Genomic DNA, 56,906 nt, shown 5'->3' with positions numbered 1-56,906 from the left:
CGCATCGCTCTCGTCGTAGCCGCCCTTGACCAGCAGATCGATGACGGCCGTGAGCCGGGGCAAGCAGCGTCGGGCTGGGCGCACCCCCGTCGCGGCGCTCGCTCGAACGGCGATCGGCGCGCACTTCGGTTTCCGACATCTCCCCAGGCTTGCGGAGGCTCGTCTCGCGATCCTTCAGAGGCTTCAGATCGGCCTCGGACAACCCGTCTTCCTCGAGTTGGCCGATCACAATCGCCAGATATTTCGCGCCGATTGTGTCGCCCTGGCTGGAAGGCGTGCGGTCGGAATAGATCAGCCGCACCGCTTTAAAGGCGGCGGCGAGACGAATGATATAGGTCGGCTGCATCTCCATGACCGTCACACCTTAGTTAAAAATAGTTGACGGCCTTTTTACGCGAAGCGGCCTTGCCAAGCCTTATTGCCTGCGTCTAGAAGTGTCGGAGCCGCGAGGCTTGCGCTTGCAAAGTGCCTGTCCGCGTCCCAATTTTGTCCTTGTTGGGGGATCGTCTAACGGTAGGACAGCGGACTCTGACTCCGTCAGTCTAGGTTCGAATCCTAGTCCCCCAGCCAACCCTTTTGATGCGCCTGACAAGCGCCTGCCCAAAGCGATGATCCTGAACTCTCGCCGCCGGGTGCTTGCCCTCCTCCTTGCCGCGGGGGCAGGAGCACGCCTTCCCGCCCTTCCCAGCGCCTTCGCCGCCGAAGAGCAGCCGGACCCGGAACAGCCGGAAAAGCCGGACTGCTTCGCCTCGCAAGCCTTCGGCAAATGGAAGGCGCAGGCCACGAACAAAGAAACGGGTGCCCGCTTCAGCGAGGTCGCGTTCTCGAGCACCAACGCCTGCTCGCTGAGCGCGGATCTCGAAGTCTCCGGGAAATACGACGCCAGGCTCACGATCTACGGCGATCCCGAGACCAACCCGCTGCCGAAGGAATTTTTGATCAAGCCGGAGCACCGTCTCCTCGTGGCCAGCGACGACGGCAAAATCGTCGTCGACGTGGCGCTCTGCGGCAACTGCACCGACATCTATGAAGGCAATGTCAGCATCGTGCTGCCACTCGCTACCGCTCCGCTCCTTCGCGACGGGAAGTCGGCGGAATTTACGATCAAGCTCGGCGATGAGCAATGCAGCTTCAAGGTCGATACCGATCCCTTGCATAAGGCTTTGTCGTGGGCCGAGGAGAAGCGGACCGAGCTTGCCAAGGATCGGGATAACGACAAATGCGCCGCGCTCGACGACTGCTTCATTACCTCGGCCTGCTGCGAGGTGCTGGGCCTCAGCGACGATTGTTTCGAACTGCGCAGCTTGCGCGCCTATCGCGATCAGGTGCTTGCGAGCACGCCGGGAGGCGCCGCCGACATCGCGCTCTATTACCGGATCGCGCCGGAAATTTTACGCGCCATGCCTTCTGCGACCCGGCATGCGCGGCTCGGCGCGGTCTACCTCCTGTATATTTTGCCCGCCGCCGTCGCCGCGCGGCTCGGACTGCCGACACTCGCGCATCGCATCTACCGAGCGATGATGCAACGGCTCGCCCGCGAATTTGCGCCGCTGCTGATGCCCGCCCTCGGCGGGAATCGCTAAGACAAGCATTCGCCGCAATCAGGTCGAGATCGCGCCCCACTCGGCGCGTAGGCTCGTCGCCAAGAACAAGAAAGCGTTGCTTCTTAAGCGAACTCGCGCATTTGGGACTGGTAGCTGGAATTGCGGCCGCCGGTCCTAGAGGGGGAACTGTCTGTGTCTTGCCTGTCGGCTATGGCAAAAATCCAGCCTTGTGACGCCTCTCAGCGAGCTGTAACTCCCGAGCGATCACGGGAGGGGTGTCATGGGGTTCTGCGTCATGCGTATTGGGCCACACCTTTTACTCTGTCTCAGCCTCACGCTGCTTGCGAGCCTCGCAGCACAGGCAGAGGACAAACATCCCGAACCGAAATCCTTCACGCTGATCGCGGCCGGCCCGGCAGACGCCGAGACCGCCTTAGCCGCAGAGATGGTTAGCCTCCTCCCAAACGAGGCAAGAAACCGCGTCAGCGTCGCGCGGGGCGATGCTGGATTCAACAATATCATTCAGTTGCTGTCGGATCCTAAGACCGGCGCTGCATTCGTCTCCACCGATGCGCTGGCTTATGCCAAGGATGCCAATCTCGGCGGCAATCTTCAGGAGCGGCTTGCCCTTGTCGCTCGGCTCGCGCCGCAAGAGGTGCATGTGGTAGCGCGCCGAAACATCGCGAGGCTCGGCGATCTCGCCGGGCAGAAAGTCGGCGTCGGGCCGTCGGGCTCAAGCTCCGCCGTCACCGCAGCATCCGTGTTCGCCGCGCTTAACATCGCGGTCGATCCGGTCGCCCTCGACACCGAGCGCGCGATGGCCATGCTGAAGCGCGGCGAAATCGCCGCCTTGGTAAGCGTCGGCGGGAAACCGCTGTCGTTCATGGCCGCGCTCCAAGCCGATGCTGCCGACCTTCATCTCCTTGCGATCCCTTTCAGTCCCGCCCTTCAGAATAGCTATCTCCCCGCCCGCTTCGAGCATAGCGACTATCCCGGTCTCGTCGAGAGCGAGGTCGAGGTGCCGACCATCGCCACCGGTCTCCTGCTGCTCGCCTCGCGCGACAGGGACGGCCCCGCCTATGGCGCATGGCTCCAGTTCTTCATCGAGAGCTTCTTCTCCGGCTTCGGGACGCTTGAGAAACGCGACCGGCATCCGAAATGGCGCGAGGTCAATCTCGCCGCCGCCTATCCGGGCTTTGCGCGTGCGGAGCCGGCGGACGCGTGGCTGCACAAGGAACCGGTCGCATTGCAAGACGCGGCCGAAAAAGGCCCTGACGCAAACCTCGCCACAACGGCGCCGGCTCTGCCGGCCTCCGTTTCCATGAGCGAGGACCAGAAGAAGGCGTTGTTTCAAGAATTCATCGAGTGGCGGCGCGCAAGGCAACACTAGCGCGGTTTTTTGGACTGGGGAATGGGGGGCGCACGGACGCGCGGGGTGAGAACCCTCGCGGCGTCACACCATGATGGAGCGACACCATGATCGTTTGCCCCCTGCCTCTCGCCGAGCGCCGCGACTGGCAACCGCATGGCAGCGCCGTTCCCTTGCCGGCAGCGCCAACGATTGAGAGTCTTCCACCGCCCCGGCTTGTGCCGGCGCCGCCCCTCAAGATCACCTATCCCGGCTCCTTGGCGGCACGCCTCGTGGCTCTCGCCGAGGGCGACCGCGACGATCGCATCCGCGACCGTCGTCATGAAGCAGCCGGCGTCCTCAATGATTTCAGCACGGAGCAGACGAACAGGCAGGCGAGCAGGATCATCGCCGGCCGCCAGGGCGCCGATATCCTGGTGGCTCAAACTCTTCCCCTTAGGGCATCTCGCGAGCATGAGCGCGACGACATCGCCCCGCAAGCAGTGGTCCAGGCGCTGGTCCGCGATTTCCACCGCCGGCAGCGCCAAGCGAGTTTCCTCGTGGCCGGATGCCTCGGCACCGCCTGCCTGCTGACCGTTGGCGGCATCGCTATCCTCGCGAGCCTGGTGACTCCGGCGCCGCGCGAAACCCCCGCCTCAACGCCCGCGCCCGCGCCCGCGACATCGATTGCGTGGCAGGCGCCCGGCGTGGACAGCGCCCTTCCCGCGCCGCGCAATCCCGAGACCGCAAATCGCGCGCGCAAGACCGGCCCGCTTCTTATCCAAGCCAAGGCGAAAATGGACGTTGTCGGCGGCGGCCTGCTCCAGCAAGCCGCATGGCGCGCGCCGCGCGAGACGCCCCCGACAGCAGTGATCTTCGCGAGCGCCGACAGGCCTCTCGCGCTTGCGCCGCTCCTGTCGCAGCGGCAGGCACGCTATCTTATGCTGCGTGGCCTCCCCGCCGAGGCGGAGCTTTCTTCAGGAACCCGCAACAATAGCGGCGCGTGGGTCGTGAAGACGCGAGATCTCGCCGACCTCTCGCTCTCGGTACAAACGGCCGCAGCCGGCGATTATCCGATCGAGATTTACAGTTTGAATTCGGGCAACGCACCCCAGGGGAGGCAGATCTTCCTGTTACGCGTAGGGTCTCCCTCCGGTGCGTCTGCGGCCGCGGGCCTCAACATTAGTTGGCCCGCGGTCCTTCTTGACATGGCGATGATGACTCTCGCTGCCGAGGGTCACAGCGTCCATGACGGGCTTTCGCCGCTGTTCGCGCGCGCGGGACGCCTTCTCACCGAGGGCGACATCGCCGGCGCCCGCCTCATCCTGCATCACCTGGCCGAGAACGGCGAGGCGGACGCGGCATACGAGCTGGCGCGGACCTTCGATCCGGCCGTACTGGAGGAGCTCGGCGTCCGAGGCATCGAAGGCGATCGCAAGAACGCCGTCGGCTGGTATCAACGCGCCTCGCGCATCGGCAACGCAAAAGCCAACGAACGTTTGAATATCCTCGCCAGCCTATCGGACCCACGTCCGGGGGATTAGCGCGAGGAGGCCGCAGCCGCCATTTCCGAGGGAAACCAATCGGGGGGATCGGCGGCTGCGGCCACCTAAATAAAGTGGCGCCGCCGCAGCTCAGCGACAACGCTGTCGGCGAGGTCATCGGGGCTGACATGGCGGGTTTGCAGCGCAAGCTCGGGGTTCTCCGGCTTTTCGTAGTCTGAATCGATGCCGGTGAAATTGCTGATCAGGCCCGCGCGGGCCTTGCGATAGAGCCCTTTGGGATCGCGTTCCTCGCAGACGGAGAGCGGGGTATCGACGAAGATCTCGATGAACTCGCCATCGGCGAGCAACTCGCGCGCCATGCGCCGCTCCGACCGGAACGGCGAGATGAACGACACCATGACGATGAGACCGGCATCCACGAACAAGCGCGCGGTCTCCGCCACCCGGCGGATATTCTCCACCCGGTCCGCGTCGTTGAAGCCGAGATCCTTGTTGAGCCCGTGACGCACATTGTCGCCATCGAGAAGATATGTATGGCGACCAATGGCGGCGAGACGCTTCTCCACCAAATTGGCGATGGTCGACTTGCCCGCCCCTGACAGGCCGGTGAACCACAGCACGCAGGGCTTCTGCGCCTTGAGTCCGGCACGCGCGTCCTTATCGATGGTCAGCGCCTGCCACTGAATGTTGGTCGCGCGCCTCAAGCCGAACTCGATCATGCCGGCGGCGACGGTCGTGTTCGTGAAGCGATCGATCAGGATGAAGCTGCCGGTCTCGATATTCTCCGCGTAAGGATCGAACACGAGTGCCTTCGCCGTGCTGAGATTGCACGAGCCCACTTCGTTCAGTTCGAGCGTCTTTCCGGCCACGTGGTCGAGATTGTCGACATTGAGTTTGTATTTCAGCGTGGTGACGGTCGCGGTCGTGATCTGCCCGCCGCATTTGATGCCATAGGTCCGCCCCGGCAGCATCGGCTCCTCATCGAACCAAATGACCCGTGCCGCGATCTGGTCGGCGACCGCGGGCGCGGCATCGGCCATGGCGAGGATGTTGCCGCGGCTCGCGTCCACTTCCTCGGTGAATGTTACCGTCACGGCATCGCCTGAGTGGGCGACCTCAAGGTCTCCGTCGGCCGTAACGATGCGGCCGATCTCGGCAAGCTTGCCGATCGGCTGAATCACAACCGTGTCGCCCGGCCGCACCGAACCGCTGGCGACCGTGCCTGCATAGCCGCGGAAATCCGCATCCGGCCGATTCACATATTGGATAGGCAGACGGAATGGCTGCTGGAGCGCGTCGCTGATGACCTCGACGGTCTCCAAATGCCCGAGCAAGGTCGGCCCGTGATACCAGTGCATATGCGTGCTCGGGTGAATCACGTTGTCGCCTTTGAGCGCCGACACCGGGATCGGCGTGATCGACTCGAAACCGAGCGGCGCGGCGAAATTGGCAAAGTCCTCGGCGATCGCCTCGAAGCGGGCCTCGTCGAAATCGACCAAGTCCATCTTGTTGATGGCGACCGCGATCTTGCGAATGCCGAGCAGCGAGACGATGCAGGCATGCCTGCGCGTCTGCGTAATCACGCCGTTTCGCGCATCGACGAGCAGGACGGCGAAATCGCAATTGGAAGCGCCGGTCGCCATGTTGCGCGTGTACTGCACATGCCCCGGGGTGTCTGCCACGATGAATTTGCGCCGCGGCGTGGAGAAATAGCGATAGGCGACGTCGATGGTGATTTTCTGCTCACGCTCCGCCTGAAGGCCATCGACTAGCAGAGAAAGGTCGAGCGTGGCCTCGCGCGGCTTGCCTGGGCGGCGCGAGTCCGTCTCCGCGCTTTTGAGCTGGTCCTCATAGACCAGCGCCGAATCGTAGAGCAGACGGCCGATCAGCGTGCTCTTCCCGTCGTCCACGCTGCCGCAGGTGAGAAAACGCAGAAGCGTTCTGTCCTCTTCCTCGGCGATGCGGACGGCGAGACGCTCGCTCGCGCCCGCGGGCTCCTTGCCGACAACCGTCAAGCGCGCCATTAGAAATAGCCCTCTTGCTTTTTCTTCTCCATGGAGCCCGCCTGGTCGTGATCAATGACGCGGCCTTGACGCTCAGACCACCGTGTTGCGATTAGCTCTTCGATGATCTCCGGCACCGTCGTGGCGTCGGACCGGATGGCGCCGGTGAGAGGATAGCACCCCAGGGTGCGGAAGCGCACCGGGGCCATTTCCGGCTTTTCGCCAGGATCGAGCGGCAGGCGATCGTCGTCGACCATGATCAGGGTGCCGCTTCGCTCCACGACCGGCCGCTCCGCGGCGAAATAGAGGGGAACGACCGGAATGTCCTCGAGATGGACATAGGTCCAGACATCGAGCTCGGTCCAATTCGAAAGCGGAAACACGCGCATGCTCTCGCCGGGCTTGATCTCGGTATTGGCGAGGTGCCAGAGCTCCGGCCGCTGCCGCTTCGGGTCCCAATTATGCGCGGCATTGCGGAACGAGAAGATGCGCTCCTTCGCCCGCGACTTCTCCTCGTCGCGGCGCGCGCCGCCGAACGCCGCATCGAAGCCATGCGCCTCCAGCGCCTGCTTCAACGCCTGCGTCTTCATGATGTCGGTATAGAGCGCGCTGCCGTGATTGATGGGCGAGATGCCGTCATGCACGCCTTGTGCGTTGGTATGCACCATGAGATCGAGCCCCAGACGCCGCATCTCCGCATCGCGGAAGGCGATCATCTCGCGAAACTTCCAGGTCGTGTCGACATGCAGCAGCGGGAAAGGCGGCTTGGCGGGAAAAAAGGCTTTGCGCGCCAGATGCAACATCACGGAGGAGTCCTTTCCGATGGAATACAGCATCACCGGATTGCGGAACGACGCGGCAACCTCGCGCATGATGTAAATGCTCTCGGCTTCGAGCTGGCGCAGATAGGTCGACACGGTCTTTTTCATGGGTGCACTCGAAGCATGAACAGAGGGCCCTTAAGCCGGCCCTTCTATAGGATTTTCCGGCTTCGCGCCCTTCCCGTTCTGCGCCTTGGCGGCCAGATCGGCCTTACGCTTTTCCTGCATATAGCGGTAGGCGCTCACAGGGATCAGGGCGATGTAGACGAGCGATCCCACCGCGAGCGTCAGCGAGGGGAAGCTCAGAAGCACGGCGATGAATAAAGCCGCGAGAACGAAGACCGGCGGCACATATTCCCGCGCGATTCTCTGTCCGACGAGCTTGATCGAGAAGGTCGGCACATTGCTCACCATCAAGAGGGCGATGGCGATCGTATAGAGGAGGACGAGCGGGGTCAGGCTCGGCAGGTGAAGGCCAAGGTCCTGCACATAAATTGGCAGCAGCAATATGATGGCGCCGGCTGGAGCCGGCACCCCCACGAAGTAGTTGTTCTTCCACGCCGGTAGCTCGGCATCGAGGGCGGCATTGAAGCGCGCGAGGCGGAGCGCCGAGCAGACCGCGAAAACGAGCACCGCGATCCAGCCCATGCTGCGCAGATCCTCCAGCGCCCAGCTGAACATGATGATGGCCGGCGCGACGCCGAAATTGACGAAGTCGGCGAGGCTGTCGAGCTCGGCGCCGAAACGCGTCGAGGCTTTCAAGAGCCGCGCGATGCGGCCGTCGATGCCATCGAGAAAGGCCGCGAAGACGAGCGCCGCAACCGCGAGATCCCAGCGATGCTCGATGCCCATGCGGATCGCGGTCAGACCAGCGCATAGGCCAAGCAGCGTAAAGATATTGGGAATGAGGACGCGGGTCGGCACCTGGCCGCGGGAGAAGACGAGTTGCCGCCGCTTGCGGTCGTCACGTTCAGGATCGAAAGGCGGGAACATGCTGACCTACGCCTACCCTACCTGCGCCATGGCGGGATCATTCCGGCCACCAAGCTCGGCGAACACCGTCTCGCCGCCTATCGCCAATTGGCCCACGGAGACCAAGATTCGCGCATCGAGAGGCAAATAGACATCCACGCGGCTGCCGAAGCGGATCAAACCGAGGCGCTCGCCAGGAACCAAGCTATCGCCCTCGCCGACGAAAGTCACGATGCGCCGGGCAACAAAACCCGCAATCAGCACGATGCCGATTCTGTCGCCTTTTGGCGTTTCGACGACGAGCGCGCGCCGCTCGTTTTCCTCGCTTGCCTTGTCGAGCTCGGCATTGAGAAAGGCGCCGGGCACATAATGGCTTCTGACGATGCGGCCGCCCACGGCAGCGCGGACAATATGCACATCGAATACCGAGAGAAAGACTGAAACGCGAGTGAGCAGGGCCGTGCCGAGATCCAGCTCCTTCGGCGCCAACACGTCCTCGATTGCGGCAATTCTGCCGTCCGCGGCGCTGACCACGAGACCGTCACGCGAAGGTGTCACGCGATCAGGATCGCGAAAGAAATAGGCGCAATAGGCGGTCGCGATCACGCCGAGCCAACCGAGCGGACTTGCGATCAGAAACAGCACGAGCGTCGCGGCGGCGAAGCCAAAGACGAATTTATGCCCGTCCCGGTGGATCGGGACGAAGGCATTGGCAATCGTGTCGAGCAGGCCGTGGCGGTCGGTCATGTCAACTTAGGATCAATTCGAGGCAAGGGCTTCGTCTTCGAGACGCTCGGCAGCGCGCGACTCCAGCGTATCGTCGGAGCTTTGCACCAAACGCTCCCGCGCCTCTTCAGCCTCACGCTGCCGGGCCCAAAGGCTGGAATAGAGGCCGCCGCGCGCTAAAAGCTCGACATGCGTTCCCTGCTCGACGATCTCGCCCTGGTCAAGAACGAGAATATTGTCGGCATGAACCACCGTGGAGAGCCGATGCGCGATCACGAGCGTGGTGCGGTCGCGGGCGACGCGCTCCAGCGCATCCTGGATGTCCTTCTCGGTGTGGCTGTCGAGCGCCGAGGTCGCCTCGTCCAGCATCAGGATGGGCGGCGCTTTGAGGATCGTCCGCGCGATGGCGACGCGCTGCTTCTCGCCGCCGGACAGCTTCAGTCCCCGCTCACCGACAAGGGCCTTATAGCCCTGCGGCGTCGACATGATGAAGTCGTGGATTTGCGCGAGCCTTGCCGCATCGCGGACCGCGGCTTGGCTCGCATCGGGCTTCCCATACCGGATGTTGTATTCGATCGTATCGTTGAAGAGCACGGTGTCCTGCGGCACCATCCCGATCGCCGCGCGCAAGGAGTCTTGCGTCACGTCTCTGATGTCCTGCCCGTCGATCAATACTTTTCCGCCGGTCAGCTCATAGAAGCGGAAAAGGATGCGAGAGATGGTCGATTTGCCCGCGCCCGAAGCCCCAACGATGGCGACCATTTTACCGGCGGGCACCTCGAAGCTGACATTCTTGAGGACAACCCGCTCGGGATCGTAGGCGAAGGAGACGTTCTTGAATTCGATCTTTCCCTTGTCGACGCGGAGCGGCTTCGCGCCCGGGCGATCCACGATCTCGGCCGGCTCATGCAACAGCGCGAACATTGTCTCGATGTCGATGAGCCCCTGCTTGATCTCGCGATAGACCATGCCCATGAAATTGAGCGGCAGATAAAGCTGCATCAGTATCGCGTTTATCATGACGAAGTCGCCAATGGTGAGCACGCCATTGCTAACGTCGCGCGCGGCGAGCAGCATGCAGGCAACGAGCCCGGCGGTGAAGACGATGGCTTGGCCGCTATTGAGGAGGCCGAGCGAGGTATATGTGCGGATCGCGGCTTGCTCGTAGCGCGCCATGGAGGAATCGAAGCGGCGCGCCTCGTGGCCCTCATTGCCAAAATATTTCACCGTCTCGTAGTTGAGGAGACTGTCGACGGCCTTGGAGTGCGCCTCGGTGTCGGATTCGTTCATGATGCGGCGGATGGCGATGCGGCGTTCGCTCGCCCAAAACGTGAACCAGACATAAAGCACGACCGTGACCGCGACGGCGACGACATAGATCCAGCCGAAATAATACGCCACCAGGCCGCAGATCATCAGGAGCTCGACCGCGGTCGGGATCGAGTTCAAAACAGCCATGCGCATGATCGTGTCCACGCCGGTGACGCCGCGCTCGATCACCCTATTGAGGCCGCCGGTCCGGCGCTCGAGATGGAAGCGCATCGACAGCGCGTGCAGGTGGCGGAAGGTGCGATTAGCGAGCGCCCGCACCGCATTCTGCGCAACGACGGTGAAGAGGATGTCGCGAAATTGCGCGAAGACCACCATCAGCACGCGGCCGAGTCCGTAGGCGATGATCAGAAAAGCCGGCACTGCGGCAAGGCCAAGGGCCGAAATCCCCGCGATCTCCCCAGGGTCGGCCTGGCCGGTGAGAAGATCGACGACCATCTTGTAGGCGATGGGGACGGCGAGAGTGACGGCCTTGGCAACGATGAGGGCGAGGAGCGCAAAGATCACACGCCAGCGCAGATCCGGGCGGTCGGCCGGCCAAACGTAAGGCGCGAGTTCGCGCAGCACGGCAAGGTGCCCCGTCCGCGCTTCGAATAGCGCGTCGCTGCTCGTTCGCGGCAATCGGTCTTGCATCTGAGATCGCTTTTATAAAGGCCGAGTCGGCACGGCAAAAAGGGCAGTCTCAAGGACTGCCCTGCTGCGTCAGCCTAGATATAGGGGTCGAGGCTCCGCGCGCCAAGCGTCTGCCGGGGCGCTCAGCGCTGCGGCAGCCTGACCTCTTGATCCGGATAGATCCAATGTGGATTGCGGATCACCTTACGGTTTTGCCGGGCAATCTTCTTGTAGCGCCAGCCTCCGCCAAGATACTCCTCGGCAATATCCCAGAGCGTATCGCCAGGTTTCACGGCATAGACCCCCGGCCGCTGCGGCGTTTTCGTGGGAGCGTCCCGAGCGGGCTCGGTGGCGGCGACGTCCGGCGTCTCCGGCTTCGCGGTGTCTTCCGCCGGGGGCGAAGGGCTCGCAGGCGCCGTAGCATCCTGCTGAGGCGCGGGCGCGGGCGCGGCGGGCTCTTCCGCTGGAGCCGCAGCGACCTCCGGCTCGGGTTTCACACGCCGCATGCTGACGGAGGCACGGCCCGCCGGCATGCCGGTCTTCTCGTCGATGCGATCGGCGCGAAGAACATGGTCGCCCGGCTGGAGCTTCTGGTCGAATTCGAAGCTCCACGCGCCATCCTGGCCGATCACAACCTCGCCGACCGGTTGGTCATCGAAATAGAGACGGATTTGAGCCCCGGGATGACCCGCACCCCCAGCCGTCACCTTGCCGCTCTCGGGGCCGGTATCCTGATAGTCCACGGTCTTGAAGACGACCGGCGGCTTAGGATTGTGCGACCCCTCGGGGGTTGCCTCGGGTAGTGCCGGGTCGGACGCCGACCTCTCTATCAAGCTCTTGTCGCCGGGGACTTCGCCGGATTGGTCCGCCGATTGCTCCTCTGCTGGGGCGGGCGACGGAGTATCAGCGGCGGCATCGGAAGCGGCTTCCGGTGCAGCGGGCTCGCTCGCCGGGGCTTGGGTCGAGGGCTGGATCAAGCTCTTGTCGCCGGGAATATCCGCCTCGGCCATCTGCGAGGGCTGTTCTGTTTGCCCTGAGGCCGCTTCTACCGGCTCACTCGCCGGGCGTTGATACGGATTCTCGATCAAACTCTTGTCGCCGGGAATCTCGCCGTCGCCCGCAGCCGCTGTTTGGTCGTCCGCGCTCGCATCGGCGGGCACCGTCGCATCAGCGGCAGTGGCATCATTTTGCGGGGCAGCGGGAGCCGCGGTGTCGCCCTCAGGCTCCGACGGATTGACGGCTTCCGGCAGGGCCGCAATGTCTTCCCCTTCGCTCTTTGTGTCGGCGACCGCCACCTTCACCGTCTCCTGCGACGACAGTGAACTGGTCCCATCCGGAGATGTCGCGGTCACCGTCAGCTCATGGTCGCCGGGCGGCAGCGGCTTCTCCAGAATGACGGTCCACGAGCCCTCCTCATCGGCCGTAGTCTCGGCGACAACGGTTCCGCCCGTCGCGACTTTGACGGACCAGCCGGGTGCCGCGCGGCCGGCCATCACGCCGTCGCCGCTTTTCTCGACGCGCACGACGTCGAAGCTCGGAACGGTCGTGGGTCCCTTGGGCGCGGCATCGGCCTGCTTGTCCGGCGCCTGTTTGTTCGGCGTCTGTTGTCCCGGCGCCACGCCGGGGGTGGTGCCGTCCCCGGCCGTCTGCGACGGCCCCTGCTGGCGCTGATAGAGATAAAGTCCGAGCACGCAGACGGCGACGATGCCGATCAACGCTGCCATCACTGCAATGAATCTGCTGCCACTCATGTTGTTTTTCCTTGGACGCCCGTCTCCCGGCATTTTTGTGTATTGCGGCCACGAAGATCGATTTCCCGACCTTCCCCCGCTCATCGCGCCAAACTATCGGATCGGTCCCAAAGATGCCAACCCGATTGCAGGACTTGGTTTCTTGACGCGCCATAACCGCAAATGCGACATGGCGGCATGCAACGACCTGTGAGCATTCAAAAAATCTGCGTTTATTGCGGCTCCGGCCCCGGCCTGAACCCGGCCTTCGTCCAAGCCGCGCGGACATTGGGCCGCATTCTGGCGGAGGCCGGCATCGGCCTCGTCTATGGCGGAGGCAGCATCGGTCTCATGGGGGAGATCGCCCGCTCGGTGCTCGATCATGGCGGCCACGTCACCGGGATCATTCCGGGCTTCCTCAGCGAACGCGAGCATATGCTGCTCGACGCCCAGGAGCTGATCGTGGTCGACGACATGCATCAGCGAAAGCAGCTGATGTTTGCCAAGTCCGAGGCGTTCGTGGCGATGCCCGGCGGCCTGGGCACGCTGGAAGAGTTCGTCGAGCAACTGACCTGGTCGCAGCTTGGCCAGCATGAAAAGCCGATCGTGCTGGCCAATATCCAGCGCTTCTGGAATCCGCTTCTAGCGCTCTTTGACGACATGCACGCGGACGCCTTCATCCGGCCGGGGCTGGAGTTGAAGCTCCTCGTCGCCGACCGCGTCGAGGACATCGTGCCCTCCATCGCCAAGGCGCTCGCGCCGCAGACGGTCGCGGACCAAGCGAAGGCCGAGGCGAAAGTCGAGATAAAGTTCTAGCTGGCCATCACCGCACCGTCGCGCAACAGCTTGTAATTGATGGAATCGAGTAGCGCCTCGAAGGAGGCATCGACGATGTTCGGCGAGACGCCGACAGTGTGCCAGCGATTGCCCTCGCCGTCGCGGCTTTCGATCAGCACCCGGGTCACGGCGTCGGTGCCGCCGGTGAGGATGCGCACTTTATAGTCGACGAGTTCGAGGTCATCGATGAAGCCCTGATAGGGGCCGAGATCCTTGCGCAAGGCGTTGTCGAGCGCATTCACCGGACCGTTGCCCTCGCCCACCGACATGACCGTCTGTCCATCGATGCGCACTTTGACAGTCGCCTCCGAGATGGTGACGAGATCGCCAAGCGCATTGTGACGGCGCTCGACAAGCACGCGGAATGAATCCACGTCGAAAAATTGCGGCACATTGCCGAGCGTGCGCTTGGCGAGCAGCGCGAAGGACGCATCGGCCGCCTCATAGGCGTAGCCATAGGCCTCGCGCTGCTTCACCTCATCCAGCAGCCGCGCGATGCGCGAATCGTCCTTGGGGATGGCGATACCGATACGCTCAAGCTCGGCCAAAATGTTGGACCGGCCGGCTTGATCCGATACGAGCATTCGGCGACTGTTGCCAGTCGCCTCCGGCGGAACGTGCTCATAGGTGCGCGAATCCTTCTGCACCGCGGAAACATGGATGCCACCTTTGTGCGCGAAGGCCGCCTCTCCAACATAGGGCGCATGGCGGTTCGGTGAGCGGTTCAGAACTTCGTCGAGCACGCGGGAGGCATGCGTCAAGGTCCTGAGCTTGTCGGGCGTGACGCCGCTCTCGAAACGGTCGGCAAAATCGGATTTCAGCATCAGCGTCGGGATGATGGAGGTGAGGTTCGCATTGCCGCAGCGCTCGCCGAGCCCGTTGAGGGTGCCCTGGATCTGGCGCACGCCGGCGCGAACCGCCGCGAGCGAGTTGGCGACACCGTTATCGGTGTCGTTGTGGGTATGGATCCCGAGCCGGTCGCCGGGGATATGCTTGACCACTTCGGAGACAATGGCCTCGATCTCGTAGGGCAGCGAACCGCCATTGGTGTCGCACAGCACGATCCAACGCGCGCCGGCATCGTACGCGGTCTTGGCGCAGGCGAGCGCATAGTCCGGATTGGCCTTGTAGCCGTCGAAGAAATGCTCGGAGTCGAGCAGCGCCTCGCGGCCCTTGGCCACCACGGCCTCGATCGACTCTTTGATGCCTTGGAGATTCTCCTCGGGGCTGATGCCGAGCGCGACCTCGACATGAAAGTCCCACGCCTTGGCAACGAGGCAGACGGCGGAGGCATCGGCCTCAAGCAGCGCCTGAAAGCCGGGGTCGTTGGCGAGCGAGCGGCCCGGACGCTTGGTCATGCCGAACGCGCATAGGGAAGCCGCCTTCAAGGAGCGTCTCTCGGCAAACAGCGCCGTGTCGATCGGATTGGCACCCGGATAGCCAGCCTCGATATAGTCGATGCCGAGCAGATCCAACTGCTCCGCGATCACCCACTTGTCTTCAAGTGAGAAATCGACGCCCTGGGTCTGGGCGCCGTCGCGGAGCGTGGTGTCGTAGAGATAGAGGCGTTCGCGGGACATGCTGCCTCACACCAAGCCGAAGATGGCATTCAGCGCAAGCACCACGGCGAGCGCGAGCACGGTGATCTTGATGGCCATATAGACTTTGCGCGAGCCCTTGAAGGGCACGTCCTTGAAAAACGAGCTCATCCCGCGACCCTATCGGGCTTCGCGAGCACTTTGTGCATGGTCGTGTTGGCAAGCCATTCATGGCCGCACTGGACGCTGTTGCGCTGCTGCGGGACGTAGCCGCGCGTGGCGAAGAATCCGGACGCCGTGTCGCTGGCCTCTACGCTGAGCTTCTCCACACCCTGCGCGCCGGCAATTTTCTCGAGCGCGTCGGAGAGCAGCGTTCCAACCCCCTGGCTTGCCGCGGCCGGGTGCACGTAAAGAAATCCGATCTTATCGTTGCCTTCAAGCGAAGCGAAACCGACAGGCGATCCCCCGAGAGTCGCAATGATGGTGAGCTCGCGCGCCAACCGCCCCGCAAAGTCTGCTTCGTTATCGACCGCCGCGGCCCAAGCCTCTTGCTGCGAGCCGGTATAGTCGTCGCCGGTCAGGTCCAGGATGCTCTGCCGGAAGATGTCGGCGAGCATGGGCGCATCCTGCGGCAGCATCGGCCGGACCGCGAGCGCTGGATAGGCCTGCGCGTTCATCGGGCGACCTCCCAGGTCGTGCCCTCGGCACTGTCCTTCAAGACGATTCCCACGGCCTCTAGCTCGGCGCGGATGCGATCGGCCTCTGCGAAGTTCTTGGCGTTGCGCGCCTCGTTGCGGGCGGCGATGAGCCTATCGACGTGACCGGCATCGCTCCCGACCTCAGCGCGAGAGCCGCCGCGCGCTTTGTTTTTGGCACCTGCGTGGCGTCTGATATTTGCGCGCTGACCGGAGAAGCCGAGCAGATTGAGCGCGGCGCGCAACCCCGCCCATTTGCCCGAGCTGTGCAGCTTGTGCAGCGCCGCGATGGCCTTGGGGGTATTCAGATCGTCGTAGACCGTATCGAGCACGGGGCCCGGCACGCCGCCGCCGCCCTCCTTGCCCTCCAGATCTCCGTACCATTCCCACAACGTCTTATGGGACTCGTCCAGCCCGACATGAGTCCAATCGAGTGGCTGGCGGTAATGGGTGCGCAGCATGTTGAAGCGCAGCGCCTCGCCCGGCCAGGCATAACCCTGCCAGCCCGTGAGCAGCTCATGGATGGTGACGAAGTTGCCGAGGCTCTTCGCCATCTTCTCTCCCTCCACCTGGAGGAAGCCATTATGCAGCCAGTGATTGGCCATCACCTTCGTTCCATGCGCGCAACGCGATTGCGCGATCTCGTTCTCGTGATGCGGAAAGACGAGGTCGATCCCGCCGCCATGAATGTCGAAGGTCTCACCGAGATGCTTCCACGACATAGCCGAGCACTCGATATGCCAGCCGGGACGGCCGGGCGTCTCGATGCCGGCGGGCGACGGCCAGGACGGCTCGCCCGGCATCGACGGCTTCCACAGCACGAAATCCATGGCATCGCGCTTGAATGGCGCCACCTCAACGCGCGCGCCGGCGATCATCTCATCGAGTGGGCGCCCCGACAGCTTACCGTAGTCGGGCATCGCGGCGACGTGGAAGAGAATATGGTCTTCCGCCACGTAGGCGCAGCCGCGCTCGACGAGCGTCTCTATCATCGTCGTCATCTCGGCAATGTGCTGCGTCGCCCGCGGCTCCACAGTCGGCGGCAGGCAGCCGAGCGCCGCGACGTCCCTGTGAAACTGCTGCTCGGTCTTTTCGGTGACGCACCGGATCGCCTCGTTCAAAGGCAGGTCCGGATAATCCTCCGCCGCGCGCGCGTTGATCTTGTCGTCGACGTCGGTGATGTTGCGGACATAGGTGACGTGATCCGGCCCGTAGCGGTGCCGCAGCAGCCGGTAGACCAGGTCGAAGACGATCACCGGCCGCGCATTGCCGATATGAGCGAAGTCGTAGACCGTCGGCCCGCACACATACATGCGCACATTGGCCGGATCGAACGGCTTGAACGGCTCTTTCTTGCGGCTAAGCGTGTTGTAAAGCGTAAGCGCCACTGACCAAGCCCTTTGGCTTAAGGCCCGGCGGGCGTTCTGAACTTCGGATATGGTAAAGGGGAACGACCGCGCGAGCTTGTTGCTAGCCCGGAATAATGCCGTCGAAAACGATAAGGATCGGTTGCCCTTGCATCATGCGCGGTTTATGGCGGTAAACTGCGGAATCGTCAAGCAAGCCATCTTATTGATGCCGCATTGACCCAGGAGCTTAGCGGCGCATAATGAGGGGCAGAGGCATCCCAGGACTGGAACGGAACGTGAGCGTTAATCGCGATCATCGGCGCGCGGCGGCGTCCATGCGGTCGATAGTCCGCATGAGCGCGCGTGCCGCGTGCGGCCTCTTCGTCCTAGGCGCCGCCACAGTCTCGTTCGCGCAAGGCATGAGCGAGGAGCAAATGCGCTGCATGCAGCTCCAGCAGGAGCTGGCCGCTGCCCCGGGCGGCGGCGGCGGCCGCGAGGAGCTGCCCCGCATCGAGCAGCAGATTGCCCAGCAGGATCGTATCTTCCAAGGCACGCAAGCCGCCATGGACGATGCCGGCTGCTATGAGAGATTGTTCATCTTCGGCCGCGCGCTGGTCCGCAGCCCCAAATGCCTCAACATGAATAACCGCGTCGAGGAAGCGCGCCGCCAGCTCGCTCAACTCCAGCAGCAGCGCCAGGCCATCACGCGCGGCGGCGGCGGCAAGCGCCGGCAGGCGGAGCTACAGGACGCACTCGCCCGTGCCGGATGCGGCGGCGTGCGTGCCCCGCGCCGTGGCGGTGGCCTGTTCGACTTTTTCGGCGGCGAAGAAGAGCGCCCGCAAGTGGATCCCGGCTATCAGACCTCGCGCATCATTCCCAACGCGCCCTATCGCACTGTCTGCGTGCGGCTCTGCGACGGCTTCTATTACCCGGTCAGCTATTCGACCTATCCGAGCAATTTCTCCGCCGACGCCTCGCGCTGCCAATCGAACTGCGCCGCGCCCGCGGAACTCTATGTCTACCGTAATCCGGGCGAAGAGATCGAGCGCGCCGTGTCGCTCAACGGCGCTGCCTATATGGACCTGCCGGTGGCGCTAAAATATCGCAAGGAGTACGTCAAGGGCTGCTCCTGCAAGCAAGCCGAGTTCAATCCGACCGACATCGAGAACGCGAACAAGAAGGCCGAGGTGACGCCCGCGCCGGCCACCGGCAAGGCTGCCGCGCCTGCGAAACAGGCTGCCGAAGCCGACGCTTCCGCGACCGCATCGGGTGGCGAGACACCTCCTGTCGACCTCGACCTCGACGTCACGGGCAGCACCGCGCCAGCACCGCCGCCTGAGCAAGCTCAAGAGCCTGCCGCGCCGCCGCCGGCTCCCGCAGCGGAAGCGGCGCCCGCCGCGTCACCGAAGGGTCAGTCGACCATCGCCAAGCGCAAGACGGCTCCGGCGCCGACACCGCAATAGCGCAATCCTATTTCTGCTAGGCGGTTTCGCCGGCGAGCCTCGCCGCGGCGCGCGTCCGTCCGATCAGCGGCAAGAGAGCCTTGAGCTCAGGACCGTGATCCTCGCCGGTCAGCGCCAGACGCAAGGGCTGAAACAGCGCCTTGCCCTTGGCGCCGGTCGCATCCTTGACGGCGGATGACCATGCCGCCCAAGTCGCCTCGTCCCAAGGCTCAGGCGGCAGCAACGCAGCCGCTTTTTCGCAAAGAGCTGAGTCCGCGATCGCCGGAGCAAGCGGACCCGTCACCACGCGCCACCAGAGCTTGGCATCGGCAAGCACGTTGAGATTTTCGCGCACAGCCTCCCAGAATTCGCGTCCCCCTTTGATGTCCATGGCGCGCAAGCGGTCGGCGACGGCATCATAGGGCAGCGCGTGGAGAAGCTTGGCATTGAGGAGACGAAGCTCGTCCGGATCGAAGCGCGCCGGCGCTCGCGACAGCTTCTCGAAATCGAAGGCGGACACAAGCTCGTCCATGCCGGCATGCGGCGCGACGGGATCGGAGGTGCCGATCGTGGCGGCATAGATGGCAACCGCGAGCGCCTCCAGCCCCTCTTCTCGCAGCGACTCAATCGAAAGCGTGCGCTCACGCTTGGAGAGCGCTTGGCCGTCCGCGCGGACCAGAAGATTGTGATGACCGAAAGCGGGAGGCGTCGCGCCGAGCGCCTCGAAGAGCTGGATCTGCGGCGCGGTGTTGGCGACGTGGTCTTCGCCGCGAACGACATGGGTGATGCCGAGATCGATATCGTCGACCACACTCGGCAGCGTGTAGAGATAGGTGCCGTCCTCGCGCACCAGGACAGGGTCCGAGAGCGAAGCGGCATCGACATGCTGACGGCCGCGCACGAGATCCTCCCAAACTACGTCGCGGCTTTCGAGCTTGAAGCGCCAATGCGGTTTGTGGCCCTCGGCTTCGAGACGCGCCCTCTCTTCCACGGTCAGGTTCAAGGCGGCACGGTCGTAGATGGGCGGCTTGCCGCGTGCGAGCTGCCGCTTGCGGCGAAGCTCCAGCTCCTCCGGCGTTTCGTAAGCGGGATAAAGCCTGCCGATTTTCTTCAGCCGTTGCACGGCGGCCGCGTAGCGGTCGAATCGATCCGACTGCCGCGCCATGTCGGCCCAGTCGAGACCGAGCCAGGCAAGATCCTCTTGGATCCCTTGCGCGAACTCCTCGGTCGAGCGCTCCCGGTCGGTATCATCGAGGCGCAACAAAAAGCGGCCGTCGGTCTTCTGCGCGAACATCCAATTGAGGAGCGCGGTGCGGATATTGCCGGCATGGAGCCGGCCCGTGGGGCTCGGCGCGAAGCGGACGGTGATACTCATCTACAGAGTCTCGCGGAACTTGTTGACGATGGGATAGCGCCGATCGCGCCCAAAATTCTTCGCCGTGATCTTCACGCCGGGCGCCGCCTGCCGCCTCTTATACTCGGCGAGATAGAGCATGCGCTCGACCTTCTTCACAACCTCAGGCGCATGTCCGCGGGCGACGATCCCCGCTAGCTGCATCTCGCGCTCGACAAGACAATTCAGAATGTCGTCGAGAACATCGTAGGGCGGCAACGTATCCTGATCGCGCTGATCGGCCTTGAGCTCGGCCGTCGGCGCCTTGGTAAGGATGTTCTCAGGGATGACGATGCCCTCGGGGCCCAAACAACCCTTCGGCCTTGCGCTGTTGCGATAGCGCGCAACGGCGTAGACCTGAGTCTTGTAGAGATCCTTGATGGGATTGAACCCGCCATTCATGTCGCCATAGAGCGTTGCATAGCCCACCGACACTTCGGATTTGTTGCCGGTCGTCAGCACGATGGGCCCGAATTTGTTGGACATGGCCATCAGCATGGTGCCGCGCGCACGCGACTGGAAATTCTCCTCGGTCGCATCCTCCTTGGTGCCCGCGAACACCGGCGCGAGGCTCTTGGTCAAACCTTCGACAGCCTCATGGATAGGAAGAATGTCGTAGCGCACGCCGAGTGTTTCGGCGCCTTTGGCCGCATCGCTCAGGCTTTCATTGCTGGTGTAGCGGTAGGGCAGCATGACGCAATGCACGCGCGAGGCCCCGAGCGCATCGACGGCCATGGCGGCGCAGAGCGCGGAGTCGATCCCGCCCGAGAGGCCAAGCACCGCGCCCGGAAAGCCGTTCTTCTCCACATAGTCGCGCAAGCCGGTGACACAGGCGAGATAGTTCGCGGCCTCCCCGACTTCGATCTCAGCCATGTCGCCGGGAAGGCAACGCCAGCCCGCCTCCTCGCGCCGCCATTCCATGATGCCAATCGCCTCCTGCCAGGCAGGCATCTGCATCGCCACGGAGCCGTCGACGTTAAGAGCGAAGGACGCGCCGTCGAAGACGAGCTCATCCTGGCCGCCGATTTGATTGACGTAAGTCAGCGGCAGGCCCGTCTCAGCGATGCGCGCGCGCGCCACGTCGTATCGCTGGGTCTGCTTGTCCATCCAATAGGGCGAGCCGTTGGGGACGATCAGAAGCTCCGAGCCCGCTTTGGCAAGGCCCGCGCAGACCTCCTCGCTCCAGATGTCTTCGCAGACCGGCACGCCAAGCTTCACGCCACGAAAGTCGATGGGCTCGGGCATGGGGCCGGTGGCAAAGACGCGCTTCTCGTCGAACACGCCGTAATTCGGGAGGTTGTTCTTGTAGCGAACCGCCGCGATGCGGCCGGCATCGAGCAAGGCCAGCGCGTTATAGACGAAGGAGCCGTCGCCCCAGGGCAGCCCCACGAGAACGGCGGGCCAGCCGTCTCCGGTGTCGCGGGCAAATGCCTCGCAAGCCTGCCACGCTGCCTCCTGCAAAGCAGGCTTCAGCACGAGATCCTCGATGGGGTAGCCGGTCAGGTAGAGTTCGGTGAAAGCGACCAGATCCGCGCCTCGAGCGGCCGCCGTTTCCCGTGCCGCGCGGGCCTTTTTCAGGTTGCCGTCGATGTCGCCCACGATCGGATTGAGCTGCGCGAGCGCTAGCCTGAAGCTGTCCTTGATCCTGTTGGCCATGGCCGAACTTAGCTTGGCGCGCGAAACTGTCTAGGGCGCCGGCCGGGCGCCGCTAGAGGCGATGGACTCTGGCTCCGCGCCCGGGTTAAATCGGACGTTAAACAACGTCATGTGTGGGAGGGTTGAAGCGTGATCAGAACGATAGTGGCAGGCTTGGTCCTGGCGGCCGCGTTCCTCTTGGGCGGTCAACCCGCGAAAGCCGAGTGGCTTTGCGGAGAGAATCGATGCGTTTGGGTAAATTACGACGTGAATGAGCCGGCCTATGCCCTCTCCTGGGGCCCGCCGGTCAGACCGTCTTGCTTCTGGAGGCAGGGCGTCTTCGGCCGCTGGAGGATGGTCTGCCCAGCCGGTTAGTCATCGCCGGACGCATCGCGTCGATTTTTGATCGTTTCGTGCGAATTAGAGGGCGCAGGCTTCGGCCGGCGCCCTTTTTCGTCGGGTCTAAAGGAAAGGCTACTCGCCGGCGGCGATGGAAATCTCGGGCTCCGGACGTCCTGCAAGGTCGCGCTTCAGCCGCTCCGCGACGATGAAGGCAAGCTCCAGCGACTGATCGGCGTTGAGGCGCGGATCACAATGGGTGTGATAGCGGTCGGAGAGATCTGTCTCGGTCACCGCCTTGGCGCCACCGACGCACTCCGTCACGTTCTGCCCCGTCATCTCGACATGAATGCCGCCGGCATGCGTGCCCTCGCTGCGATGAATGTCGAAGAAGGCCTCGACCTCGCTGAGGATCAAATCGAAGGGACGCGTCTTGTAGCCATTGCCGGCCTTGATCGTGTTGCCGTGCATTGGATCGCAGGTCCACACAACACTTTTGCCCTCCCGCTCGACGGCCCGGATGAGCTGCGGCAGATGCTTTCCGACCTTCTCGGCGCCGAAGCGGCTGATCAGGGTCAGCCGCCCGGGCTCGTTCTGCGGATTGAGCAGGTCGATGAGACGCAGCAGCTCGTCGGTATCGAGGCTCGGCCCGCATTTCACGCCGATCGGATTCTTGATGCCGCGCAGATATTCGATGTGGCCGTGATCGAGCTGCCGGGTGCGGTCGCCGATCCAGAGAAAATGACCCGACGTCGCATACCAATCGCCCGAGGTTGAATCGATGCGCGTCATCGATTGCTCGTAGCCGAGCAGCAGGGCTTCGTGGCTGGTGTAGAAGCTCGTGCTCCGAAGCTGCGGCGTGTTGTCGGGCGTGAGCCCGATAGCACGCATGAAGCGCAGCGTCTCGGCGAGATCCTCGGCCATGTCCTCGTAGCGATGCCCTGCGGGACTATCCTTGACGAAACCGAGATTCCAGCGATGCACATGCTCGAGATTGGCGTAACCGCCTTGCGCGAACGCGCGCAGCAGATTGAGCGTCGCGGCGGACTGCCGATAGGCCATCAGCATGCGCTGCGGGTCAGCGCGGCGTGCCGCCTCGGTGAACTCGATGCCGTTGATGATGTCGCCACGATAGCTCGGCAACTCCTGCCCGCCCTGCTTCTCCGTCGCGGAGGAGCGCGGCTTGGCGAATTGGCCGGCGATGCGCCCGAGCTTCACGACCGGCGAGCCGCCGGCATAAGTCAGGACCACCGCCATCTGGAGAAACACGCGGAAGAAGTCGCGGATCGTGTCGGCGCCGTGCTCGGCAAAGCTCTCGGCGCAATCGCCGCCCTGCAACAGGAAGGCCTCGCCGCTCGCCACGCGCGCGAGCTTGGCCGTCAGCTCCCGCGCCTCGCCGGCGAAAACGAGCGGCGGGAATCTCGCAAGCTGCTTCTCGACCTGACCGAGCTCGACCTCATCCAGATAAAGAGGAACCTGCCCTATGGGTTTGGTACGCCAGCTGTCTGGGCTCCAACGCGGTGCCATCACGGCTCTCCTTGAAAACCCTCACCATATAGGCGAATGAGGGGCGACTTGGCTAGGCTGCTCGCGTCGTCGTCGGTTATGCCTGCCACACAATCCTTAAGAGCGCGCGAAGGAGCCGATGGACCCCCCCGCCACCTCGAGCACGGCCACGACCCGCGCGACATGCCAAGCGGCTGATAAAAGGGGCCGCGCATCAGCTATCTGCGCGACTGGGTCTATGGCGGCATCGACGGGACTGTGACCACGTTCGCGGTGGTCGCCGGCGTGGTGGGCGCGGAGCTTTCCACCAAGGCCCTGGTCATTCTGGGCGTCGCCAACCTACTCGCTGACGGATTTTCCATGGCTGCGGCCAATTACTCCGGCACCACCGCAGAGATTGAGGAATACGAGCAGCTGCGCCACATGGAAGAGCGGCACGTCGAGTATGCGCCGGAGGGCGATCGGGAAGAAATCCGTCAGATCTTTAAAGCCAAGGGCTTCGAGGGGCATGCGTTGGAGAGCGCGGTTGATGTGATCACCGCAGAGCGTGGACATTGGATCAAGACCATGATGACCGAGGAGCACGGCCTGCCTCCGGTCAGCCGTTCCCCCCGGCAAAGCAGCCGCCTTTACCTTTATCGCCTTTATTTTGTGCGGCTCCGTGCCGCTCCTTCCGTTTATCTTCGGCTTGCCCGCCTCGATCTCAGTCTCGACCGCCACGACCGGACTGACCTTTTTTTTTGATCGGCTCGCTAAGAAGTTATTGGTCGCCAGCGCCTTGGTGGCGGGCAGGCCTGGAAACCTTCTTGATCGGCATGACCGCTGCCGGCCTCGCCTACATTGTCGGCGTGCTTCTGGCGAGTTTCGTCTAGAAATCGAAGCTGCTACACGAGCCTCCTCGACTGTGGGACGTTGCAGGGCCATGGCCATCAAAGAACCGAGCTTCACAATCGGGATCGAGGAGGAATATCTCCTCGTCAACAAAGAGAGCCGCGATCTCGAACCCGAGCCACCTGCCGCGTTGCTGGCGAAATGCGAAGAGGCGCTGCGCGGCCAGGTCAGCCCCGAATTCCTGCGCTCGCAAATCGAGGTCGGCACACGCGTCTGCAAATCGGTGCAACAGGCACGCGACGAACTGGTGCATTTGCGCAGCACGGTCGCAGGCATCGCCGATGAATTCGGCCTCGCCCCAATCGCGTCATCGACCCACCCCTTCGCCGAATGGTCCGCGCAGCAGCACACTGACAAAGAGCGCTACAATGTTCTCGCGCGCGACCTGCAGCATGTCGCCCGCCGCCTCGTGATCTGCGGCATGCACGTGCATGTCGGAATCGAGGATGACGATCTCCGCATCGATTTGATGAGCCAGGCATCGTACTTCCTGCCGCACCTTCTCGCGCTTTCGACCTCGTCGCCGTTTTGGCAAGGCACGCCGACGGGGCTGAAATCCTATCGCTTGTCCATTTTCGATGAACTGCCGCGCACCGGCCTGCCACACCAATTTTCCAGCTACAGCGAATATGCACGCACGGTCGAGTTGCTGGTGAGCGCCGGCCTGATCGATGACGCGACCAAGCTCTGGTGGGATCTGCGTCCGAGCGCGCGCTTCCCAACGCTCGAAATGCGCATCACCGATGTCTGCCCGCTCATCGAGGACGGCATCGCCATCGCAGCGCTCTATGTCTGCATCTTGCGCCTGCTTTACCGCTTGCGCCGCAAGAATCAGCGCTGGCGCCATTACCCGCCCTTCCTGATCCGGGAGAACCGCTGGCGCGCGCAGCGCTACGGCATCGGCGAAGGCTTGGTCGATTTCGGCAAGGGCGCGATCGTGGCCTTCCCCATGCTGCTGGAGGAACTGTTCGATCTCGTGGCCGAGGACGCGGCCTATTTCGGTTGCGCCGCGGAGATCGCGCATGCGCGCACCATCGTGCAGCGTGGCACGAGCGCCGACCGTCAGCTCGCCCGCTATGACGAGGTGATGAAGCTCGGCGGCAGCGAACAAGCCGCTTTCGTGGCGGTCGTCGACGGCATCATCGCGGAGACGCGGATGCTTCCCAGCGCCCGTGCGGGCAGTCCGGCAAAGAGCGAGTCGAGGCGCGCCTAGAGCGTCGCGCCCATGCCGCCGTCGACATTTAGGCTCGCGCCAGTGACATAGGCGGCCTCGTCCGAAGCGAGGAACAGGGCTGCGTTGGCGATGTCCTGCGGCGTGCCGAAACGCCTGAGCGGCGTCTGCGTCAGGAGCGCCTTGGCGATCATGGGATTGGCCATATAACGGCCGATCAGAGCCGTTTCCACATAGCCGGGGCACAGGCAGTTCACGCGAATGCTGTAGGGCGCATATTCCACGGCGAGACTTCGTGTCAGCGCCGACACGGCGCCCTTGCTCGCCGAATAGACCGACATTTGCCGCGTATGCTTGGTCGCCATCACCGAGGAGAGATTGACCACGGACGCCTTGCCCGAGGCGCGGAGCAGGTCGAAGGCCTCGCGCGCGCAGCGCACCGTGCCATCGACATTGACGGCCCAAACCTTGTCCCATGCGGCATCGTCGAGGTGACGAAAATCGGCGCGCTCCCCGACCCCGGCATTGTTCACGAGCACATCGAGCCGGCCGAAGGCGTCCTTAATCGCGCCCATGAGCGCCAGCACCTCCTCGGTGCTCGTGACGTCGGTGGCGATGGCGCGCGCGGCGCCGTTGCTCTTGACGATGGCATCGGCAACCTCTTGCGCAGCGTCGCCGTCGCGGTCGGCGATGACGACAGAGGCCCCTTCCCGCGCAAAGGTCTCGGCCATGGCGCGGCCGATACCCGCGCCTCCGCCCGTGACCAGCGCGATCTTATCCTCAAGCCGCCGCATCGGACCCCGCCACCGGTGTCGGCGGCTCCCATTTGTGCCGCATGGTCACGATCTCTTCCGCGACGCTCGGATGCAGCGCGCGCGTCGCGTCGAACTGCGCCTTGGTGACCCCGAGCTGCACGGCGATCGCCGCCATCTGCACGATCTCCGCCGCGTCTGGCCCGAGCACGTGACAGCCGAGCACTTTGTCAGTCTCCGCATCGATGACGAGCTTGATGAGCATCTGCTCCTCGCGCTTCGCCAGCGTGTATTTCAACGGCCGGAACGCGCTCTTATAGATGTCGACCACGCGATACTTCTCGCGCGCTTCCTCTTCGGTCAGGCCCACCGTGGCGATCTCAGGCTCCGAGAAGACTGCCGTCGGGGTGAAGGTGTGATTGACGGGCGTGGACGTGTCATTGAATACCGTCTCGGCGAAGCAGGTGGCCTCGTGGATCGCGACTGGGGTGAGGTTCACGCGATCGGTGACATCACCCACGGCATAGATATTGTCGATCGAGGATTTGGAGAATTCGTCCACGACGACATGGCCGTTCCAGCCGAGCGCGATGCCGATCTGCTGGAGGCCGAGACCGACCGTATTCGGCACGCGACCCGTCGCGGCCATGACGAGCCCAGCCTCGACCGGGTCTCCGTGCGCGAAATTCACCTGATAGCCCGCTTCGTCCTTGGCAATGCTGGCGATGGCGGCACCGAGGCGGATGTCGATTCCGCGCTTGCGCAAACCCTGAGCGAGCCGCAGGCGCAGCTCCTCATCGAAGCCCCGCAAAATCTGCTCGCCGCGATAGATCAGCGTGACCTGCACGCCGAGACCGGCAAAGATCGAAGCGAACTCCACCCCGATATAACCGGCGCCGATAATGGCCATGCTGGCAGGCAGCGCGTCAAGCAGGAAGCATTCGTTGGAGGTGATCAAATGTTCCTTGCCCGGCACGTCGGGCAGATGCGGATGACCGCCGGTGGCGACGAGAACGGTCTTCGCCGTGACGACGGCGTCGCGATCGGCAAGCTTCAGCGTATGCGGATCTTCGAGCGTGGCGCGGGTCGAGAGCAGATCGACACCGGCATTTTCCAGCAGCCGCGTATAAATGCCTTCCAGCCGATCGACCTCGCGCCGGACATTGCCGATCAATGTCTGCCAGTCGAACTGCACGGCCCCGAAGCTCCAGCCATAAGCGCCGGCACCTTCAAGCTCCTGGTGATAACGGCTGCCATAGGCGAGCAGCTTCTTCGGCACGCAGCCGCGAATGACGCAGGTGCCGCCGACGCGATATTCCTCGGCAATGCCGACGCGCGCACCGAGTTCGGCGGCAAGCCGGGCCGCGCGCACGCCCCCCGATCCAGCACCGATGACAAACAGATCGTAATCGTACGCGGTCACGTTGCCTTCACTCTCCCGGCCGCCGGATAACCCTGACGCCGTCAGGGCCCGCAACGATAGCGAGATCGGCGACGCCGAGAAACAGGCCGTGCTCCACGACGCCCGGAACACGTTTCAAGGCAAAGGCGAGCACTTCAGGCTCTTGGATGGCCCCAAAGGCGCAATCGACGATGTAATTGTCCTGGTCGGTAACGAAGCGGCCGCCGCCTGGCGTCTGCCGCTGCATGATCTCGCCCTCGCAGCCGGCCTGTGTGCTCATGATTTCGATCAGGCGAAGGGTCGATGCAAACCCGAACGGCACGACTTCGATCGGAAGCGGAAAGGCTCCGAGCGTGGCAACGACTTTGCTTTCGTCGGCGATGACCACCATCTGGTTCGAGGCCGTGGCGACGATCTTCTCGCGCAGCAAGGCGCCGCCGCCGCCTTTGATGAGGCGAAGCTGATCGTCGATCTCATCCGCGCCATCCACCGTCAGGTCGAGCTGCGGCGTGTCTTTGAGGGTGGTGAGAGGAATGCCAAGGCGTTCGGCCTGCGCGCGGGTGGCCTCGGAGGTCGGCACGCACAGCACTTTGAGCCCCTGCCCCACGCGCTCGCCCAGCGCATCGACGAAACGCGCGGCTGTCGAGCCCGTGCCGAGCCCGAGCCGCATGCCGTCGTTTACGAGGTCGAGCGCCGCGCGCGCCGCACTCTCTTTAAGCGCATCCGTGAGCACGTTTGCCCCCTCGGGTCATGCCGCGCGGCCACCCACATCACGTATTTCAACTCGAACCCCAGATACCATGATGCGAGCGCTCATGGCCAAGGCCCTATTCGGAACGCATGCGGCCGCTTCCTACGCCGCCGCCTGCCACGCCGCAAGGCAGTGTGACAGAACGTAGTTTGCGCTAAGACCCGCGCAAGACGGGCGAAAGGGAACCTGACCGTGGCGAAAACGATCCTGAAAGATGCGACCGTCGTGTTCGATCTCGATGGCACGCGCATTGGTGAGATGAGGGGCGGTGTCGATGAGCGGTCGCGACACTTTCGCCGTGGGCAAGCCAGACCCCGCGCCCCTCAGCGGGTGATCGCGGCGGCTGGCGGTCACTCCGCCGCGCGATCATGGATCGGGGACAGCGAGGTCGATGTGAGGACCGCGAACGCCGCCGCGTTGCCCATCGTCTTCGTACGGTTCGGCTATGGCGAGGCGCCCCTCGACCTCCCGTCGGACGCTGTCATCGATCACTTCGACGCGCTCGGCGCCCACGCCGTCCGCCTGCTGCAGGCCCTCGCCGAGCACCCGGCCGATCTGTAGCCGGAGCTGCCATGCCGCAGTTACGCCACATTTCAACCGGATCGGTCTTGCGCGTGCAGCCTCAGTCAAAGCACAATTTCATCCGCTTATGCGCAAGCTATGCACTGAACTTTAGATGGAGACGGGAAATGCTGAGAAGGGTCGTGATCGGCGCCGCAGCGGCGTGCTTCATGGCGGGAACGGCGTATGCGGTCGACGAGGACGCGGGCGACCCTGCCTGCACCGAGCAGCTCACCAAGACCGAAGAGCTGGTGCATGACAAGATCGAGTCGAACGCCGTGAGCGAGGAGACCGCCGAGAAGGCGAACGAGCTTCTCGACCAGGCCGACATGCAATGCACGGAAGGGAACGTTGCCGACGCGACGGCCACGCTTGCGACCGTGCAGGGCTTGGTCTCCAAACCTTAAGCGACACGAGAAGCGGCACCGGCCTGGTGCCGCTTTTTCATGCCGGGGAGCGGCGCGCGATTTCGTGCCGCTTTTCCTTGCAAGCGCCTAGCGGGACGGGCGCAGCGCCCATTCCTTGACTTCGAGCGGCGGCAATCGTTAAACCAAATGACGCCGGCAGGCGGGCGGTTAGCTCAGCTGGTAGAGCACTGTGTTCACATCGCAGGGGTCGCTGGTTCGAGTCCAGTACCGCCCACCATTTAAAACGCTGTTATATAAACAAAAAAATAGAGCGTCCTTACAGGGCACAGCAAGCGGATTCTCTCCGTGTCAGTCTATGTCAGCAAATGCAACAATAAGGCCCCACGGCCAGTCATACACGCACTGGGATCACATTACGGAATGAATTGCCGCCGAGCGGTCGCCCCTGCTGCCTCCTAATTTACGCGCACTCGATGCGTCCATCGAGCGGGTCGAGATTTCCACCAGAAAATTGATCGCGGGCGAATTTGGCGAGAATCCGGCGCAACTCCCACCCCATATTGCGTCTGAAATCGATCGACGCATTCAGAAGGCAACTAGGAGGAACGGTACGCTCGATGTCGCTTACTACTCGACGATGGAGGGTAAACTTGATTCTCGGATCTTCGGGAGTTGCAAGGTGTAATCACGGGAACGCACTGGCCGAGATTTGAGGATCGATTTCTTAACAAGGTAGCTCTAAATACAAAATTCGACCAGCTTGCGGAACTTCGCAACGGCATTCGGCATAGCCGTGGGGTGAATCAAGTCGCTCAGAAGGAAGGTGAGGCCGCGATCATCTGGTTCGAGCAAGTGCTGGCGAAGCGGTTGTCGCCCACCCCTCCGATCGATCGAGGTCCTTCGGAACAACTCGCTTAAGCGGGGCCGGACGGCGGGCCTAGGGTTCCTAAATAGCTACATTCACCACGTCTGCTGTAGGGCCCAAAGCGGACGAGGCGTCTCTCAGGGGGACTTGAGAATTGGGACGCCGTTTGTCGATCAGAAGTTCTGCTTGAGTCCCACTTGAAACAGCCGCGGCGCGCCCGGCAGGATGCCCCTGGTACGATCGACGACATATTGCTCGTCGAGCAGATTCTTGATGGTGAAATAGAGATCCGTGTCGGTCTTTTCGATATTGTAGGTCGTGGCAAAGTTGAAGATGGCGTAGCTCGGGATCTCGCCGAACATGCCCGACAGCGCATTGGTGCTGCTCGGTCCGCCAGAGTGGTCGCGCCCGCTCTTTAAATTCAAGAAGTCGCCGAACTGACTGCTGACATAGACCATCTCAAGGTTGATATCCCAGTTCTTCGTCGCATAGCCGATCCTGGGCGTCACGAGATATTCCGGCGCATAAGGCTGGCGATTGCCGGTGGTGTTGCCCTGTAGCGGCAGGCCGGTGGTCACGGAAATGAAGGGCGAGAGCTGCTCGGCGACCGGGAGCCAGGTGAAGGCGACCTGGCTGTAGAAACTCCACGGCTTTCGGTACATCCGGCCGGAGTCGAACCGCACCAGCACCTCCAAGCCTTCGAACAAGGCCTCGCCCTCGGCGAGCGGGTTGTCGCCGCCGGCGATCGACCCCACGGCGATCAGGTTGGAAAAGTCGTTGCGGAAATAGGTCGAGTCGATATTGAGGCCACGTAGGAGCTCGCTGCGGAAGCCGACTTCGAGATTGACCGATTCTTCGGGATTGATGTCGATGGAACCGCCGTCATTGGCGATGGAATCCTCGACCCGGGGCGGGGCGAAGCCCTCGTGGACGCCCGCGAAGAAGCTGATCTTGTCGTTGGGATCGTAGCCCACGCTGATCCCCGGAATGAAGGCGTAGACGTTCTCCGTTCCAACACAAGGCGGGGTAAGGCACCCTCCGGCAACAATCCTATTGCGCCGCTCATATTCGATGTCCTCGTAACGGAATGCCGGGGTGACGCTGAACCTGCCGAACTCGACTCGGTCCTGAACGAAATAGGACAGCGCGAAGGCGTCACGCTCGTTCCATTCGGCCAAAGTGCTTCCCCCCGTGACGAACAATTCGTTCACTTGGCGCCGGTCTTGCGCTTCCTTGTGGACGCGGAAGCCGGCCTTCAGCTGGTTGGCGATGTTGTCGGTCAGCGCGTATCGCGCGGTCACCCGCTCGTCGAGTCCGTAGACGTAGTAGTCGCGCAGGCGCCCCTGAATGGAGTTGCAGTCGTTAGGATCGACGCGCCGCCCGTGGAGGCGATCATCGGTGAAGCCTGGATAGCTTGCGTTGCACTGGCCGTCGGTGGTGCGGCTCGATTGCCGCCACCAATCGCGCGAGAAGCTGTTGTAATAGAAACTCGTCCGCAGATTGATGTTGTTATTGATATCCAAGCGTTCACCAGCGACGCTGCGTAGCGGTCGGTGTTGAAGTTGTCGTTGGCGAACGGATTGTAGCGAAGCCCGAAGTTCTTCCGCTCGGCATCGGTAATGCCGGAATAGGTCACCTGGGAATCCTCGGTGAAATAGCTGAACTTCCCGATCCAGGCCGAGTCGGCGCTCGCCAGCGCGATGCCCTTCACCCCGAGATCGGTCACCTTGTGGTGGGTGTTGTCGCGCACGCCGTCGCCCTGCTTGTGCACGTAGTCGAACAGGCCGCCGAGATTGTTGTACCAGCCGCCATAAAAGGCCTGCCCATTGAAATAATCGCGGTTGCCTCCGGTCGCGGCGACAAAACCGCTCGGCGTGGCGGGTGGGTTCGGCGTTACGTAGTCGATCGTGCCCGAGATGGTCTGCGGACCGTAGAGCAGCATGTCGGCGCCCTTGATCACATCGACGCGCTCGAAGCGGTCCATCAGCGGGTGAAAGTAGCTCGCATTCTCTCCATAGGGCGCGTAGCCGAGGAACAGGCCGTCCTCGAGCAGCAGAACCTTGGTCGAGCGCGTTGGGTTCATGCCGCGAATGCCGATATTCGGGCGCAAGCCAAAGCCATCCTCGTCGCGAACATTTACGCCAGTGACCTTGCGCAAGGCCTCATTCGTGTTCAGCACATGGCTGGTGTAGAGTTCGGCACCGGAAACGACCTGACCCGACCCGTCGAGCTGCCACTCACCGCGCGGGCCGGGCGGGATGATGTCGCCGACAATGACGATGCCGGGAATGGCGGTGGCGGACGGAAACTCGGTCGCGCTGGCCTCAGAGGTGATGAGTGGCGCGGCTGAGGTGGTGATGACCGGCTCGGCGGCTTGTGCCTGCGCTTGTCTCGAGGCGGTCGCACTTCCCGAACCTGCCGGCTTCTTCTTGGCGACGGTGGTGACGGGATATTTGGTCTTCGGGGTCGTGACGGTGATTACGACGGGAGGCAACTCGACCGCGTCGGCGTTCTGGGATTTCGCTTCCTCCAGCGGCAGAAAATAGCAAAAGCCCAAGGATAGGCGTGCGACCCCAGCCTATGGATTGCGGCCGATTGGCCCACGCGCCGAAACGATGCCGTACGCCCTCAGACGCACGAGGAGCACGCGCCCCCACACAACTTTGCATCAAGCCCCCCGACGTCACTTTTCAAACCAAGACGTTAGAGGGTGTTCGGGTGATGCAACAAATGCAAAGTACTAAAGGGAATAGATGCAACCTATGCAATAGCGATCTAGCGGTCGGCGCGGAACTTGAACGGCACCGACACCACAACCGGCTCGCGCGAGATGTCGTCGGGAAAGGGCGGGAACGGCGCCGAACGCTCGATCGTCGCGATCGCCGCGTCGTCGAGCCTCTTCGAGCCGGAGCTCGATGTGATCTCCCGTGACAAGATCTTGCCCGAGGGGTCGATGATAAACTTCACAACGGCGGTGCCCGTCGTTCGCGCTTCGGGGCGACCTTATGGCGCTCGAGATGCAGGCGAAGCTTGCCGAGATAAGCCGCTCGGAGAGACGCGTCGCCGCCCTTCTAAGACAGCTGCAAAAAATCCACGTCAGTTAAGTGCCAGTAGGCTGACGAGGCGGAGTGCCATCAGGCCGAATCGCTGTCAATTCAATCACAGACGCCGCAATTAATTTGCCGCATGGCCTCCGTTACGGCCTCACCGCTGGATCTATAGGGGCCCGATTTAGGCGCCGGCAAGATGGGAAGGTCGGGGGTATGCGGTCGTGCAGAAACCACCAGTCGTCGCCGCCACCGTCAACCTCTAGCTCATAACCTTCGTAGCTCTCTCTCTGAAAGTCGGTTCTGAAAGTCGGTAAAGACACCCTCCAACGCGCCAATCCACCGGCTAGCCATTGTTGCTTTAAGCATCGAAAGTACTGGTCAAAAGTGAACATCCGTGCTCCGCTCCGAGAGCGCTTACGGCGCCGCTACTGGCATTAATCAGTACAGTTAAGGTGTCCGATGCCGGGGGATCCAGAAGAGTGTCGCGTGCACGCCCAGAATTGCTTACGGTTGGCTGCCGACGCTCGAAGTGTAACTGACAAGGAGCACTTCGAAGGTCTGGCTCAAAGATGGTTAGCTATGGCCACTGACTTGGAGGTCACTCAAGCCCTCTTGAGAACCTGGGGTGCTCCGCAAGAGCCAAAGAAGCCGACGACCGGAACCTGAGCGCGGCAATTTCCCGGCCATTCGCTGTCAGGTTGAACGCCTCTCGTGTCACTCCGCTTCCCCAGCTTAGACAAGTCGAGATCCTTGTGACTATGGTGCCCGCCTTTTGGGCAACGCGGCAGTCGAAGGTACTAAACGTTTCCGAGAGTGCAAATTTCGATCTCCCTGGCGGGCAGATAGCCGACTCACAGGGACCACCCATGTCCTCGACGGCTGCGAAACCGATGACCAAGCTATCGCTAAAGCCGAACAATATGTCGACGGGTGCGACATCGAACTCTGGTAACGGAATCGGCTCGTCGCAAGCATCGTGGAGGTCGGCAAAATTTCTCAATTGTCCTTCAATGTGACTTCTGGTTATCGGGCGGTTTTTTGTGCTTTCGCGTTGTGGAATAGTACGTTGATTCCAGAGCCACGCCGAGATTACCCCGCTGCAGCGGATCGAAGCTGAGAGGGAGGTAGGTCAAGGTCTCCAAATAGACGTCGTTCAGACCTTTCGCTGCCTGTAAGGCCGACTTCCCCTTGCTTCGAGCTTACGTTTTCCGCCTGTTCATCATCGCATCCAGGCTCCAGGCCCCGCCGCCGGCAAAGACGAGATAGAGGAAGATGAAGCAAAACAGGATGGCGGCATCCCCGCCGTTGAGGACCGGAAAGACGCTGCGAGGCGCGTGCGCCAGCCAATAAGCGAACGCCATCAAGCCGGAGAGGATGAGGGCCGTGGGCCGTGTGAACAGGCCGACGACGAGGAGCGTGCCTCCGACGATTTCAAGGACGCCCGCGATCCAAGGCAGTGACAGAATCTCAGGCGCGCCGCGCTCCGACGCGGGAAACCCAAGCAGTTTTTGCGAGCCGTGCTCGAAGAAGAGCAACGCCGCGACGATCCGCAGGATGCTGAGGACGCGTGGCGCCCAAACGGTCTGAAGTTGGTCGGTATTCATGGATGCAGTGCTTCCTCTGGCGCCCGCTTGGGCTCGCAGGCTTCAGTGTAACCTGCAAACGCCTCGAGAGTCAGTTCACGCGCGAAACGAAAGCGCGAGCGCCTAGGCCCGTGCCGCCTCAAGCGGTTGCATGGGCGCGGCTTCGGCCGGTCCCGCATACATGGAAAGCATGGGCTCGTCGGTCAGAACGATCTGATCGTACTCGCCAAAGCCGTTGAAACGATTCGACAAGACGCGCCCATACGCCCCGACCTGGCCGATCTCGATATAGTCGCCCTCGCGGACATTGGCGGGCAGACGGAACGGCCCGGGCATGTAGTCGGAGCTGTCGCAGGTCGGACCATAGAGCACGAAATCCATGTCCCTCGCTTTTCTCTTTGACGCGCTCACAAGGCGCGCCGGAAAACGAAAGCCAGAATATGCCGCATCGAACAAGGTGCCGAACGCCCCATCATTGACGTAGAGGGCATTGTCGCGCCGCGCATCGACGCGCACGATCACGGACTCGGCCTCCGCCACAAGCGCCCTGCCCGGCTCGCAGAGCAGCTCGCAAGAATGCTTGACCGCGAGTTCGTCGGCGGCCTTCGTCACCTCGTCCATGAAGGAGGCGAGATCGGGCGGATGAGAATGCGGATAGCGGCTCGGAAAGCCGCCGCCAATATCGATGGCGTCTACCATCACGCCGGACTCGACGATCAACTGCCCGACCTGACGCAACGCCTCGCCGAAGGCGGCGGGAACCACGGCCTGGGAGCCGACATGAAAGGTGATCCCGAGGCGCTTTGCGATCTGCCGCGCGCGCAACAAGAGGCCAGGCGCCACCTCGCGGGTCGCGCCGAACTTGCCTTCTAAAGGAATGAGGCTGTGGGTATTTGGGCAGGCCACGCGCAGGAAGAGCTGAAGGTCTTTCGCGCCGCCGCTCTCCTGGACAATCTTGTCGAGCTCGTCATCGCTGTCGAAGGCAAAGCTCCTGACCCCGAACTCATGATACGCGCGCGCCACCGCATTCCGCGACTTGATCGGATTCATGAAGAAGAGCTCGACGCCTGGGAAAGCCGCGATGCGCTCGATCTCAACCATGGAGGCGACGTCGAAGGCGCGGATGCCGGCATCGACGAGCGCGCCCAGCACGGCAGGCGCATCGTTCGCCTTAGCCGCGTAGAGCACGGTGCCCTGAAAATTTGCGAGGAACCATGCCGCCGCGCGGTGCGCGGCGTGTGGCCTCAAAGCGAGGGCGGGGCGCTCCGGGCGATGGTGTCGCAGAAGCTCCAAGGCAGAAGTGAAAACGTCCATCCCATGTCTACTCCCACACGAGATTGCCGATGTCAGTGCTGCCCTTGAGCAAAGTGCCTACGAGCCGCGTCGTCCCTATGCAATCCGAGGGGGCTTGTAAAGCGGTTTTCGAAGAACCGGTCCCGCCCGCCGTGAAGAAATCTAATTCGGCCTCTCGGCAAAGGTTCCGCTTCCGCTGGAAAGCACGGCCGTTGCCGCGCTGGAATAGACCGGGCTCTGGAGCAGTCCGAAAGTCTTGCGCGCGGCAAGTCTCACCATCTCGGCGGTGTAGACGTGGAGCTCCGCGCTGTCGAGCTTGCCATCCTCGTTGCCGACCGGTGGCAGATCGGCGCTCCCGGCCAGCCCCTCGATCAGATAGCGGGTGAAGAGCCCGATACCGTAGAGCGGATCGGCCAGCGTGCGCTGGCCGCGATCGGCGGCAACGAGAACCGTCACACCCGGCCTCGGCACAACCGGGATGGCGGACCGCCGGGTCTCGGGCAGATTGGGAGGCATCACATAGTTGTCGTGGTCGCGTCCGAAATCGGTCTCAAGCAGGAGAAGCACGGACTTGGCGTCCAGGCTCTCCAAGTTGGCGTAAAGCGTGGCGAGCGGGTAGCCGCTCCGCTCATCGCGATAGCGTTCGGTGTCCACGGGGAGAAGATAGGTCTCGGTCTGGGCGGCGTCGGTTGCGCCATGACCCGAGTAGTAGACAATCACCCGGGCGTCTTTGTGCGAACGAAGCTTGCGCGCGAGTTCTCCCTCTGCGCCCGGCGTAGTGCCAAACAGCCTTTCGAGGTCGGCCTTTTTCGCGTCCCTCACATCGATCACGTTGTCCTGGCGGAAGCCAAGATGTTCGGTGAGGAAAGCATACATGGCGCCGGCATCGCTATGGGAGGACTCCGCCGCGGGCAGGGATGCGTAATTCCGATTGCCGATGACCAACGCGAACGCCGCGTCATCTTCCGGGGCGGGCGCCAAGGGCCGGTAAAGCTCGCGGACGCGCGTATAGGACTGAGCGGCCACGCCGCCAGCATGCCGCAGCACCTGCTTCGGCGGGATGGCGCAAAGCTCGATTTTGCCGGCGTCCTCGATGCGGCGCACATCCTCCAAGGTCAGACGCCCCTGCACGGGCACGCAGGCGGAGCACCAGACGACACCATTCTGGCTTTCCATCTCCGCAAGATCGGCCTCGCTCAGGTCCTTCGGCTTCGGCAGGCACTCGGTCGCGCATTGCGTCACCGGAACGCCGCCCCGCGCGCCGCGGACCGAAAGCAAATCCTCCGAGAGGCAATCGAGGTCGAGCGTCCTCTTCGGCGGTGGGGTCTCGCTCGGCGGGGCCGCGCCCGCCGAGGGCGCGGATGCTGGTGTCTCTATAGGGGGTTGCTCCTGCACCGGGGTTTCGACCGGAAGGGAGGCCGTCTCGTCGACATCCTTGCAGAGAGACGCGAACTTCTCCTGCACAGGTTCGGCTAGGACGTCGCCGTAGCGCTTCAAATCGTGGGCGCGTTTGAAATGCCAATAGGCCGTCCACGTGTCGGAGTTAAGCTCCCCGTCGATGGAGCCGTCATAAAAGCCGAGCTCCTTGAGGCAGCGTTGCGAGCGCGCGACCGCCCTTTCCTTCTCCGTGAAATCTTCGGCGTCTTCCGCCGCTGCGTCGTCCGCGGTGGGGCTTGGATCCTCCTCATCCTCCGCGACGCACCCAACTCCCTCACGCTTCAAGCCCGCGCCGCATAGGCAAGCGCGTTGGTCCGGCGACCAGGTCTCGTTGTCACGACAGGCGGTTGAAGCGCCCTCAGGCAGGCAATCCCCGCGCTGCAGGTTGTATCCCGCACGCACGCAGACGCAGCGGCGCAAGTCGCGCGAGTAATTCCAGGGAAAGTCACAATCCTCGCGAGGCCCGCGCGCGATGCGGGCGGCGGCGCTGGATGACGTTCCGTCTTGCGTAGAATTCAGAGGTGTCGTGCTTATCGATTGTGCGAACGACGACGGCGCCTCGGCGGTGACGCCCAAGACAACCGCCCCCGCCCCGATCAGAGCGAACAGGCTCAACCGCCGCAAACTCCCCGCCATGAATCCCTCAACGCGCAACAAAGCGCGGATCGCGCCGCGCCACGTTCGATCTAACAAGGCGACAATGGCAGAGGTTAGGCCGAGAGGAGCCCGAGGACCAAGTAACGACTCACAACGGCGTTAATTCACGTATCGAAGATCATTGCTCCACCTCACGGCCACCGGTCTGCGCGGGCTTCTGCGCTGCGTCCGGCCGCGGCGGCAGCGACTTGAGAAAAACCGCAATGGCTGTGCGGTCCTCCGGTGTGAGCTTCGCCATGTTCTCTTGCACGGGCACCATGTTCTCGCCGATCGTGTCGAAGCCCGGCGTGTTGCCCGTCTCGAGCAGATAGGCAATGTCCTCAACCGTCCAATCTCCGATACCATCGTCGCTCGGCGTGATATTTGGCACGTCCCCCTTGCCCTCGGGATTAAGCGCACCCGCAAACTCCTTGGCCTTCACGATGCCGCCAAGAAGGTCGCGCGACGAATGGCATTCGCTGCAATGTCCGGCGGCGAGAACGAGGTAGGCGCCGCGATTGAGTTCGGCGCTCGCCTTGGGGTCGGGCGTGACGCTCTTGCCGTCGACATAAAGGCGCTTCCACAGGCCCAGGGCCTGCCGAAGATTATAGGGGAAGCGCAGCGCGTGGGGCGCCACGCGATGTTTCACGGCCGGCAAACTGTCCAGATAGGCCTTGAGGTCGATGAGATCCTCGAAAGTCAGGCGCTGATAGGATGTGTAGGGGAACGCGGGGTAGAGATGCGACCCGTCCGGCGCGACACCCTGCTTCATCGCATTGACGAAATCGAGCGTCGTCCAACTCCCGATCCCAGTCGCTTTGTCGGGTGAGATATTGGGAACGTTGAAGGTGCCGTAGGACGTCTTCAGGCACCTGCCGCCAGCAAGCGTCTCTTTGTCCTTGGTATTGAGATCGTCGCAGGCCTTGACCGGCACGGCATGACATTCGGCGCAGCCGGCGGGTGTGAAGATGTACTTGCCGTTCGCGATGTCAGGCGCGTGCGACGGGAGCCCCGAGGCCGGCACCCTGACCGGCAGCGTCAGGAGGGTGAGGACGATCGCGCCCGCAACGACAAGGGCGAGGACCGCGAGCAAGGCACTGCGCAAGCGATCCTCCGAGCCTACTGCTGCTTTTTGACCCGGTAGCTCTGATGGCAGTCCTTGCAGACTTTTGTCATATCGCCGAAGGCGGACTTGAAGGCCTCCTCCCCCTCTCCCGCGGCGGCCTCGGCTTTGAGACTCGCGTCCTTCAGCTTTTGCACGAGGGCTTTGAAGCCATCGAAGGCCTCCCAGATCTTGGGCGCGGCTTCGCTGTCGGCGATGGCACCGTGTTCCGTGCCTTGCGGAAACAGCGTGACGTACTTGTCGGGCACACCGCTAATATCGTGCATCGCCGTCGCGGCCTTTGCGGCATCGAAGGGCACGGTCCCCTTTACCATGTCGCCCCGAGCTTTGTCCCGGGCCGCACGATGTCCTTCATGAGATGTCGTCTCTCTTTCACGGCCTCGGCCAGATCGTCCGCGGAAAAGGCCACCGTGGCGAATGCCGCAATTGCACCCAGCGAGCAGGCAACGGTCCCGACTCTGCGCATGTCATCTCCCGGATTGAGGGTCGGTTTGCATTGGGAGCCGTTGTGCCACAGCCCCCATGTCGGCGGCCGGCGCGGGGCGATCAAGGTTTCGGGATGATGCCGCCATGCCCAAGCACGTCGTAGCCTCTTTGCACCGCCAGTCGTGCCGCGATGGCGAGATACCAGCGCTTCACATTCGGATACTCGTCCAAGTCGACCGACTGCCAGCGATAACGAGAGATCCACGGCCAGATTGCGATGTCCGCAACGGAATACTCGCCCGCGACATACTCAGTATCGCCCAGCCGCCGCTCGAGCACGCCCCAGAGGCGCCGCGCCTCGCGCGTATAGCGCTCCTCTGCGTAGGCGCTCTTGCCGGGATGGAATTTCACGAAATGATGCACCTGGCCGAACATGGGCCCGGCACCGCCCATCTGCCACATCAGCCACTCGACCACGCGCCACTTCGCTGGAAACTCTTGCGGCCAAAGCATGCCCGTCTTCTCGGCGAGATAGAGCAGGATCGCGCCGGACTCCATGAGGTGAAGCCCAGTGTCGGTGTCGACGATCGCGGGAATTTTATTGTTTGGCGCGACTTTGAGAAAAGCTGGATCGAACTGCTCGTCCTTGGTGATGTCGATCGGATGGACGCGATAGGCGAGCGCGACCTCCTCCAGCATGATCGCGACCTTCTGTCCGTTCGGCGTCATCCAGGTATAGAATTCGATCATTACGTCACCACTACCGCTTCGTTTGCCCGCGGCAAACTGCATCATGGGAAAGCGCTTGCGCCGTCAAGTCCGCCGGGTATCGCACCGCACTCTCGCATCTGCGAACAGGGTCATTCACCAACTGTTCATTCCTCGGCCTCCCTATCGCCAAGAACCGGACGTGCCACCGCCACAGGACCTTGATACCCATTGACCTTGGAAGCGGCGTCCAATCGATGCCTGCGTATACGGAGGGGAAGTTTGATGCTGAATTGTGCCCGACTCGATCATGAGATGCAGCGTGCGCCCGAGGGCGTACCGAGCTTCTCTCGCTATGCCATCAATTACACCCCGCAGCCGGGCACTGCGCTTGCCGCCTTCGGACGCTCCTGGTTCGGGCGCGCCAATGACGGCGTGACGTTGCAAGCCTTCTCCGACACCGGCCTCTCCGGCACGGGCTTCGCCAGACTTCCCGCCGCGGCGGGCCGCTATGGCAGCCTGCATGCTCAGTTCCGGGCGCCATTCGCGCTCCGCGAAGGCATGGGACCAGATGCCCTGAAGGCACGGCTTCTGACCTTCGCGTCTAGGCGGCAGCCCGTGGATACGGGCCCTTTGACGCTGGCGCGTGCCGGCCGCTGCCTTGTCCTGCGCCCGGTAGAACCGCGGCCGGCGCTCGAATGGCTTGCTGCTCAATGCGTCGGCGGCTTCGACGGCTTTGCCGCGCCGCCGAGCGACACCGAGCGGGACGAGCACGGCGATCCGAACCTCAACGACTATCAGCGTCTGCTGCTGGAGAGCTTCGGCGATCCCTTCGTGCTCAGCGAATACCGGTTCTGGATCACGCTGACCGGTCCTCTCGACGCGACGCATCTTGACCGCGTGTCCCAGGCCCTGTGGCCGGTGCTCGAGGACATTTGCGCTGAAGGCGTAAGCGTCGACGCGTTGTCGCTCGTTGGCGACGCGGGCGGCCGCACGCCCATGCGGCTCATCGGCCGCTATCGCCTCGGCGCACGATAAACCTCGCTAGCAGCAACCGACGCAGCGCACGCCGTGGCTCGCGCCCGGGCGATGCTGTAAAAGCGTTCGCATGAGCAAGGTCGCCTTTATCGGGCTCGGCGTCATGGGTTATCGCATGGCCGGTCACATCAAACTGCGTGGCGGCCATGACGTCGTGGTCTTCAACCGGACCAAGGCCAAGGCGGAAGCTTGGGCTGAGCGGTTTGCCGGCAGCATCGCAGCCACGCCGGCGGCGGCCGCTGAAGGCGCCGATTTCGTCTTCACCTGCGTCGGCAACGATGAGGATTTGCGTGACGTCACCCTTGGCGAGGACGGCGCATTTTCCACCTTGAAGCCTGGCGCCGTCGCCATCGACAACACCACGGCGTCGGCGAAGATCGCGCGGGAGCTGAACGGCCTTGCGAAGGAACGCGGTGCGGGCTTCCTCGACGCGCCGGTGTCAGGCGGACAGTCGGGCGCCGAGAGCGGCGCGCTGACCGTGATGGTTGGCGGCGATGAAGTTGACTTCGCCAAAGCCGAGCCCGTCATCAGCGCCTACGCCAAGACCGTCAACCTGATCGGCCCTTCCGGGTCGGGACAGCTCACCAAGATGGCCAATCAGATCTGCATCGCCGGCCTGATCGAGGGGCTCGCCGAGGCGATCCACTTCGCCACCCGCGCGGGCCTCGACGTTACGAAGGTGATCGAGACCATTTCCAAGGGCGCCGCGCAAAGCTGGCAGATGGAGAATCGCTGGCAGACCATGATTGAAGGCAAATTCGATTTCGGCTTTGCCGTGGACTGGGTGCGCAAGGATTTTGCGCTCGTGTTCGACGAAGCAAGCCGCAACGGCGCGAGCCTCCCGGTCACGGAACTGGTCGATCAGTTCTATGCCGACGTGCAGGCGATGGGCGGCAGCCGCTGGGATACGTCGAGCCTGATTGCCCGGCTCGAGCGGAAAGCTTGACCCCTACTCCGTCTTGATCTCGGCGGCATAATCCAGCGGCAGTGCCGAGGTGTATTTCATCTGCTCCATGGCGAAGGCCGAGCTCACATCCGACAGCTCGATCTTGGCAATGAGCTTCTTGTAGAAATTATCGTAGCGCTCGATATCCGGCACGACCACGCGCAGCAAATAGTCGACCTGGCCGCTCATGCGGTAGAACTCCACCACTTCGGGCAGATCGGCGACCGCGGCATGGAAGCGCTCGAGCCATTCCTGCGTGTGGTGGCTCGTGGTGATGGACACGAACACCGTCACCCCGACATTGACCTTCTTGGGATCGAGCAAGGCGACGCGCCGCTGGATAACGCCCGCTCCTTCCAGTTTCTGGATGCGTCGCCAGCAAGGCGTGGTGGAAAGCCCGACCTGCTTCCCGATCTCCGCCACGGGAAGGGTGCAGTCGCGCTGCAAGATATCGAGAATCTTGCGATCCATTCGGTCGAGCATGGCAAACCTTCGGCTCAATTTGGGCCAAATCCAGTCTCAAGCAGAAACATTTTGCTGAAAATAGAGGCTAGTCACGGACTTAATAGAATATTTTTCTAACAGCCACAAGTGCCTCAAAACAGCCTACGCACCTCGCGGCGAAGTATGGGCAGAAGATCCTGCTCGAACCAGGGATTTTTCGGCAGCCAAGCGTTGTTGCGCCAGGACGGATGCGGCAACGGGAGAATGCGCGGTCTAGCCGTTCTTGCAAGACACTCCCGCCAACCGAGCATGGTCTCCTGGAGCGACGTTCCGCGGCCCGTTCCGAGGTGAAAGCGCTGGGCATAAGAGCCCACGGCAAGAACGAGGTCGATCTGCGGCAGCGCCGCAAAGAGACTCTCATGCCAAAGGGTTGCGCATTCGCGCCGCGGCGGAAGATCGCCGCCCTTGGCGTCCTGTCCCGGAAAGCAGAAGCCCATGGGCACGATGGCGACGCGGCGCTCGTCGTAGAACTCTTCCGGCGTCACTCCCATCCAGTCGCGCAGACGATCACCGGACGCATCGGTGAAGGGTATGCCCGAGTGGTGCACGCGCGTACCCGGCGCCTGACTACACACGGCAAGGGGCGCCGTCGCGCTCGCGCGGAGCACGGGTCGCGGGTCATGCGGCAGCGCCTTGCCGCGGGGAGTCTCAACACAGTGGCGGCAGGAACGGATGGCCGCGAGCACGCGGTCGAGATCGGTCGCTTTGGCCGTCATAGATCCAGAGTCATACCGTCATGGGCAACGAGATAGCGCGAAGCATCGACCTCGCCGGAACGGCACAGCATCGTCTCACCCATATGGGTCAGTAGCACGCGTTTTGTACCGAGCCGCTCATAATTGGCATCGATGGTCTTAAAGTCGAGATGGAGGTCGAGTACGACATCGTATTGAAAGGACTCGCTGATAAGAAGATCGGTCCCTTGCGCTGCGTCACAGATTGCCTCCACCCAGCCCGTGTCACCGGTGAACGCGAGAGCCTTACCGTCCACCTCGAACCGCAACGCATAAGGCGGCGCGTCTGAGGGATGATGGACCTCAAAGGGCGTGACCGTGACGCCGCGGACATCAAGCGGGCGCCGCTCTTCATATTCGATGAAGCTCAGCTCGAAGCTGCGGCTCGTCTTGGTCGAGTTCGGATAGAGCGCCTCGGCCGCCGCCACGAAGCGTGACTCGATCCCCTTCGGGCCCGTCACCACCAAAGGGCGCGTCCGCTTGCTCGCATATTGCGCATCGATCAGGAGCCAGGGCAGCCCGCCGAAATGGTCGCCGTGCAGATGCGTCACGAACACCGTGTCGAAATCGTTGGGCGCGAGGCCGAGCCGCTTGAGGCCGATAAGGGTCGAGGCGCCGCAATCTATAAGGAACGTCGAGGCTTCCGCCTTCACATGAAAGGAAGTCTGTAGGCGCCCACCGGTGCCGAAGGCGTCGCCACAGCCGATGATCGTCAGTCGCATGAGAAACCCATATAGGCACGGTTAATGCATTTTGCGCGAGGCATTAAAGGCCAGCGGATCTCCATATCCCTGCCGGGCAAGGTTTGCCGGCGCGGCCCGTCCCAGCACGGAGCGGCAGTAAACGCGACGTTAGGGATTATCGCACATAGTCCTAACCAAGCCTTCGGTAGGAGCCGCGTCGGCCGCTTCCGGGTTCATGCTGTTGGTTTCTGGCGTTTTGGTGGTGCAGTAATCGCGGGCGTGGTCAGCATGACAGGGGTGGCGTCAGCCGAGGCTCAAAGAGAGTCGTCGGCAGCGGTTAACAGCAAACGGCGTTCGTACCGCAGCGTTCAGGACGCGCGCGAAAAGCTTACTTCCAGGTCCGGCTTCAGGCCCGAGTTCGAATACGAACTCCTGATGATGTTCGTGCGCAACGAACTCTCGGCCGCCGTCACGACGCCTCTACTTGCCGTCATTGTCGCCGTGGGCACGATGTTTTGGGCACCCCCGCAGCAACTCTTGGCTTGGCTCGCAACGGTCTTCGTCTCCAAGGGTATCGTACTCGCCCTTTGCCGCCAATTCGCGAACGCCCCGCGCGAAGATTCCGCGACACCAGTTTGGCGCGCCAAGATCACGGCTGCGGAATTCCTTTATGGGGTCTGCTGGGCGAGCATCGCCTTCATCAGCGTCGACACTCAGGGTGAGGCGGCGCACACGTTCATCTTCGCGTCTGTTCTCGTCGTCATTTCGATGCGCATGCTGTTCGCCTCGACGGTGATGCCCATCATCTACGCCGGAACGCTGCCGATGACGGTGGCGATCGTCATTCGCTTCGCCCTGCTCGGCACGCCCTTCTATTGGGCCATGGCGGCCATGGCGATCGGCGTGCATATCTACTTCATCTGGCTGATGAACGGCCTAAACAACACCGTGGTCGCAATGCTGGAGTTCCGCGCGGAAAAAGACGCGCTGATCGCCGAACTCGAACAGGCCAAGGCTATCTCCGACGAGGCAAGGCTACGCGCCGAGGAGGCGAATCTCGCGAAGTCGCGCTTTCTCGCCACCATGAGCCATGAGCTGCGCACGCCGCTGAACGCTATCCTCGGCTTCTCCGAAATCATGCGCGCGGAGATTCTCGGACCGCATAGCAACCCCACCTACAAGGAATATGCGGGCGACATCCATCAGAGCGGCCAGCACCTCCTCAATCTCATCAACGAGATTCTCGACATCAGCCGCATTGAGGCGGGCCGCTATGAGCTGAACGAAGGCCCGGTGACGCTTGCCGACGTCGTGGAAGACTGCCACCGGCTGATGCGGCTTCGGGCCGAGAATAAGGGCCTCAAGATCATCGAGAGCTTGGAGCCCAACCTGCCCCAGCTTTGGGCCGACGAGCGCGCCATTCGGCAGATCTGCCTCAACCTTCTCTCCAACGCGATCAAGTTCACGCCGTCCGGAGGCATCATTATCCTCACGATCGGGCGGAACCCCCGTGGCGGCCAGTATTTGAGCGTCAAGGACAACGGACCCGGCATTCCCGAGGACGAAATCCCCCGCGTGCTGCGAAGCTTTGGCCAAGGCTCGCTCGCACACCAAACGGCGGAAGGCGGCACGGGCCTCGGCCTGCCCATAACCAAAGGCCTGACGGAACTTCATGACGGCGCCTTCGACCTGAAAAGCAAGCTGCGCTACGGCACCGAAGTCATCGTTAGCTTCCCGCGCAAACGCGTGATGGAGGCCCTGCCCCGCCTCGCAGAGCTTGACGAAATCCAGGAAGAAAAGGCGCACATGGCCGCGCAAAACCGGGCGCGGCGTTAGCGAAGCGTTCGCCGGCTCTACTGCCTGCAACATCGGCGTACCGCCGGATTGCCCCCCGCGGCCACAGACCCTACATAGCGGCTACATCCTCAGCCGAGTTAGAGTTCCCCGCCTTGGAGACTCCTTGCGTCAATATCTGCCTGATCGATTCCGATTCAGGCTTATGCGTGGGCTGCGGCCGCACGATCGACGAGATTTCCCGCTGGGGTATGATGAGCGCGCCGGAACGCCGCAAGATCATGGCTCGCTTGCCCGCGCGACTGGAGACGGCGGAAGCCGCGAAAGGTTGATCCCGTGACCAGCTGGCTTGCACTTTTCATTCTGGCGCTTGCGGCCATGCTGCTCGTGGCGAGCGGTGACGGCGCCGTGGCGGGGATCGATAGCTGGACGTTCGGCTATGCCGCGGCCGGCCTCGCCCTGCTCGTCTATCTGAGCGGCGGCCTCCTTGCACAATATGGCGGACGCGCCGGCCCGATGTTCCGCGATGCGGTGACGTGGCTCGCCGTCGGCCTCGGACTGATCACCGTCTACGCTTATCGCGACGATCTGATGCCGATCGCCGGACGCGTTGCGGGCGAGATCCTCCCGGGCAGCGCGATGAATATCGAGGAAGGCGCAAATGGCGTCGAAATCCGGATTCGCAAGCGTCTGGACGGCCACTTCGCGGCAAAGGTCGGCGTCAACGGGAAGCCGATCACCATGGTGGTGGACACCGGCGCATCCAGCATCGTGCTCCGCCTGGAGGACGCCGCCGACGCCGGCATCGACACGAGCAAGCTCTCCTATAACGCGGCCGTCATGACCGCGAACGGTCGCACCTATGCGGCGCGGGTCCGGCTCGACAAGGTCACTATCGGTCCTGTCGAGAAACGCAATGTCACCGCCCTCGTCGCCAAGAAAGGCGCCCTGCACCAGAGCCTGCTCGGTATGAGTTTCTTAAGCCGCCTTCGTTCTTATGAGTTTACCGGCGACTTTCTGACCTTGCGAAGCTGATTCAAAGTCGCAACGGTCACGACTATCACACGAACAGACAATATTTTATCGATGGGCGCGACGGCGCGAAATACCCTCCGGGAACTGGCGATCTGGGGCGCCGTGGCGCTCGGCGTGCTCTCGCTCGTCTACTTTTACAGCGATTGCGCGGAGCGCTTGGACTCGACACGGACGGCGCGCCCCCGATCGCGATGTTCACCAACGACGTGAAACAGAGCGGCAGCCCGTCGGGTTTCGGGGGCGAGGTGCCGCTCACGGCGGATGAACGCGGACACTTCGTGTTCGAATGCCGCCATCAACGAGCGCCCCGTGACGCTCATGGCGGATACCGGTGCGACCGTGGTGGTGCTCACTTACGAGGACGCCGCCAAAGTGGGACTTTCCCCGCAGAGCCTCGATTTCTCGGCAAGGGTGCAGACCGCCAATGGCATCTCCCGCGTGGCGCCAGTAACCTTGGAACGCCTGCGCGTCGGTGACATCACCTTGCGCGATGTCCCGGCCGCGGTCGCGGAACGCGGGGCGCTGGCCACCAATCTCCTCGGCATGAGCTTCCTTGCGCGGCTTACGCGGTTCGAGCTTTCAGGACGCGAACTGATCCTCGTCCAATAGCCGTCCAATTGCGGTCCATTGCGGTTCAAAAGCGATCCAATAGATGTTCAATGATGGTCTAAACGACCGGTACGCCGCCCGGATGCTTCGCCTTGTGTTCCGGCTCGACATGAATGGTGACGATGGCATCGGGGACCTCCACCTTGAGAGCATCCTCGATCCGGTCGCAGATCCGATGCGACTCCGCGACGCTGATGCTGCCTGCCACGACCAGGTGAAACTGGACGAAGGTCAGGCGACCCGCCTGCCGCGTCCTCAAATCGTGCGCCTCGATCGCGCCCTCCGCGTTGTCTGAAATGGCCTGACGAAGCTTCGCAAGCGTCTCGTCGGGGACCGCTTCGTCCATCAGCCCTCCGATCGATTCCCGCACGAGCTTCCAGCCCGCCCAGAGAATGTGCAACGCAACGAGCGCGGCGATGGCGGAATCGAGCACGGCCCAGCCAGTGACGACGACGAGGACCACGCCCACCAATACGCCAGCAGAGGTAATGACGTCGGTGAGGAGATGTCTGGCATCGGCAAGGAGCGCGGGCGAGCGCCGCTGCCGGCCCTGACGGAACAGAACCCAACACCAAACGCCATTAATCGCGCTCGCCGTAGCATTGATGGCCAGTCCAATCTCCGGCGCGTCGATCGGCTGGGGATCCAGATAGCCGAGATAAGCCTTACGCAGGATCAGAAGCGCGGCGACGACGATCAAAACGCCTTCGACAACCGCCGACAAATATTCCGCCTTGTAATGTCCGTAATGATGGTTGGCATCCGGAGGCATGGCGCTCAGCCGCACGGCGAAGAAGGCGGCGGTGGCCGTGGCCACGTTGACGATGCTCTCCAGCGCGTCGGAATAGAGCGCGATGCTGCCGGTGAGCAGATAGGCCGCGTATTTCAAGGCGAGAACACAAACGCCGATGAAAATGCCGCCCAGCGCCAGCCTTATGACTTTTCTCATTCGCAATACCCACGACCAGAAACGCATTTCGCGACGACGAGGATCATTTCCTGCACGCATCGGGTTTGCCATTGCAACCCGCTTGCGGCTTGAGAACGGCGCGCCTACGTCGGAGAGGCGCGTCCGCGGTGGAACTATGACGCATGGTTGCCGTTGGTTAACCGGCGGATATCAACTAACAAAGGCCAGCATGTTTCCGAAGCCACGCCAAGATCTCGTCCCCAACACCGTCGAATTCGAGCGCCTGCCCTTCGTCAAAACCACCGGCTTCCGCGAATACGATGCGCGCTGGCGGTACCCCGAGGAGATCAACCTGCTCGGCATGGAGATGGTCGGGCTGGGGCTGGCGACGCTGATGCGCGAGCAGGGCGTCCCCGTGCGCGTCATCGTCGGCCACGACTACCGTTCCTATTCCGCAGCGATCAAGGCCGCGTTCATGACGGGACTGCTGGCCGGCGGCGCCGAGGTCCACGATATCGGCCTCGCTCTTTCCCCCATGGCCTATTTCGCACAGTTCAATCTCGAAGTTGAAGGCGTCGCAATGGTGACGGCGAGCCACAACGACAATGGCTGGACCGGAATCAAGATGGGCATGCAGCGTCCCCTCACCTTCGCGCCGGAGGAGATGACCGCGCTGAAAGAGATCGTTCTCAACGCGCGTTTCCCGCAGCCGCCCGAGGGTGGGCGATATTTCTATGTTCCCGACATGGCGGAGCGTTACATCGCCGATCTCGTCGCCCGGCCGAAACTAAAGCGCCACCTGAAAGTTGTCGTGTCCTGCGGCAATGGAACCGCGGCGGCCTTCGCCCCGCGCATTCTCGCCGAGCTTGGCTGCGAGGTGATCCCGCTCAATTGCGAGCTCGACCACACCTTCCCCGCCCATAACCCCAATCCCGAAGACATCGCGATGCTCGACGCGACCCGAGATGCGGTCCTCGAAAACGGCGCCGATCTCGGTCTCGCCTTCGACGGGGATGGCGATCGGTGCGGCGTCGTCGATAACGACGGCAATGCCATCTTCGCCGACAAGGTCGGCGTCATGCTGGCGCGGGACCTCTCCGACCAACACAAAGACGCGATTTTCGTCGCCGACGTGAAATCCACCGGCCTCTTCCTCACCGACCCCGTGCTGAAGGCGAACGGTGCGAAGACGCTCTACTGGAAAACCGGACACTCCTACATCAAGCGCTATAGTCACGAGACCGGGGCGCTCGTCGGCTTTGAGAAATCCGGCCATTACTTTTTCAACCCTCCTATCGGCCGAGGCTATGACGACGGGCTCGTTTCCGGCATCGCGGTGCTGGACATGCTCGACCGCAATCCGGGCAAATCGCTCGCGGAACTCGAGCGGGCCCTGCAAAAAACGTGGCAATCACCGACGATGTCGCCGCATTGCGACGACGAGTTGAAATACGGCGTGGTCGATCGCGTCGTCAATCACTTCGAGACACTCACCGCCAATGGGGGCGACTTGGCTGGCCAAAAAATTCGCGAGCTGATCACCGTAAACGGCATCCGCATCGTGCTCGACGACGGCACGTGGGGCTTGGTTCGCGCTTCGTCCAACAAGCCAGAGCTTGTTGTCGTGGTGGAAAGCCCGACCTCGGAAGCGAACATGCGCGCGATCTTCGCCGAGATCGACGCGGAGCTCGCCAAGCACCCAGAAGTCGGCGCCTACAATCAGAAAATCTAGAGCGCGGATCTTGCTCGAGATCTGAGGGAGCCCGCAACAAGCGGGGCCATTACGCCACGCAGAAGCACGCGTGCGTGGGCGTCAGCAACGCAACAGAACTGTCAGCCCACTGTCGCAAATTTGAAAAGAGAATCTGCTCTTTAGGCCAGACGCCATGACCTATTCCGCCTTCATCGCTGGTCTTGTTGCAGGGGCCGCTCTCAACCTTCTGCTCCTTCGTACCCTCCTCGCCCGCCCTTCCGCATCTGGCCCACGCCCGAACCTGGAAGCTGGCAGAGCCTTACTTTTTGGAGCTTGTTCCGCGGCGGAATGATCTTGACCTTCGTCTTCGCCGCGCTTGACTGGAACAGCACGCCCTTGCTCGATTGGACCCGCTTCATCCCCGGATTGCCGCTCGGCCTGATCGGCCTCTTCATCACTGTCTGCGGTTATTTCAATCTTGGGCTCGGCAACACCTATTGCGGAGCCGACGGGCTCGTGACGGGCGGCCTCTACCGCTTCAGCCGCAATCCGCAATATACGGCGTCGATCATTGGACTTGTCGGCCTGTCCATGGCGCCAACTCGCTGCTCACGATTGCCCTGTCTACCGTGATGGTCGGAGTCTATGTCATGATGGCGCTGGTTGAAGAAGACTGGCTCAAACAGCTCTATGGCCCGCCCTATCGCGACTATTGCAGGCAGACTGCGCGCTTCCTCGACCTCCCCGGGCTGCTCGCTTTGGTCGAGCGAAGAAAGCCGTCAAGCCAATCGGGCTGAGCAGCCAGCCCTTTCGCGGATTGAGACAACGGAATTCGTCGTAGCCGGGCACAGAGTCGGTCGCTAAGACCCCGGGTTGCCCGGCATGACGAAATTGGTCGGTCTAGAGGGCTTCTCAACTATTCAGCGGCAATCGCGACGCGGCCCTCGCCGGCGACGACGGCGCGCGCGGCCCGAAGCACCTCCAAGCCCGCGCCATCGCGATGAGCGTTCTCGGCAAGATACCGGCGAAAGGCTCGCGCGCGCGGCTGGCCGTGGAAGAGACCCAGGATGTGCCGCGTCATTTGGTTGAGACGCGCACCGCGGGCAAGCTCGGACTCAACGTAAGGCGTAAAGCGGTCGAGCACGTCGAGCCGCGACGGCGGCGTTGTGTCCGCGCCGAAAACATCGCGATCGACCTCCGCGAGAAGATAGGGATCGGCATAGGCCGCGCGGCCGAGCATCACGCCATCGACATGGGGCAAATGCTGCTCTGCCGCGCCGAGCGACTCGATGCCCCCATTCAGAATGATCTCAATATCCGGCAGCCGCGCCTTCAGCCGATAGACCCGGCCGTAGTCGAGCGGTGGCACGTCCCTATTCTCTTTCGGGCTCAGGCCTTTGAGCCAAGCCTTGCGCGCATGTACGACGAAGGTCTGACATCCCGCCGCCGCCACGGTGTCGATAAAGCGGTCGAGGCTTTCCTCAGCGTCTTGATCGTCGATGCCAATGCGGCATTTCACCGTGACAGGGATCGTGACCTCAGCGCGCATCGCCGCGACGCAGGCGGCGACAAGCGCAGGCTCGGCCATGAGGCACGCGCCGAAGCGCCCTGACTGAACCCGGTCGGACGGACAGCCGATATTGAGATTGATCTCGTCATAGCCGTAGTCCGCGCCGATCCGCGCGGCTTTCGCGAGCTTCGCCGGGTCGCAGCCGCCGAGCTGCGATGCAACCGGCCGTTCGGCGGGGTCGCAGCCGAGGACGCGCTCGCGGTCCCCGTAGAGGACCGCGTCCGCGGTCACCATCTCGGTGTAAAGCATCGCGTGACGCGAGATCAGCCGCAGAAAGTAGCGGCAGTGGCGATCGGTCCACTCCATCATCGGCGCGACGCAGAATTTGTGCGACGGCGCGGCGACCTCAGAACGTGTAGTTGCAGGCGTTACCATAGCCAACAGATGGCGCAGATAGCTTCAGGAGGCAAGCGGAGCGCTGGCGTCAATCCGAGGCGGTGATTAACGTAAATCCGAACCGGCATCGGGCGGCGCAGGGGGTCGCGGCTTTGAGATCATATAGGCCGCGACATCCCAAGCCTGCTGCACCTAGAGCACGGGCGCCTCGTAATTGACGCCGAAAGGCATGTTGGCGTGGATATAGGCCGCGGCATAAGCGAGCTTGCTCATTCCCGCTCCCGCGTTCAACGAGTCTCGTCGGCCCACAGCGGCGGGATCTCGTAGCCTCCCCCGCCCCCTGCACGGCGCGCGCCCTGCCCGTCCGCCTTGTGACAGCTCGCGCAGAGTTGTGCGTACACAACCTCCTCCCGCGTGTTGTCTGGGCTCTGTTTCGCCTGCGGCAGGGGCAAGAGCCCATGCCGGCGACGCGCACGCCTTCCGGCGTGCCCTGCCCGACGAATTTCAAATAAGCGATCAGCGCATTCATCTCGCGGCTATCCGAAGGCAATTTCTTGCCGTTCATACTGCGGAGCATGCAGCCGTTGATGCGCTCGGTGAGGGTAAGCACCTGATCGTCGACCATCATGGGAAACGTGGCGAAGGTGGAGACGAAGGGCGCCGCGAAAGGCTGTAGCCCGGCATTCAGATGGTAGCTCTGGCAGGCGAGATCGTTGCCGGCGAAGCGTAGGGCCGGCTCGGACGCGGTCTTGCCGATGTGACGGGGCGTCTCGACGATGAGATCGCGGCCATAGCGGATGAGATCGTTCTCGGGCCCAGGCCCGAGTTTCGCGACATCGGCCACATACCAATTGATCGGCCACCCCCAGACGAGATAGCAAAGGCTGAGCCCTACCCCGGCCGCTAAAACAAAGGCCGCAACAAGCAAAACCGTTTCCCGTCGCATGGCTTTCCCCCCTCCCGCCGGCGACCTGTGGCGCCCATATAGTGTGGACGGAGGCGCCCCGGCCGACTCGGTCGAATGTAACCTTTCAGTCCGGGCACGCGGTGACAATGGCGCGAAAGCCGATTTTGGTGATTGTTGGAGGCGTGGTCGTTGCCGGCGTGCTGGCAGCGATCCTTCTCCCTGGAGGTCGTATGGGACTAAGTTAGCTTGTCGACTCTGCGGTGTCGGTGTTCGGGGTCCGGACCGCCGAGGAATCGCCCTACGAAGTCGTCGATCGAGTTGGCAAGACCGAGATCAGGCGCTACGGCGCTCGCTTCGGTGCCGAAACCACGGTCAGGGGCGACCGCGACAGAGCAATGAATCAGGCCTTTTCCATCCTGGCGAAATACATCTTCGGCGGCAACACGCAGAAGCGGGACATTGCCATGACCGCGCCCGTCGCGATGGATCAAGGCCGGCAAATCGCCATGACCGCGCCTGTCGCCACCGAGGCCACGGGAAGCGGTGAGATGACCATGCGCTTCTACCTGCCCCCCGAGATCATGCCTGCAAACGCGCCTGAGCCGAACGACAAGAGGGTCAAGCTAGCCGAGGTTCCGGCGGAAACCCTCGCCGTGCTGCGCTTCACCGGTCGCTGGGGACAAGACGCGTTTGAGAGCCGAAAGGCCGAATTGCTGGCGGGCTTGCGAAGCTCGCGCTGGGAGCCGCAAGGCGAGCCGTTCACCCAGCTCTACGATCCGCCCTTCACGATTCCCTTCCTGCGCCGCAACGAGGTTGCGGTGAGAGTGGCGGCGCGGTCATAACCCAGCCGCGACCAGCGGAGGCTTGCGCGTGAACCGTATCGAGACCCACATGGCGACCGACCCCGTTTGCGGGATGACCGTCGACACCCATGCCGGAAAGCCCACGTTCGATCACGCCGGGCACACTTACTATTTCTGCTCGGACGGTTGCCGCATCAAATTCGCCAAGGACCCCGGCCGCTATCTCGATAGCAGGGGCGACCCGGAACCGCTGCCGCAGGGCACGCTCTATACCTGCCCCATGCATCCGCAGATCGTGCAGGAGGGACCGGGTCCTTGTCCCATCTGCGGCATGGCGCTCCAGCCCATGGGCGTGCTGCCGGAGGACACCGACAATCCCGAACTCACAGACTTTACCCGCCGCCTCGCGGTGGCGTCGCCGCTCGCGCTTGTCCTCGCGGCGCTCGACATGGGGAGCCATGCCTTCGGCATCGATCTCCTGCCCTTCCTAACGCCTCATGCACAGCAATGGCTGAAGCTCGCCCTCGCCATTCCTGCCGTGCTGTGGTCGGGCTGGCCCTTCTTCCAACGGGGATTTCAATCGCTGCGCACAGGGCACCTCAACATGTTCACCCTGATCGCGCTCGGTACCGGGGCTGCCTTTCTCTACAGCCTCATCGCGACGCTCGCGCCCGACCTCTTCCCGGCCGCCATGCGCGATGCGCACGGCCTGGTGCCCGTCTACTACGAGGCGGCGGCGGTCATTGTCGCGCTCGTCCTGCTGGGACAGGTGCTGGAACTACGCGCGCGCGAACGCACCGGCGGCGCCATCCGCGCCCTGCTCGATCTTGCGCCGAAGACCGCCTTGCGGGTTGGCGCGGATACCAAGACGGAAACGGTGCCGCTCGCCTCCGTGCAGGTCGGCGACATTTTGAGGGTACGCCCCGGCGACAAGATCCCCATCGACGGGACCGTCCTCAGCGGGCGCAGCGCCGTCGATGAATCCATGCTCACGGGCGAGCCCGTGCCGGTCGAGAAGGTGGCGGGCGATCGCGTCACCGGCGGCACGCTCAACGGCAACGGGAGCTTCGACATGCGCGTCGACCGGACCGGCGCGGCAACCACGCTTGCGCAAGTCGTGGCCATGGTCGCGGACGCGCAACGGTCCCGTGCGCCGATCCAGCGCCTCGCCGACACGGTGTCGGGCTATTTCGTGCCCGCGGTGATCGCGGTTGCCGTGATCGCCTTCATCGCCTGGTATATGTTCGGCCCCGCGCCCCAGCTTGCTTACGCGCTCGTCGCAGCCGTGAGCGTTCTTATCATCGCCTGCCCCTGCGCTCTTGGCCTTGCGACGCCGATCTCCATCATGGTGGCCACCGGTCGTGGCGCGCAAAGCGGCGTGCTCGTTCGCAACGCAGCCGCGTTGGAGCGCCTCGCCGCGGTCGACACTCTCGTCGTGGACAAGACCGGCACGTTGACCGAAGGCAAGCCGAAGCTCGCCGGCGTGGAAATCGCGTCGGGCTTTGACAAGAACGAGGTGCTTCGGCTTGCCGCTGCGCTGGAGGCCGGCAGCGAACATCCCTTGGCCGACGCGATCCTACGCGGCGCCGAGAGCCGCGACCTGGATTACGCCAAGGCCGAAGACTTCGAGGCCGTCACGGGGGCCGGCGTGACCGGGCGTGTCGGCGCACGCAAAGTGGCGCTTGGCAATGCACGTCTGATGCGGGACACCGGGATCGACGTTGCGCCTCTGGAGAAGGAAGCCGAAGCAAGACGGGCGGAGGGCGAGACGGTGATGTTCCTCGGCGTGGATAGCAAGCTCGCCGGCTTCGTTGCCGTCGCCGACACCATCAAGGCCTCGGCGGAAGAGGCCATCGCCAAGCTCCACGCCCAGGGCCTACGGATTGTCATGGCCACCGGCGACAACGCCACGACGGCGCAGGCCGTCGCGCGGCGGCTCGGCATTGATGAGGTCCGGGCCGGGCTAAAGCCCGAAGAGAAGCTCAAGCTCATCGAAGATCTGCAAAGCAAGGGCGCGACCGTTGCCATGGCCGGCGACGGCATCAACGACGCGCCCGCACTCGCCAAAGCCGACGTCGGCATTGCCATGGGGACCGGCGCGGACGTCGCGATGGAAAGTGCCGGACTGACATTGCTGAAGGGGGATCTTCGCGGCGTAGCGCGGGGCGTGGAGCTTGCCCGCGCCACCATGCGCAACATCAAGCAGAATCTTTTCTTTGCGTTTGTCTATAACGCGCTCGGCGTGCCGCTCGCCGCAGGCGTGCTCTACCCCGTATTCGGAATATTGCTGTCGCCCATCATCGCCGCCGCGGCAATGAGCCTTTCCTCCGTATCGGTGGTCAGCAACGCGCTGCGCCTGCGCCGCCTCCCTCTCGAATGATGCAGCCTCTAAAGCTCAGGACTTGCAGTGACCTGAACGGCCCCAATCCCGCCCCCGGCAGTCGGGCCTCCGGTCGGTGCGGTGCCGGTGGGGAGCCGCGGGATTTGCACGAAGCGCGCGCCGAGCCGGCGCCACGTCGAGAACTCGTTAAGAGACGACCGTTCAAAGAGGGCGATGCCGACCGCCGCAAGGAAGGGAAGGCTCTGCACCAGCATGACCGCGCTGAAGATCGAGACTTCGCGTACCGCCTGATCGTTGGTGTAGGCGAGAGTGAGCGAGCCGATGAGCAGCGCCATGCCAAGCACGCCCTCCCAAAAGGCCGGGAAGCTTTCCGCCCATTGTGCCAGCCCGCCGCCCTTGGCGGTGCGCACGAAGGGTAGGTTGTCTTTGACGAGGCCCTCGGCCACGGCGCGCCCCACCGAAAGCTGAAGCGACATGGCAGAAACCGCAGCACCGAGCGAGGCGAAGATTGGCGCCTGCACCCGGGTGCGGTAGAGCACCATGAAATGCACCAGCATCACGACAAAGGTCGCGAGCACGGGAAGCGTCAGCACGGAGTCCGGCACGGCAATGCCGTAAAAGGCGACAAACGGCATCCAAATCAGATTCAGAATGGCAATGAC

At 63.0% G+C, this 56,906-nt stretch carries 50 protein-coding genes, 2 tRNA genes and 3 pseudogenes; 23 read left to right on the top strand and 32 right to left on the bottom strand.

Going from position 1 to position 56,906, the window contains the following annotated elements:
* The first annotated feature begins 496 nt into the window (after positions 1-496).
* The 4 genes from ACR2J1_RS06585 (at position 497) to ACR2J1_RS06570 (ending at position 4,436) form a co-directional block, all read left to right on the top strand.
* Positions 497-570, top strand: a tRNA-Gln gene (locus ACR2J1_RS06585).
* Positions 571-608: 38 nt separating this feature from the next.
* A complete protein-coding gene (locus tag ACR2J1_RS06580; protein WP_434018539.1) occupies positions 609-1,583 on the top strand; it encodes a CFI-box-CTERM domain-containing protein in 975 nt (324 codons plus the stop codon).
* A gap of 241 nt (positions 1,584-1,824) precedes the next feature.
* The gene (locus ACR2J1_RS06575) at positions 1,825-2,934 is read left to right on the top strand and encodes a TAXI family TRAP transporter solute-binding subunit (RefSeq protein WP_434018538.1); all 1,110 of its coding nucleotides are present in this window, start codon (positions 1,825-1,827) and stop codon (positions 2,932-2,934) included.
* A gap of 86 nt (positions 2,935-3,020) precedes the next feature.
* Complete coding sequence (locus ACR2J1_RS06570; protein WP_434018537.1) at positions 3,021-4,436, top strand: hypothetical protein; 1,416 nt, start codon at positions 3,021-3,023, stop codon at positions 4,434-4,436.
* Between the two features lie 65 nt (positions 4,437-4,501).
* On the opposite strand, the gene cysN is transcribed toward ACR2J1_RS06570, so the two are convergent.
* From cysN to ACR2J1_RS06540, 6 genes are all read right to left on the bottom strand, one after another.
* Positions 4,502-6,421 carry a sulfate adenylyltransferase subunit CysN gene (cysN, locus tag ACR2J1_RS06565; RefSeq protein WP_434018536.1) on the bottom strand — a complete coding sequence of 640 codons (1,920 nt, stop codon included), beginning with the start codon at positions 6,419-6,421 and terminating at the stop codon, positions 4,502-4,504.
* Positions 6,421-7,329, bottom strand: a complete 909-nt coding sequence (cysD, locus tag ACR2J1_RS06560) for a sulfate adenylyltransferase subunit CysD (RefSeq protein WP_434018535.1) — start codon at positions 7,327-7,329, stop codon at positions 6,421-6,423. Before cysD ends, cysN begins: the two co-directional genes overlap by 1 nt.
* 30 nt (positions 7,330-7,359) lie before the next feature.
* Entirely contained in the window at positions 7,360-8,214 is an 855-nt protein-coding gene (gene pssA, locus ACR2J1_RS06555) for a CDP-diacylglycerol--serine O-phosphatidyltransferase (protein WP_434018534.1), read from the bottom strand.
* A gap of 12 nt (positions 8,215-8,226) precedes the next feature.
* Complete coding sequence (locus tag ACR2J1_RS06550) at positions 8,227-8,940, bottom strand: phosphatidylserine decarboxylase (protein ID WP_434018533.1); 714 nt, start codon at positions 8,938-8,940, stop codon at positions 8,227-8,229.
* Positions 8,941-8,952: 12 nt separating this feature from the next.
* Positions 8,953-10,881, bottom strand: coding sequence for an ABCB family ABC transporter ATP-binding protein/permease (locus tag ACR2J1_RS06545; RefSeq protein WP_434018532.1), 1,929 nt, complete (start codon positions 10,879-10,881; stop codon positions 8,953-8,955).
* Between the two features lie 122 nt (positions 10,882-11,003).
* Positions 11,004-12,611 (bottom strand): LysM peptidoglycan-binding domain-containing protein, encoded by a 1,608-nt coding sequence (locus ACR2J1_RS06540; protein WP_434018531.1) that lies wholly within the window; start codon positions 12,609-12,611, stop codon positions 11,004-11,006.
* A 177-nt stretch (positions 12,612-12,788) separates the two neighbouring features.
* On the opposite strand from ACR2J1_RS06540, the gene ACR2J1_RS06535 reads away from it, so the two are divergent.
* The gene (locus tag ACR2J1_RS06535; protein ID WP_434018530.1) at positions 12,789-13,406 is read left to right on the top strand and encodes a TIGR00730 family Rossman fold protein; all 618 of its coding nucleotides are present in this window, start codon (positions 12,789-12,791) and stop codon (positions 13,404-13,406) included.
* On the opposite strand, the gene cimA is transcribed toward ACR2J1_RS06535, so the two are convergent.
* From cimA to cysS, 4 genes are read right to left on the bottom strand one after another with little or no spacing between them, the layout of a single operon-like run.
* Entirely contained in the window at positions 13,403-15,007 is a 1,605-nt protein-coding gene (gene cimA, locus ACR2J1_RS06530; RefSeq protein WP_434018529.1) for a citramalate synthase, read from the bottom strand. The genes ACR2J1_RS06535 and cimA overlap by 4 nt on opposite strands.
* A 6-nt stretch (positions 15,008-15,013) precedes the next feature.
* On the bottom strand, positions 15,014-15,136 hold the full coding sequence (locus ACR2J1_RS06525) for a hypothetical protein (RefSeq protein WP_434018528.1): 123 nt from the start codon (positions 15,134-15,136) through the stop codon (positions 15,014-15,016).
* Entirely contained in the window at positions 15,133-15,642 is a 510-nt protein-coding gene (locus tag ACR2J1_RS06520; protein ID WP_434018527.1) for an N-acetyltransferase family protein, read from the bottom strand. Before ACR2J1_RS06520 ends, ACR2J1_RS06525 begins: the two co-directional genes overlap by 4 nt.
* A complete protein-coding gene (gene cysS, locus ACR2J1_RS06515; RefSeq protein WP_434018526.1) occupies positions 15,639-17,048 on the bottom strand; it encodes a cysteine--tRNA ligase in 1,410 nt (469 codons plus the stop codon). The genes ACR2J1_RS06520 and cysS overlap by 4 nt, the downstream gene beginning before the upstream one ends.
* Positions 17,049-17,344: 296 nt before the next feature.
* Here cysS and ACR2J1_RS06510 point away from each other — a divergent pair, with 296 nt between their 5' ends.
* Entirely contained in the window at positions 17,345-18,472 is a 1,128-nt protein-coding gene (locus tag ACR2J1_RS06510; protein WP_434018525.1) for a DUF2865 domain-containing protein, read from the top strand.
* Between the two features lie 16 nt (positions 18,473-18,488).
* On the opposite strand, the gene gltX is transcribed toward ACR2J1_RS06510, so the two are convergent.
* The 3 genes from gltX to ACR2J1_RS06495 all read right to left on the bottom strand — a co-directional run bounded on the left by gltX (position 18,489) and on the right by ACR2J1_RS06495 (position 23,345).
* The gene (gene gltX, locus ACR2J1_RS06505; protein WP_434018524.1) at positions 18,489-19,826 is read right to left on the bottom strand and encodes a glutamate--tRNA ligase; all 1,338 of its coding nucleotides are present in this window, start codon (positions 19,824-19,826) and stop codon (positions 18,489-18,491) included.
* The gene (locus ACR2J1_RS06500; protein ID WP_434018523.1) at positions 19,827-21,500 is read right to left on the bottom strand and encodes an NAD+ synthase; all 1,674 of its coding nucleotides are present in this window, start codon (positions 21,498-21,500) and stop codon (positions 19,827-19,829) included.
* Positions 21,501-21,953: 453 nt separating this feature from the next.
* Positions 21,954-23,345, bottom strand: a complete 1,392-nt coding sequence (locus ACR2J1_RS06495; protein WP_434018522.1) for a class II 3-deoxy-7-phosphoheptulonate synthase — start codon at positions 23,343-23,345, stop codon at positions 21,954-21,956.
* 252 nt (positions 23,346-23,597) lie between these two features.
* On the opposite strand from ACR2J1_RS06495, the gene ACR2J1_RS06490 reads away from it, so the two are divergent.
* The 3 genes from ACR2J1_RS06490 to ACR2J1_RS06480 are packed head-to-tail and all read left to right on the top strand — an operon-like array spanning position 23,598 to position 25,428.
* The gene (locus tag ACR2J1_RS06490; protein ID WP_434018521.1) at positions 23,598-24,068 is read left to right on the top strand and encodes a VIT1/CCC1 transporter family protein; all 471 of its coding nucleotides are present in this window, start codon (positions 23,598-23,600) and stop codon (positions 24,066-24,068) included.
* Complete coding sequence (locus tag ACR2J1_RS06485) at positions 24,065-24,196, top strand: hypothetical protein (RefSeq protein WP_434018520.1); 132 nt, start codon at positions 24,065-24,067, stop codon at positions 24,194-24,196. The genes ACR2J1_RS06490 and ACR2J1_RS06485 overlap by 4 nt, the downstream gene beginning before the upstream one ends.
* A 50-nt stretch (positions 24,197-24,246) precedes the next feature.
* Positions 24,247-25,428: a carboxylate-amine ligase gene (locus ACR2J1_RS06480; protein ID WP_434018519.1), complete on the top strand. Its 1,182-nt coding sequence runs from the start codon at positions 24,247-24,249 to the stop codon at positions 25,426-25,428.
* On the opposite strand, the gene ACR2J1_RS06475 is transcribed toward ACR2J1_RS06480, so the two are convergent.
* The 3 genes from ACR2J1_RS06475 to rpiA are packed head-to-tail and all read right to left on the bottom strand — an operon-like array spanning position 25,425 to position 28,273.
* Positions 25,425-26,180, bottom strand: coding sequence for an SDR family NAD(P)-dependent oxidoreductase (locus tag ACR2J1_RS06475; protein WP_434018518.1), 756 nt, complete (start codon positions 26,178-26,180; stop codon positions 25,425-25,427). The two genes, ACR2J1_RS06480 and ACR2J1_RS06475, sit on opposite strands and share 4 nt — an antisense overlap.
* Complete coding sequence (gene gor / locus ACR2J1_RS06470) at positions 26,167-27,561, bottom strand: glutathione-disulfide reductase (protein WP_434018517.1); 1,395 nt, start codon at positions 27,559-27,561, stop codon at positions 26,167-26,169. The genes ACR2J1_RS06475 and gor overlap by 14 nt, the downstream gene beginning before the upstream one ends.
* Before the next feature lie 7 nt (positions 27,562-27,568).
* Positions 27,569-28,273 (bottom strand): ribose-5-phosphate isomerase RpiA, encoded by a 705-nt coding sequence (rpiA, locus tag ACR2J1_RS06465; protein ID WP_434018516.1) that lies wholly within the window; start codon positions 28,271-28,273, stop codon positions 27,569-27,571.
* A gap of 210 nt (positions 28,274-28,483) precedes the next feature.
* Here rpiA and ACR2J1_RS06460 point away from each other — a divergent pair, with 210 nt between their 5' ends.
* From ACR2J1_RS06460 to ACR2J1_RS06450, 3 genes are all read left to right on the top strand, one after another.
* On the top strand, positions 28,484-28,852 hold the full coding sequence (locus ACR2J1_RS06460) for a hypothetical protein (RefSeq protein ID WP_434018515.1): 369 nt from the start codon (positions 28,484-28,486) through the stop codon (positions 28,850-28,852).
* 128 nt (positions 28,853-28,980) lie between these two features.
* Positions 28,981-29,259, top strand: a complete 279-nt coding sequence (locus ACR2J1_RS06455; RefSeq protein WP_434018514.1) for a hypothetical protein — start codon at positions 28,981-28,983, stop codon at positions 29,257-29,259.
* 162 nt (positions 29,260-29,421) lie between these two features.
* Positions 29,422-29,497, top strand: a tRNA-Val gene (locus tag ACR2J1_RS06450).
* A gap of 761 nt (positions 29,498-30,258) precedes the next feature.
* On the opposite strand, the gene ACR2J1_RS06445 is transcribed toward ACR2J1_RS06450, so the two are convergent.
* From ACR2J1_RS06445 to ACR2J1_RS06400, 10 genes and pseudogenes are all read right to left on the bottom strand, one after another.
* Positions 30,259-31,608, bottom strand: coding sequence for a TonB-dependent receptor family protein (locus ACR2J1_RS06445; protein WP_434018513.1), 1,350 nt, complete (start codon positions 31,606-31,608; stop codon positions 30,259-30,261).
* 395 nt (positions 31,609-32,003) lie between these two features.
* Positions 32,004-32,579 (bottom strand): annotated as a pseudogene (locus ACR2J1_RS06440) (TonB-dependent receptor plug domain-containing protein); the annotation flags it as partial.
* Positions 32,580-32,860: 281 nt separating this feature from the next.
* A pseudogene (locus ACR2J1_RS06435) lies at positions 32,861-33,064 on the bottom strand (energy transducer TonB family protein); the annotation flags it as partial.
* Positions 33,065-34,334: 1,270 nt separating this feature from the next.
* A complete protein-coding gene (locus tag ACR2J1_RS06430) occupies positions 34,335-34,739 on the bottom strand; it encodes a DoxX family protein (RefSeq protein WP_434018512.1) in 405 nt (134 codons plus the stop codon).
* Positions 34,740-34,841: 102 nt separating this feature from the next.
* Positions 34,842-36,032 carry a type III PLP-dependent enzyme gene (locus ACR2J1_RS06425; protein WP_434018511.1) on the bottom strand — a complete coding sequence of 397 codons (1,191 nt, stop codon included), beginning with the start codon at positions 36,030-36,032 and terminating at the stop codon, positions 34,842-34,844.
* A gap of 141 nt (positions 36,033-36,173) precedes the next feature.
* On the bottom strand, positions 36,174-37,733 hold the full coding sequence (locus ACR2J1_RS06420) for a caspase family protein (RefSeq protein ID WP_434018510.1): 1,560 nt from the start codon (positions 37,731-37,733) through the stop codon (positions 36,174-36,176).
* A gap of 490 nt (positions 37,734-38,223) precedes the next feature.
* On the bottom strand, positions 38,224-39,189 hold the full coding sequence (locus tag ACR2J1_RS06415; RefSeq protein ID WP_434018509.1) for a cytochrome c: 966 nt from the start codon (positions 39,187-39,189) through the stop codon (positions 38,224-38,226).
* A gap of 14 nt (positions 39,190-39,203) precedes the next feature.
* A complete protein-coding gene (locus ACR2J1_RS06410) occupies positions 39,204-39,521 on the bottom strand; it encodes a c-type cytochrome (RefSeq protein ID WP_434018508.1) in 318 nt (105 codons plus the stop codon).
* Positions 39,515-39,673 carry a hypothetical protein gene (locus tag ACR2J1_RS06405; RefSeq protein WP_434018507.1) on the bottom strand — a complete coding sequence of 53 codons (159 nt, stop codon included), beginning with the start codon at positions 39,671-39,673 and terminating at the stop codon, positions 39,515-39,517. Before ACR2J1_RS06405 ends, ACR2J1_RS06410 begins: the two co-directional genes overlap by 7 nt.
* Before the next feature lie 80 nt (positions 39,674-39,753).
* Entirely contained in the window at positions 39,754-40,383 is a 630-nt protein-coding gene (locus ACR2J1_RS06400) for a glutathione S-transferase N-terminal domain-containing protein (protein ID WP_434018506.1), read from the bottom strand.
* 243 nt (positions 40,384-40,626) lie between these two features.
* On the opposite strand from ACR2J1_RS06400, the gene ACR2J1_RS06395 reads away from it, so the two are divergent.
* Positions 40,627-41,379: a DUF1045 domain-containing protein gene (locus ACR2J1_RS06395; RefSeq protein WP_434018505.1), complete on the top strand. Its 753-nt coding sequence runs from the start codon at positions 40,627-40,629 to the stop codon at positions 41,377-41,379.
* A 70-nt stretch (positions 41,380-41,449) separates the two neighbouring features.
* A complete protein-coding gene (locus ACR2J1_RS06390; protein WP_434018504.1) occupies positions 41,450-42,325 on the top strand; it encodes an NAD(P)-dependent oxidoreductase in 876 nt (291 codons plus the stop codon).
* 3 nt (positions 42,326-42,328) lie between these two features.
* On the opposite strand, the gene ACR2J1_RS06385 is transcribed toward ACR2J1_RS06390, so the two are convergent.
* From ACR2J1_RS06385 to ACR2J1_RS06375, 3 genes are all read right to left on the bottom strand, one after another.
* Positions 42,329-42,808 (bottom strand): Lrp/AsnC family transcriptional regulator, encoded by a 480-nt coding sequence (locus ACR2J1_RS06385; RefSeq protein ID WP_434018503.1) that lies wholly within the window; start codon positions 42,806-42,808, stop codon positions 42,329-42,331.
* A 113-nt stretch (positions 42,809-42,921) separates the two neighbouring features.
* Positions 42,922-43,545, bottom strand: a complete 624-nt coding sequence (locus ACR2J1_RS06380; protein WP_434018502.1) for a uracil-DNA glycosylase family protein — start codon at positions 43,543-43,545, stop codon at positions 42,922-42,924.
* The gene (locus ACR2J1_RS06375) at positions 43,542-44,285 is read right to left on the bottom strand and encodes an MBL fold metallo-hydrolase (protein WP_434018501.1); all 744 of its coding nucleotides are present in this window, start codon (positions 44,283-44,285) and stop codon (positions 43,542-43,544) included. Before ACR2J1_RS06375 ends, ACR2J1_RS06380 begins: the two co-directional genes overlap by 4 nt.
* A 396-nt stretch (positions 44,286-44,681) precedes the next feature.
* Here ACR2J1_RS06375 and ACR2J1_RS06370 point away from each other — a divergent pair, with 396 nt between their 5' ends.
* The 4 genes from ACR2J1_RS06370 to ACR2J1_RS06355 all read left to right on the top strand — a co-directional run bounded on the left by ACR2J1_RS06370 (position 44,682) and on the right by ACR2J1_RS06355 (position 47,684).
* Entirely contained in the window at positions 44,682-46,082 is a 1,401-nt protein-coding gene (locus ACR2J1_RS06370; protein ID WP_434018500.1) for a sensor histidine kinase, read from the top strand.
* A gap of 113 nt (positions 46,083-46,195) precedes the next feature.
* Positions 46,196-46,372: a DUF1289 domain-containing protein gene (locus tag ACR2J1_RS06365; protein ID WP_434018499.1), complete on the top strand. Its 177-nt coding sequence runs from the start codon at positions 46,196-46,198 to the stop codon at positions 46,370-46,372.
* A gap of 4 nt (positions 46,373-46,376) precedes the next feature.
* Positions 46,377-47,075, top strand: a complete 699-nt coding sequence (locus ACR2J1_RS06360) for a retropepsin-like aspartic protease family protein (protein ID WP_434018498.1) — start codon at positions 46,377-46,379, stop codon at positions 47,073-47,075.
* A gap of 261 nt (positions 47,076-47,336) precedes the next feature.
* Positions 47,337-47,684, top strand: coding sequence for a retropepsin-like aspartic protease family protein (locus tag ACR2J1_RS06355; protein WP_434018497.1), 348 nt, complete (start codon positions 47,337-47,339; stop codon positions 47,682-47,684).
* 58 nt (positions 47,685-47,742) lie between these two features.
* Here the strand turns inward: ACR2J1_RS06355 and ACR2J1_RS06350 are convergent, their stop codons facing one another.
* Entirely contained in the window at positions 47,743-48,633 is an 891-nt protein-coding gene (locus ACR2J1_RS06350) for a cation diffusion facilitator family transporter (RefSeq protein ID WP_434018496.1), read from the bottom strand.
* 190 nt (positions 48,634-48,823) lie between these two features.
* On the opposite strand from ACR2J1_RS06350, the gene ACR2J1_RS06345 reads away from it, so the two are divergent.
* The 3 genes from ACR2J1_RS06345 (at position 48,824) to ACR2J1_RS06335 (ending at position 51,084) form a co-directional block, all read left to right on the top strand.
* Entirely contained in the window at positions 48,824-50,326 is a 1,503-nt protein-coding gene (locus ACR2J1_RS06345; protein ID WP_434018495.1) for a phosphomannomutase/phosphoglucomutase, read from the top strand.
* A gap of 315 nt (positions 50,327-50,641) precedes the next feature.
* Entirely contained in the window at positions 50,642-50,920 is a 279-nt protein-coding gene (locus ACR2J1_RS06340) for a methyltransferase (RefSeq protein WP_434018494.1), read from the top strand.
* A 17-nt stretch (positions 50,921-50,937) separates the two neighbouring features.
* The gene (locus ACR2J1_RS06335; protein ID WP_434018493.1) at positions 50,938-51,084 is read left to right on the top strand and encodes a hypothetical protein; all 147 of its coding nucleotides are present in this window, start codon (positions 50,938-50,940) and stop codon (positions 51,082-51,084) included.
* A gap of 119 nt (positions 51,085-51,203) precedes the next feature.
* Here ACR2J1_RS06335 and dusA read toward each other — a convergent pair whose 3' ends face one another.
* On the bottom strand, positions 51,204-52,232 hold the full coding sequence (dusA, locus tag ACR2J1_RS06330) for a tRNA dihydrouridine(20/20a) synthase DusA (protein WP_434018492.1): 1,029 nt from the start codon (positions 52,230-52,232) through the stop codon (positions 51,204-51,206).
* Positions 52,233-53,360: 1,128 nt separating this feature from the next.
* Here dusA and ACR2J1_RS06325 point away from each other — a divergent pair.
* Positions 53,361-53,942 (top strand): SOUL family heme-binding protein, encoded by a 582-nt coding sequence (locus ACR2J1_RS06325; RefSeq protein ID WP_434018491.1) that lies wholly within the window; start codon positions 53,361-53,363, stop codon positions 53,940-53,942.
* Between the two features lie 49 nt (positions 53,943-53,991).
* Positions 53,992-56,283 (top strand): heavy metal translocating P-type ATPase, encoded by a 2,292-nt coding sequence (locus ACR2J1_RS06320; protein ID WP_434018542.1) that lies wholly within the window; start codon positions 53,992-53,994, stop codon positions 56,281-56,283.
* Positions 56,284-56,291: 8 nt separating this feature from the next.
* Here ACR2J1_RS06320 and ACR2J1_RS06315 read toward each other — a convergent pair.
* Positions 56,292-56,906: pseudogene (locus ACR2J1_RS06315) on the bottom strand (glycosyl transferase family 2); the annotation flags it as partial.

This window comes from Methyloceanibacter sp., from assembly GCF_050999895.1.
GTDB lineage: Bacteria > Pseudomonadota > Alphaproteobacteria > Rhizobiales > Methyloligellaceae > Methyloceanibacter.
Note: the sequence above shows the minus strand (reverse complement) of the source record. Positions and strands in the feature narration are given on the sequence as shown.

Bases quoted from the DNA above. Each gene is read 5' to 3' on its own strand.
- ACR2J1_RS06370 (WP_434018500.1), top strand. From the start codon at position 44,682: ATGATGTTCGTGCGCAACGAACTCTCGGCCGCCGTCACGACGCCTCTA.
- ACR2J1_RS06525 (WP_434018528.1), bottom strand. From the start codon at position 15,136: ATGAGCTCGTTTTTCAAGGACGTGCCCTTCAAGGGCTCGCGCAAAGTC.
- ACR2J1_RS06350 (WP_434018496.1), bottom strand. From the start codon at position 48,633: ATGAGAAAAGTCATAAGGCTGGCGCTGGGCGGCATTTTCATCGGCGTT.
- ACR2J1_RS06500 (WP_434018523.1), bottom strand. From the start codon at position 21,500: ATGGCCAACAGGATCAAGGACAGCTTCAGGCTAGCGCTCGCGCAGCTC.
- ACR2J1_RS06495 (WP_434018522.1), bottom strand. From the start codon at position 23,345: ATGGCACCGCGTTGGAGCCCAGACAGCTGGCGTACCAAACCCATAGGG.
- ACR2J1_RS06575 (WP_434018538.1), top strand. From the start codon at position 1,825: ATGGGGTTCTGCGTCATGCGTATTGGGCCACACCTTTTACTCTGTCTC.
- ACR2J1_RS06455 (WP_434018514.1), top strand. From the start codon at position 28,981: ATGCTGAGAAGGGTCGTGATCGGCGCCGCAGCGGCGTGCTTCATGGCG.
- ACR2J1_RS06570 (WP_434018537.1), top strand. From the start codon at position 3,021: ATGATCGTTTGCCCCCTGCCTCTCGCCGAGCGCCGCGACTGGCAACCG.
- gltX (WP_434018524.1), bottom strand. From the start codon at position 19,826: ATGAGTATCACCGTCCGCTTCGCGCCGAGCCCCACGGGCCGGCTCCAT.
- cimA (WP_434018529.1), bottom strand. From the start codon at position 15,007: ATGTCCCGCGAACGCCTCTATCTCTACGACACCACGCTCCGCGACGGC.
- cysN (WP_434018536.1), bottom strand. From the start codon at position 6,421: ATGGCGCGCTTGACGGTTGTCGGCAAGGAGCCCGCGGGCGCGAGCGAG.
- ACR2J1_RS06335 (WP_434018493.1), top strand. From the start codon at position 50,938: ATGATGGCGCTGGTTGAAGAAGACTGGCTCAAACAGCTCTATGGCCCG.
- ACR2J1_RS06390 (WP_434018504.1), top strand. From the start codon at position 41,450: ATGAGCAAGGTCGCCTTTATCGGGCTCGGCGTCATGGGTTATCGCATG.
- ACR2J1_RS06535 (WP_434018530.1), top strand. From the start codon at position 12,789: ATGCAACGACCTGTGAGCATTCAAAAAATCTGCGTTTATTGCGGCTCC.
- ACR2J1_RS06380 (WP_434018502.1), bottom strand. From the start codon at position 43,545: ATGACGGCCAAAGCGACCGATCTCGACCGCGTGCTCGCGGCCATCCGT.
- ACR2J1_RS06545 (WP_434018532.1), bottom strand. From the start codon at position 10,881: ATGCAAGACCGATTGCCGCGAACGAGCAGCGACGCGCTATTCGAAGCG.
- ACR2J1_RS06385 (WP_434018503.1), bottom strand. From the start codon at position 42,808: ATGCTCGACCGAATGGATCGCAAGATTCTCGATATCTTGCAGCGCGAC.
- pssA (WP_434018534.1), bottom strand. From the start codon at position 8,214: ATGTTCCCGCCTTTCGATCCTGAACGTGACGACCGCAAGCGGCGGCAA.
- ACR2J1_RS06400 (WP_434018506.1), bottom strand. From the start codon at position 40,383: ATGATCGAATTCTATACCTGGATGACGCCGAACGGACAGAAGGTCGCG.
- ACR2J1_RS06345 (WP_434018495.1), top strand. From the start codon at position 48,824: ATGTTTCCGAAGCCACGCCAAGATCTCGTCCCCAACACCGTCGAATTC.
- ACR2J1_RS06355 (WP_434018497.1), top strand. From the start codon at position 47,337: ATGAACGCGGACACTTCGTGTTCGAATGCCGCCATCAACGAGCGCCCC.
- ACR2J1_RS06475 (WP_434018518.1), bottom strand. From the start codon at position 26,180: ATGCGGCGGCTTGAGGATAAGATCGCGCTGGTCACGGGCGGAGGCGCG.
- ACR2J1_RS06580 (WP_434018539.1), top strand. From the start codon at position 609: ATGATCCTGAACTCTCGCCGCCGGGTGCTTGCCCTCCTCCTTGCCGCG.
- ACR2J1_RS06405 (WP_434018507.1), bottom strand. From the start codon at position 39,673: ATGCGCAGAGTCGGGACCGTTGCCTGCTCGCTGGGTGCAATTGCGGCA.
- ACR2J1_RS06410 (WP_434018508.1), bottom strand. From the start codon at position 39,521: ATGGTAAAGGGGACCGTGCCCTTCGATGCCGCAAAGGCCGCGACGGCG.
- ACR2J1_RS06375 (WP_434018501.1), bottom strand. From the start codon at position 44,285: ATGCGACTGACGATCATCGGCTGTGGCGACGCCTTCGGCACCGGTGGG.
- ACR2J1_RS06550 (WP_434018533.1), bottom strand. From the start codon at position 8,940: ATGACCGACCGCCACGGCCTGCTCGACACGATTGCCAATGCCTTCGTC.
- cysD (WP_434018535.1), bottom strand. From the start codon at position 7,329: ATGAAAAAGACCGTGTCGACCTATCTGCGCCAGCTCGAAGCCGAGAGC.
- dusA (WP_434018492.1), bottom strand. From the start codon at position 52,232: ATGGTAACGCCTGCAACTACACGTTCTGAGGTCGCCGCGCCGTCGCAC.
- ACR2J1_RS06510 (WP_434018525.1), top strand. From the start codon at position 17,345: ATGCGGTCGATAGTCCGCATGAGCGCGCGTGCCGCGTGCGGCCTCTTC.
- ACR2J1_RS06430 (WP_434018512.1), bottom strand. From the start codon at position 34,739: ATGAATACCGACCAACTTCAGACCGTTTGGGCGCCACGCGTCCTCAGC.
- ACR2J1_RS06395 (WP_434018505.1), top strand. From the start codon at position 40,627: ATGCTGAATTGTGCCCGACTCGATCATGAGATGCAGCGTGCGCCCGAG.
- ACR2J1_RS06425 (WP_434018511.1), bottom strand. From the start codon at position 36,032: ATGGACGTTTTCACTTCTGCCTTGGAGCTTCTGCGACACCATCGCCCG.
- ACR2J1_RS06480 (WP_434018519.1), top strand. From the start codon at position 24,247: ATGGCCATCAAAGAACCGAGCTTCACAATCGGGATCGAGGAGGAATAT.
- ACR2J1_RS06320 (WP_434018542.1), top strand. From the start codon at position 53,992: ATGGCGACCGACCCCGTTTGCGGGATGACCGTCGACACCCATGCCGGA.
- ACR2J1_RS06520 (WP_434018527.1), bottom strand. From the start codon at position 15,642: ATGAACGCGCAGGCCTATCCAGCGCTCGCGGTCCGGCCGATGCTGCCG.
- ACR2J1_RS06540 (WP_434018531.1), bottom strand. From the start codon at position 12,611: ATGAGTGGCAGCAGATTCATTGCAGTGATGGCAGCGTTGATCGGCATC.